Source organism: Rhizobium mesoamericanum STM3625 (genome assembly GCF_000312665.1).
Lineage (GTDB): Bacteria > Pseudomonadota > Alphaproteobacteria > Rhizobiales > Rhizobiaceae > Rhizobium > Rhizobium mesoamericanum.
The window spans coordinates 1484761-1541462 of the sequence record NZ_HF536773.1; the positions used below are offsets into that span (position 1 = coordinate 1484761).

The 56702-nt window shown below is 59.0% G+C and carries 52 protein-coding genes and 4 pseudogenes; 31 read left to right on the forward strand and 25 right to left on the reverse strand.

The features are described 5' to 3' along the window. The coding region (locus tag BN77_RS35985; protein ID WP_425280254.1) for a hypothetical protein at positions 1 to 401 on the forward strand (401 nt) is incomplete at its 5' end. Here BN77_RS35985 and BN77_RS27160 read toward each other — a convergent pair. Then, positions 398 to 661, reverse strand: a complete 264-nt coding sequence (locus tag BN77_RS27160) for a hypothetical protein (protein ID WP_341872169.1) — start codon at positions 659 to 661, stop codon at positions 398 to 400. The genes BN77_RS35985 and BN77_RS27160 overlap by 4 nt on opposite strands. 88 nt (positions 662 to 749) lie before the next feature. On the opposite strand from BN77_RS27160, the gene BN77_RS27165 reads away from it, so the two are divergent. Continuing rightward, positions 750 to 1556: a phosphate/phosphite/phosphonate ABC transporter substrate-binding protein gene (locus BN77_RS27165; RefSeq protein WP_007538258.1), complete on the forward strand. Its 807-nt coding sequence runs from the start codon at positions 750 to 752 to the stop codon at positions 1554 to 1556. Here the strand turns inward: BN77_RS27165 and BN77_RS35140 are convergent. From BN77_RS35140 to BN77_RS32605, 3 genes and pseudogenes are all read right to left on the reverse strand, one after another. Further along, a complete protein-coding gene (locus BN77_RS35140) occupies positions 1538 to 1717 on the reverse strand; it encodes an oligopeptide/dipeptide ABC transporter ATP-binding protein (RefSeq protein WP_244426267.1) in 180 nt (59 codons plus the stop codon). The genes BN77_RS27165 and BN77_RS35140 overlap by 19 nt on opposite strands. A gap of 71 nt (positions 1718 to 1788) precedes the next feature. After that, positions 1789 to 1860, reverse strand: a pseudogene (locus BN77_RS35740) (hypothetical protein); the annotation flags it as partial. A 241-nt stretch (positions 1861 to 2101) separates the two neighbouring features. Next, a complete protein-coding gene (locus tag BN77_RS32605) occupies positions 2102 to 2335 on the reverse strand; it encodes a hypothetical protein (RefSeq protein ID WP_081593606.1) in 234 nt (77 codons plus the stop codon). 223 nt (positions 2336 to 2558) lie between these two features. Between BN77_RS32605 and BN77_RS27175 the strand changes: the two genes are divergently transcribed. After that, a complete protein-coding gene (locus tag BN77_RS27175; RefSeq protein ID WP_007538260.1) occupies positions 2559 to 3641 on the forward strand; it encodes a fatty acid desaturase in 1083 nt (360 codons plus the stop codon). Positions 3642 to 4190: 549 nt separating this feature from the next. Then, positions 4191 to 4442, forward strand: coding sequence for a type II toxin-antitoxin system TacA family antitoxin (locus BN77_RS27180; RefSeq protein WP_007538261.1), 252 nt, complete (start codon positions 4191 to 4193; stop codon positions 4440 to 4442). 27 nt (positions 4443 to 4469) lie between these two features. Here the strand turns inward: BN77_RS27180 and BN77_RS27185 are convergent, their stop codons facing one another. Further along, positions 4470 to 4862: a DUF983 domain-containing protein gene (locus BN77_RS27185; protein ID WP_007538262.1), complete on the reverse strand. Its 393-nt coding sequence runs from the start codon at positions 4860 to 4862 to the stop codon at positions 4470 to 4472. A gap of 334 nt (positions 4863 to 5196) precedes the next feature. Between BN77_RS27185 and BN77_RS27190 the strand changes: the two genes are divergently transcribed. Further along, positions 5197 to 6573 carry an aminotransferase-like domain-containing protein gene (locus BN77_RS27190; protein ID WP_007538263.1) on the forward strand — a complete coding sequence of 459 codons (1377 nt, stop codon included), beginning with the start codon at positions 5197 to 5199 and terminating at the stop codon, positions 6571 to 6573. Between the two features lie 64 nt (positions 6574 to 6637). Here the strand turns inward: BN77_RS27190 and BN77_RS35150 are convergent. Next, positions 6638 to 6928 (reverse strand): annotated as a pseudogene (locus BN77_RS35150) (LysR family transcriptional regulator); the annotation flags it as partial. A gap of 430 nt (positions 6929 to 7358) precedes the next feature. Between BN77_RS35150 and BN77_RS27200 the strand changes: the two are divergent. From BN77_RS27200 to BN77_RS34285, 9 genes and pseudogenes are all read left to right on the forward strand, one after another. After that, complete coding sequence (locus BN77_RS27200; protein ID WP_007538264.1) at positions 7359 to 8171, forward strand: MetQ/NlpA family ABC transporter substrate-binding protein; 813 nt, start codon at positions 7359 to 7361, stop codon at positions 8169 to 8171. Continuing rightward, entirely contained in the window at positions 8168 to 9295 is a 1128-nt protein-coding gene (locus BN77_RS27205; protein WP_341872170.1) for a methionine ABC transporter ATP-binding protein, read from the forward strand. Before BN77_RS27200 ends, BN77_RS27205 begins: the two co-directional genes overlap by 4 nt. Then, positions 9276 to 9929 carry a methionine ABC transporter permease gene (locus BN77_RS27210; RefSeq protein WP_040678534.1) on the forward strand — a complete coding sequence of 218 codons (654 nt, stop codon included), beginning with the start codon at positions 9276 to 9278 and terminating at the stop codon, positions 9927 to 9929. Before BN77_RS27205 ends, BN77_RS27210 begins: the two co-directional genes overlap by 20 nt. Further along, a complete protein-coding gene (locus BN77_RS27215) occupies positions 9926 to 11176 on the forward strand; it encodes an SfnB family sulfur acquisition oxidoreductase (protein ID WP_007538267.1) in 1251 nt (416 codons plus the stop codon). The genes BN77_RS27210 and BN77_RS27215 overlap by 4 nt, the downstream gene beginning before the upstream one ends. Positions 11177 to 11178: 2 nt before the next feature. Further along, on the forward strand, positions 11179 to 12411 hold the full coding sequence (locus tag BN77_RS27220) for an SfnB family sulfur acquisition oxidoreductase (protein WP_007538268.1): 1233 nt from the start codon (positions 11179 to 11181) through the stop codon (positions 12409 to 12411). An 11-nt stretch (positions 12412 to 12422) separates the two neighbouring features. Continuing rightward, positions 12423 to 13772, forward strand: a complete 1350-nt coding sequence (locus BN77_RS27225; protein ID WP_007538269.1) for an LLM class flavin-dependent oxidoreductase — start codon at positions 12423 to 12425, stop codon at positions 13770 to 13772. Positions 13773 to 14155: 383 nt separating this feature from the next. Next, positions 14156 to 16411: a CDC48 family AAA ATPase gene (locus tag BN77_RS27230; RefSeq protein WP_007538270.1), complete on the forward strand. Its 2256-nt coding sequence runs from the start codon at positions 14156 to 14158 to the stop codon at positions 16409 to 16411. A gap of 632 nt (positions 16412 to 17043) precedes the next feature. After that, entirely contained in the window at positions 17044 to 17214 is a 171-nt protein-coding gene (locus BN77_RS35155) for a transposase (RefSeq protein WP_425280255.1), read from the forward strand. Then, a pseudogene (locus tag BN77_RS34285) lies at positions 17211 to 17306 on the forward strand (transposase domain-containing protein); the annotation flags it as partial. The gene BN77_RS35155 and the pseudogene BN77_RS34285, both read left to right, overlap by 4 nt. 41 nt (positions 17307 to 17347) lie before the next feature. On the opposite strand, the gene BN77_RS27240 reads toward BN77_RS34285, so the two are convergent. Both BN77_RS27240 and BN77_RS27245 read right to left on the reverse strand, forming a co-directional pair. Beyond that, positions 17348 to 17737 (reverse strand): limonene-1,2-epoxide hydrolase family protein, encoded by a 390-nt coding sequence (locus BN77_RS27240; RefSeq protein WP_007538271.1) that lies wholly within the window; start codon positions 17735 to 17737, stop codon positions 17348 to 17350. Positions 17738 to 17817: 80 nt separating this feature from the next. Next, on the reverse strand, positions 17818 to 18558 hold the full coding sequence (locus BN77_RS27245) for an SDR family oxidoreductase (RefSeq protein WP_007538272.1): 741 nt from the start codon (positions 18556 to 18558) through the stop codon (positions 17818 to 17820). Positions 18559 to 18663: 105 nt separating this feature from the next. On the opposite strand from BN77_RS27245, the gene BN77_RS27250 reads away from it, so the two are divergent. Beyond that, on the forward strand, positions 18664 to 19605 hold the full coding sequence (locus tag BN77_RS27250) for a LysR family transcriptional regulator (protein WP_007538273.1): 942 nt from the start codon (positions 18664 to 18666) through the stop codon (positions 19603 to 19605). Positions 19606 to 20399: 794 nt separating this feature from the next. Beyond that, complete coding sequence (locus BN77_RS33780; protein WP_157224521.1) at positions 20400 to 20576, forward strand: hypothetical protein; 177 nt, start codon at positions 20400 to 20402, stop codon at positions 20574 to 20576. 457 nt (positions 20577 to 21033) lie between these two features. Here BN77_RS33780 and BN77_RS27265 read toward each other — a convergent pair whose 3' ends face one another. From BN77_RS27265 to BN77_RS27280, 4 genes are all read right to left on the reverse strand, one after another. Next, positions 21034 to 21810, reverse strand: a complete 777-nt coding sequence (locus BN77_RS27265; protein ID WP_007538278.1) for an ABC transporter permease — start codon at positions 21808 to 21810, stop codon at positions 21034 to 21036. Next, positions 21797 to 22564 (reverse strand): ABC transporter ATP-binding protein, encoded by a 768-nt coding sequence (locus tag BN77_RS27270; RefSeq protein WP_040678849.1) that lies wholly within the window; start codon positions 22562 to 22564, stop codon positions 21797 to 21799. The genes BN77_RS27265 and BN77_RS27270 overlap by 14 nt, the downstream gene beginning before the upstream one ends. A gap of 64 nt (positions 22565 to 22628) precedes the next feature. Then, complete coding sequence (locus tag BN77_RS27275) at positions 22629 to 23633, reverse strand: ABC transporter substrate-binding protein (protein ID WP_007538282.1); 1005 nt, start codon at positions 23631 to 23633, stop codon at positions 22629 to 22631. A 41-nt stretch (positions 23634 to 23674) separates the two neighbouring features. Beyond that, complete coding sequence (locus BN77_RS27280) at positions 23675 to 24757, reverse strand: 4-oxalomesaconate tautomerase (RefSeq protein ID WP_040678540.1); 1083 nt, start codon at positions 24755 to 24757, stop codon at positions 23675 to 23677. Positions 24758 to 24864: 107 nt separating this feature from the next. Between BN77_RS27280 and BN77_RS27285 the strand changes: the two genes are divergently transcribed. After that, positions 24865 to 25791: a LysR family transcriptional regulator gene (locus BN77_RS27285; protein ID WP_007538287.1), complete on the forward strand. Its 927-nt coding sequence runs from the start codon at positions 24865 to 24867 to the stop codon at positions 25789 to 25791. Between the two features lie 435 nt (positions 25792 to 26226). Here the strand turns inward: BN77_RS27285 and BN77_RS27290 are convergent, their stop codons facing one another. Next, positions 26227 to 27273 carry an aldo/keto reductase gene (locus BN77_RS27290; protein ID WP_007538289.1) on the reverse strand — a complete coding sequence of 349 codons (1047 nt, stop codon included), beginning with the start codon at positions 27271 to 27273 and terminating at the stop codon, positions 26227 to 26229. A 975-nt stretch (positions 27274 to 28248) separates the two neighbouring features. Here BN77_RS27290 and BN77_RS33785 point away from each other — a divergent pair. After that, complete coding sequence (locus tag BN77_RS33785) at positions 28249 to 28428, forward strand: AsnC family transcriptional regulator (protein WP_157224545.1); 180 nt, start codon at positions 28249 to 28251, stop codon at positions 28426 to 28428. Here BN77_RS33785 and BN77_RS27295 read toward each other — a convergent pair. Continuing rightward, positions 28390 to 29280, reverse strand: coding sequence for an SDR family oxidoreductase (locus tag BN77_RS27295; RefSeq protein ID WP_007538290.1), 891 nt, complete (start codon positions 29278 to 29280; stop codon positions 28390 to 28392). The two genes, BN77_RS33785 and BN77_RS27295, sit on opposite strands and share 39 nt — an antisense overlap. Positions 29281 to 29379: 99 nt before the next feature. On the opposite strand from BN77_RS27295, the gene BN77_RS27300 reads away from it, so the two are divergent. Then, complete coding sequence (locus tag BN77_RS27300; protein WP_007538292.1) at positions 29380 to 30207, forward strand: helix-turn-helix transcriptional regulator; 828 nt, start codon at positions 29380 to 29382, stop codon at positions 30205 to 30207. A gap of 5 nt (positions 30208 to 30212) precedes the next feature. Here BN77_RS27300 and BN77_RS27305 read toward each other — a convergent pair whose 3' ends face one another. Both BN77_RS27305 and BN77_RS27310 read right to left on the reverse strand, forming a co-directional pair. Next, positions 30213 to 31331 carry a metallophosphoesterase gene (locus BN77_RS27305; RefSeq protein ID WP_007538295.1) on the reverse strand — a complete coding sequence of 373 codons (1119 nt, stop codon included), beginning with the start codon at positions 31329 to 31331 and terminating at the stop codon, positions 30213 to 30215. A 134-nt stretch (positions 31332 to 31465) separates the two neighbouring features. Further along, complete coding sequence (locus tag BN77_RS27310; protein ID WP_007538297.1) at positions 31466 to 32386, reverse strand: LysR substrate-binding domain-containing protein; 921 nt, start codon at positions 32384 to 32386, stop codon at positions 31466 to 31468. A 118-nt stretch (positions 32387 to 32504) separates the two neighbouring features. Between BN77_RS27310 and BN77_RS27315 the strand changes: the two genes are divergently transcribed. Beyond that, complete coding sequence (locus BN77_RS27315; RefSeq protein ID WP_007538298.1) at positions 32505 to 33209, forward strand: SDR family oxidoreductase; 705 nt, start codon at positions 32505 to 32507, stop codon at positions 33207 to 33209. 97 nt (positions 33210 to 33306) lie between these two features. After that, a complete protein-coding gene (locus BN77_RS27320; protein ID WP_007538300.1) occupies positions 33307 to 33522 on the forward strand; it encodes a hypothetical protein in 216 nt (71 codons plus the stop codon). A gap of 136 nt (positions 33523 to 33658) precedes the next feature. On the opposite strand, the gene BN77_RS27325 is transcribed toward BN77_RS27320, so the two are convergent. After that, positions 33659 to 35965, reverse strand: coding sequence for an FdhF/YdeP family oxidoreductase (locus tag BN77_RS27325; RefSeq protein ID WP_007538302.1), 2307 nt, complete (start codon positions 35963 to 35965; stop codon positions 33659 to 33661). Between the two features lie 633 nt (positions 35966 to 36598). On the opposite strand from BN77_RS27325, the gene BN77_RS27330 reads away from it, so the two are divergent. Both BN77_RS27330 and BN77_RS27335 read left to right on the forward strand, forming a co-directional pair. Continuing rightward, the gene (locus BN77_RS27330; protein ID WP_007538306.1) at positions 36599 to 36907 is read left to right on the forward strand and encodes a hypothetical protein; all 309 of its coding nucleotides are present in this window, start codon (positions 36599 to 36601) and stop codon (positions 36905 to 36907) included. 145 nt (positions 36908 to 37052) lie between these two features. Next, on the forward strand, positions 37053 to 38549 hold the full coding sequence (locus BN77_RS27335; protein WP_040678850.1) for a mechanosensitive ion channel family protein: 1497 nt from the start codon (positions 37053 to 37055) through the stop codon (positions 38547 to 38549). Positions 38550 to 38697: 148 nt separating this feature from the next. Here BN77_RS27335 and BN77_RS27340 read toward each other — a convergent pair whose 3' ends face one another. The 4 genes from BN77_RS27340 to BN77_RS27355 form a co-directional block, all read right to left on the reverse strand. Further along, the gene (locus BN77_RS27340; RefSeq protein ID WP_040678851.1) at positions 38698 to 40266 is read right to left on the reverse strand and encodes a gamma-glutamyltransferase family protein; all 1569 of its coding nucleotides are present in this window, start codon (positions 40264 to 40266) and stop codon (positions 38698 to 38700) included. Positions 40267 to 40337: 71 nt separating this feature from the next. Then, positions 40338 to 41819, reverse strand: coding sequence for an FGGY-family carbohydrate kinase (locus tag BN77_RS27345; protein WP_007538312.1), 1482 nt, complete (start codon positions 41817 to 41819; stop codon positions 40338 to 40340). A 10-nt stretch (positions 41820 to 41829) separates the two neighbouring features. Further along, positions 41830 to 42630: a BtpA/SgcQ family protein gene (locus BN77_RS27350; RefSeq protein ID WP_007538314.1), complete on the reverse strand. Its 801-nt coding sequence runs from the start codon at positions 42628 to 42630 to the stop codon at positions 41830 to 41832. 67 nt (positions 42631 to 42697) lie between these two features. Next, positions 42698 to 43549 (reverse strand): DeoR/GlpR family DNA-binding transcription regulator, encoded by an 852-nt coding sequence (locus BN77_RS27355; protein ID WP_007538316.1) that lies wholly within the window; start codon positions 43547 to 43549, stop codon positions 42698 to 42700. Positions 43550 to 43708: 159 nt separating this feature from the next. Between BN77_RS27355 and BN77_RS27360 the strand changes: the two genes are divergently transcribed. Continuing rightward, positions 43709 to 44494 (forward strand): SDR family NAD(P)-dependent oxidoreductase, encoded by a 786-nt coding sequence (locus BN77_RS27360; RefSeq protein WP_040678853.1) that lies wholly within the window; start codon positions 43709 to 43711, stop codon positions 44492 to 44494. Positions 44495 to 44539: 45 nt separating this feature from the next. Then, on the forward strand, positions 44540 to 45688 hold the full coding sequence (locus tag BN77_RS27365) for an ABC transporter ATP-binding protein (protein WP_007538320.1): 1149 nt from the start codon (positions 44540 to 44542) through the stop codon (positions 45686 to 45688). A gap of 76 nt (positions 45689 to 45764) precedes the next feature. On the opposite strand, the gene BN77_RS27370 is transcribed toward BN77_RS27365, so the two are convergent. From BN77_RS27370 to BN77_RS27380, 3 genes are all read right to left on the reverse strand, one after another. Beyond that, a complete protein-coding gene (locus BN77_RS27370) occupies positions 45765 to 46583 on the reverse strand; it encodes a carbohydrate ABC transporter permease (protein ID WP_007538322.1) in 819 nt (272 codons plus the stop codon). Next, complete coding sequence (locus tag BN77_RS27375; RefSeq protein WP_007538324.1) at positions 46580 to 47521, reverse strand: carbohydrate ABC transporter permease; 942 nt, start codon at positions 47519 to 47521, stop codon at positions 46580 to 46582. The genes BN77_RS27370 and BN77_RS27375 overlap by 4 nt, the downstream gene beginning before the upstream one ends. Positions 47522 to 47681: 160 nt before the next feature. Next, a complete protein-coding gene (locus tag BN77_RS27380) occupies positions 47682 to 48968 on the reverse strand; it encodes an ABC transporter substrate-binding protein (protein ID WP_007538326.1) in 1287 nt (428 codons plus the stop codon). Positions 48969 to 49187: 219 nt separating this feature from the next. Between BN77_RS27380 and BN77_RS27385 the strand changes: the two genes are divergently transcribed. The 6 genes from BN77_RS27385 to BN77_RS35165 all read left to right on the forward strand — a co-directional run bounded on the left by BN77_RS27385 (position 49188) and on the right by BN77_RS35165 (position 56294). Then, positions 49188 to 50639, forward strand: coding sequence for an NAD(P)-binding domain-containing protein (locus tag BN77_RS27385; RefSeq protein ID WP_007538329.1), 1452 nt, complete (start codon positions 49188 to 49190; stop codon positions 50637 to 50639). After that, complete coding sequence (locus BN77_RS27390) at positions 50636 to 51673, forward strand: questin oxidase family protein (protein WP_007538331.1); 1038 nt, start codon at positions 50636 to 50638, stop codon at positions 51671 to 51673. The genes BN77_RS27385 and BN77_RS27390 overlap by 4 nt, the downstream gene beginning before the upstream one ends. 18 nt (positions 51674 to 51691) lie before the next feature. Beyond that, a complete protein-coding gene (locus BN77_RS27395; protein WP_007538333.1) occupies positions 51692 to 52891 on the forward strand; it encodes an amidohydrolase family protein in 1200 nt (399 codons plus the stop codon). A gap of 35 nt (positions 52892 to 52926) precedes the next feature. Then, entirely contained in the window at positions 52927 to 54276 is a 1350-nt protein-coding gene (locus BN77_RS27400; RefSeq protein ID WP_007538336.1) for an 8-oxoguanine deaminase, read from the forward strand. 9 nt (positions 54277 to 54285) lie between these two features. Continuing rightward, positions 54286 to 55518 carry an amidohydrolase family protein gene (locus BN77_RS27405; protein ID WP_007538338.1) on the forward strand — a complete coding sequence of 411 codons (1233 nt, stop codon included), beginning with the start codon at positions 54286 to 54288 and terminating at the stop codon, positions 55516 to 55518. A 503-nt stretch (positions 55519 to 56021) separates the two neighbouring features. Next, complete coding sequence (locus BN77_RS35165; RefSeq protein ID WP_244426244.1) at positions 56022 to 56294, forward strand: hypothetical protein; 273 nt, start codon at positions 56022 to 56024, stop codon at positions 56292 to 56294. 283 nt (positions 56295 to 56577) lie between these two features. On the opposite strand, the pseudogene BN77_RS35745 reads toward BN77_RS35165, so the two are convergent. Next, positions 56578 to 56652 (reverse strand): annotated as a pseudogene (locus BN77_RS35745) (nitroreductase); the annotation flags it as partial. Between the last annotated feature and the right edge of the window lie 50 nt (positions 56653 to 56702).

Here is a 56702-nt window from a genome sequence, read left to right on the forward strand (position 1 = left end):
TCCCCTCAATGGAGCCGCTCGCCACAAAAAGCCGGCACCGGTCAATCTCAGGCTCTAACGTTCGGTCGATAGCCGCGAGAACGCTTTTGGGCAAGCAGTTTCAGGAAAAGGTCGACAGCCTCTTTCTCACTGTTGAAGAGGTGCACTCTCTATTGGCCGGCGTTAGCCACACACGGGGGACAGTTATTGAGGCAGCCGGAAATGATCTCGATATGGCGGCGATTGCTTATGCCAGCCAATTGCCTTCCGGTGCTACCGAAGAGGTTGCTCGCATGAACGCTCTCGACTGTCAGACCCTGGGTCGCTTCGGCATCCGGGTCGACATAGAGCGCGTCAACCGGGCAGTAGAGCTCGCACATGAAGCACGTCTGGCAAGCATCCAGGCGCGCTCGGAAAATTAGCCGCCCATCGCCTCGCGACTTGCCATGGCCGCTTCTCGCTTTTCCGGGTCCGGCGGCACATACCAGATCTGGGTGCCGGCCGAGGCGGTGGCGCCGGAACTGCCGAAATAGCCCTTGTCAACCAGGACGACCGTGGGATTTGCGGCGGCGGCTTCAATCGCCGCCAGCAGCCGGCTGGGCCGCCCCCGATGACGAGTACATCGCACCGGATTTCCGCCAGTGGCGTCGGGACGGAAGAGGTTTTTCGCGGGGGCGCTCATGGCAGGCATCCTCTATACGGAGAAATTCCGTTGCGATTTAAATCTATGCATTGCATAGCCTTTGACTGCTTTTCGGGAGTTTACAAAAATGTCCTTTGCCAGCCTCGCCATGTATGTCAGCCCACCGCCGGTTGCGGAGGCGACGCAGCTGTTCTGGGAGGCGCTGGCCGCGCGCATTCGCGACCAGGGGCTCGAGGCGTCGTCGGCGCTCGATGACGAAATCCGCTATGATGAGGCCTGGCTTCGGCCGGACCTGCTGTTCGGGCAGACCTGCGGCTATCCTTACGTCCAGCATCTGCGCAGCAAGGTGCAACTGGTGGCGACACCGGTCTATGGGCTTCCTGGCTGCGACGGCCCACTCAAATGCAGCTTCATCATCGTCAATGCCAAGTCGCCGGTAGCCTCGATCGAGGATCTGAGCGGTAGCCGCGCGGCAATCAACGAGCCTGGCAGCAATTCCGGCTACAATCTCTTCCGTCACTTCATCGCGCCGTATGCGGTTGAGGGTCGCTTCTTCTCGTCGGTCATCGAGACCCGTAGCCATCGGGCGAGCATTGATGCGGTTGCGAGCGGCGAGGCGGATGTCGCCGCGATCGACTGCATCACCTACGGCAATACGCTGCGCTTCGATCCCGACCGTGTCGCTGATGTCCGCATTCTGGCGCAAACGGCGAAAGGGCCGGGCTTGCCCTTCATCACCGCCGCCTCGACGCCGGCAAAGGATCTCGTCATCCTGCGCCGAGCGCTGGCCGAAACCATTGCCGATCCAAACCTCGCAGAGGTCCGCGACACGCTTTCGCTGCGCGGCATCAGCCTGCTCGGCGATGCCGATTACGAAGCGCTGGCGGAGCTGGATCGGGAAGCTGCGCGTCATGGTTACCCCACAATCGCCTGAGGCATGACGGCGGGCGTCGTCAACAGCGGAAAGTGGCATGCGACGCTGCGCTCACCTGGCCCAGTCTGAAGGGCAGGGGGTTCGTTTGCGCATTTCGGCCGGGCCAGCGGACAACGCTTGTGAAACCGGCAGCCAGAGGGCGGATTGCTGGGGCTCGGCAGTTCGCCGAAAGCATGATGCGCCGGTTCCGCCTGTCGGCATCGAGCGTGAGATTGGCCGAGAGCAGCGCCTGTGTGTAAGGATGCGCGGGCGCGCGAAACAACGCCGTCGTCGGCCCGCTCTCAACGATCTGACCAAGATACATCACCGCTACCCGATCCGTGACGCGGCCTACCACGTTAAGATTGTGGATATCAGCAGATAGCTGAGGCCGAGACGGGAGCGGAGCGCGCGCAGCAGATTGAGCAGCTCGCCCTGTACGGAAATGTCCAGGCCCGCCGTCGGCTCGTCGGCAACCAGCCTCCAGCCAGCAGGAATAGATGGTTGTCGTTCGCCTGCCGATGCGCGGCTTTTCGCTGGAACGGTCATGGCGGGCCAGACAGCGGTCAGCAAAAAATGCAGCCCTGGGGCGGCGCCCTGGATCGGGGACACTGCCGGGGATGGTCGTAAGGTCCTGCAAAGGTGGCGGGATCGAGGTTGGAAAGATCCTTTTCGACGCGGACGGTGATTTTAGTGCGGTCGGCGTTGGCAAAGGCTGGGTGAATACCGCCGAGAGCAACGGTGGTTGTGATGGTAGCACCGCCGGCAAGCACCTGTCGACGTGTGGGATTGAAAGTCATGGAATATCCTCCGGGATTCTGACCGAGCCATGGCTCGGCAATTCTATGGAAGGATTAAAGCCAATAGTATACAAATTACATAAAATAAATATTTTCCATTTAGTCCCACAGGCGCAACCAGTTTCCGTTTTGCACCGCTCTCCCGCAAAGCCATGCGGCGCCGTCTGCGGCGGCGCTTGGCGCTTGAAATCTATCGTCTTTTTGCCTTTCCGGATTTGCCTTTATGTCCAACCCTTCGTCAGCCGATGGCCTTCCGCCACAATCTGCTCTCTTCGCCACCGCCAGCATCGAATGGCAAACCCTAGCCCTCACCACCGTGATCTATGGTGGCTTTTTGGCCGTCACCTGGTTCTGGCAATCGCTTCCGCTGGTAGCCGTTGTCGCTCTCGGTGGCTGGCTCATCGGGTGGCACGGGTCGCTCCAGCATGAGGTGATCCACGGGCACCCCACCCGAAACCGCTTCATCAACGATGCAATTGGCTGGCCGCCCTTGTCGCTTTGGCTGCCCTATGCGATCTATCGGGACGGTCACCTGTTGCATCACCGCGACGAACATCTCACCGATCCCATAGAAGACCCTGAGTCCTCCTATTTTACACAGGCCGCATGGGAACGAATGGGCCGCGTCGGCAAGATGGTTGCGGCCTGGAACATGACATTGCTTGGACGGTTGACGATCGGCCCGTTCGTCATGATCTTCAGCTTCCTGGCGCAGGAACTTGCGATAGTGCTAAAGGGCGACCAACAGCGGGCGGCGCTCTGGGCGCGGCATGCCATAGGCGTGACTTTCGTCCTTATCTGGGTGGTCTACGTATGTAAGATGCCGCCCTGGCTCTATCTTTTCGGCTTTGTCTATCTCGGCGCGGCTCTCAGCCGACTGCGGTCATATGCCGAGCACCGCTATGCCGATCATCACGACGAGCGTACGGCAGTCGTTGAAAACAGCCCGCTTTTTGGTCTGCTGTTTCTCTACAACAACCTGCACATCCTGCACCACAAGCGGGCCGGTCTTCCATGGTATCGGATACCGCGGCTCTATCGCAGGCACAGGAAAGAACTTCTCGGGATCAATGGCGGACTCGTCTATGATGGATATCTGGACGTCGCCCGGCGCTTCTTCTTGAAGTCCCATGACGATCCATGCCATCCAGCCCACCGGCAGTCATCGACGCCCACTGATGCTGAAGCAGCAGGTTCCGAGTTCATGCGAAGCGACACGGACAGCATCGGTCGGTATGCGCATGCGCAGCATTCAGCGAGCAGCAGAGGCTGGTTGATTTCGACCGACGCGCAAGAAACCTCCTGAAGATCGGCAATACCGATAGCGAAGGTGCCTCTTGAACCGACGGCGCGTTCACGCAAGATCGCTTCGGCAAAGCAGACCTTTACACTGCTGCCGAAGTAAACAACGCCGAACCGGTTAGGAGGAGACAGGCTCACTTCGGGATCACTAAATCGGCATGATCCAAAGCCGTGGCCAAGAGGGTTGGGATACCGGTTTCGGTAAAGCCGGTACCACGGAGCGTTCGAAGTCAATTTTTGGATCACAAGCTCACGCGAGCCGAAGTCGGCCGGCGGAAGCAGATTTAGCGAGATGCTCAGGAGAAATCACCTCTGCCAATGGAACGCGCCGCTCCCACTGCATGATCGACCATGCCCTTCCGCAGCATCTCAAGACCGGTGCGACCGCCGAGGCTATCGCTTTCCTGAAGAAGAATCCGGTAAACCGCCCAAGGGTGCCCATTCAAAGCCTCGAAAATTTGCCGAGACCGCCAAGCAGTTGGCCACCATCGCCGATTTGCCATTTCGGAAAGCGCACGCCTTTACGCTATGTAGGTGCAAACAGGAGTTTGCCATGCCGACCTCACACACGAGCAAAGGCTCGGACGCAAGCGTACCGCTGAATATGCGCATCAAGCCTGCGACCCGCAACTTGATCGACGGGGCCGCTGAGTTGCTTGGCAAGACGCGAACGGATTTCATGTTGGAAGCTTCCGAGCGCCGCGCCGAGGAAGTGCTGCTCGACCGCACCATCATCACGGTAAGCCCGGAAATCTATGCTGAATACGTTACCCGGCTCGATGCATATTTCCGGGTTATTACTTGACATTATCCACTCGTGAGGAGCGCTACCTCACAACTTCGGTCGAACGTAGTCGTGGTCGATCTTTCCCTCTTCCGCCTTGAAGAAGAACTGACTGTTGATGAGCCAGCCCTTCAGAGGCCGGAGAGGCAAAAGACAAGCCAGAAGTACCAGCGGGAGGGACGTGAAGAGATGCACCCATATCGAGGGGGAATAGACAACCTCAATCCAGCACGCCACTGCCACTGCTGGCACGCATGTGAAGCAGATTACGAAGAACGCTGGGCCATCTGCTGGATCGGCGAACGAGTAGTCGAGGCCACAAACTTCGCATTTGGGCTTCACAGTCAGAAAACCGTCAAAAAGGTGCCCCTGCCCGCACTGAGGGCATAACCCACGCAATCCAGTGCTGATTGGAGGCAACGGAGGCCATTGGTTGCTCATTGCTCAATTCTTTCTAAGGATTGATTGAATGCATTACTTACATACAATAATCCAATCAAATGCCATATATTACAAATTGTCGCAGAGCTTAGTGAGTACCTTGGCTGATTAATGGGCTCGAGTTTTCCGCCCACGCAACACAGCCACCTGAAGGGGCGCCTTCGAGCTAGGCCCCGAGCAGGGAAAGTGCGCAGCGGCCATCCAGTTTCATGGCTGCTATGATGGCTTCGAATTCCCGCTTGCTGTTCATTCCGGGCTCCAACTTGACAACCGGGCTAGCTTGTTATCCATATAATCTCCATATATTCTTTGAATGCAGAACAATGGAAAATCGATGGCTGCGACATCTTGGACACCTCAGCTTAGCAACCGTGAGGGACCTATCTACCTGTCGATTGCAGATGCTTTGGCCGAGGACATTGCAAATGGGCGATTGACCGAAGGGGTGCGCCTTCCAACGCAGCGCAAACTCGCTGACGACCTTGGCATCGATTTTACCACAGTCAGCCGAGCCTACTCGGAAGCCCGCAGCCGTGGCCTGATTGAAGGCAAGGTAGGTCAAGGGACATACGTGCGATCAAAGCGTGGCGCGCGACCACCACAGCAGCCCTCGGGCGTCGTCGACATGAGCATGAACCTGCCGCCGCGATTTCACGATCCCAGCCTGGAGCAGAGAATGTGGGATGGCGTGAAAGAGCTTCAGCAACAAGGCTTGGACCTCCTACTACGGTATCAGGAGCCCGGCGGCATTATGGAGGATCGTAATGTCGCTGCCTCCTTTCTTTCAAGCCGGCTTCCGGGGATATCGCCTGATCGAGTCGTAGTCGCCTCGGGCGGGCAGGGAGCGCTTCACGCCATTCTCAGCGTGCTGACAGAGCCCGGTGACGTCGTCTGTGCAGAAGAACTCACATACCCCGGATTTCGCTCGATCGCTTCTCATCTCAGGCTCAAATTGGCTGCGGTTGCAATGGACGATCAAGGGCTTGTTCCGGACGCGTTTGCGCAGGTATGCAGGGAGGCGAAGCCGAAAGCGCTCTATTGTATGCCAACGCTTCACAATCCGACTACACGGACACTGCCCGTTCATCGAAGGCACGATCTCGTCAATGTTGCGCGGACATATGGCGTGCCGATTATCGAAGACGACGCGTATAGCGCCCTTGTCCCGGCACCGCCACCGCCACTCGCTGCGCTGCTGCCGGAGGCGGTCTATCATGTGGCCAGCTTATCCAAATGCCTGTCTCCCGCCCTTCGAGTCGCATATGTCGCTGTACCGGAAGGTCGTACACATAGGGTGGCCAATGCGATCCGGGCGTCAGCGTCAATTGTGTCTCCGCTCACGAGTGCTCTAGCGTCTCAATGGATAGAGACGGGAGTAGCGGATATCGTCAGAGGCGAAATAGTCAAAGAAACAGTGAAGCGCCTGGATGCCGTCAAGGCGCTCCTTCCGTTCGATGTTGAATCCTCTCCGGGCGGCTTCCACGTGTGGCTAAAGGTTCCTGAACCTTGGACGAGAGGCGAACTGGTTTCCAGATTGCGCTCGATAGGGATCGGTATTGTCGCCAGCGACGCCTTTGCGATTGGGTCCGCGCCCGAAGCCATACGACTTGCGCTCGGGGCTCCGGTGAACCTGGAGGAACTTACACGTGCCCTAGGGGTTATGTCGGACCTATTGGCCCAGCAGCCCGCATTCTCGACGATGGTGGTCTGACCGAAAAATCGGCAAAGTCTCGACCATCCTCACCGTGGTGCAACAGGCGCGCGGTGGACGAACGAGATACCGTCAACGTCCCCCGGGGAGTTTGATATTCAGCGGAGGCTCGGCGTTCGGCTTCCTCGAGGTCCGTGATGATCTTGCGTGCAGCTTCGGCGTACTCGCGCCCTGCATCGGTGAGCTGCACAATTCCGGCTAGTGCGGATGATGAGGCTTGTCCCAAGGAGCCGCTCAAGATCGGCAACCTTGCGGCTCACACTTGGCAGCGGGGCGTTGAGGACCTTGCTGCCGCCGACAAGCTGCCGGCATCGGCCATGGCACGAAACACCCTCATTGCATCAAGACGATCCATGACACACCGCGCAAGTGTCTGATACGTTGTTGGTAGTCCAAATCAGAGCTGGTGACTAGACGCCAAGAACGGGGGGAAGCCTCACTCGTGACACTACAACCTTGCGCGGCTGCCAGGCGGGTACACCTCGCCTAGGACGACTTCGGAAAGCCTTCGGCCCGGCGCGGTGAATGAGGTCGAAGAGCGGGCATGGTTCATTTGAGCTTGAGATCGACCTTCAATTCCGGCCGAACGAGAACTCTAGCTGATCTGGTTTTGACCGACGGGGAGGTCAAGCCGTCAATTCGTTCGCTACCGGAAGCATCCCCATCGACTGAATGACGTTGAGACTGCGAAAATTTTCTCGAACCGAAAGTCATCTTGCAAAATTCATCTTTGTCTATCAAATTTACAGACAATACGTTGTTCCCACCAAATAAGGGATCAACCAATGAAACTTACGCTTAGAACATTGCTTGTGGCTGTGGCCGCGCTGTCCTTCTCTTTGCCTGCAACGGCGGCCTCGTTGAAAGTCGGCGTTGTCCCTGGCGTATACGCGGACTCGATTGAAGCCTTGATCCCAGAGGCGAAGGCCAAAGGTCTCGATCTCCAAGTGGTCGAGTTCAGCGATTGGACCACCCCGAATATTGCCCTCCAATCCGGCGACATCGACGTCAACTACTTCCAGCATCAGCCGTTCCTCGACAATGCGATCAAGGAACGTGGCTATGATTTCAAAAGCGCAGGCATTGGCGTGCTTGCTAACATCGGGCTGTACTCGCTGAAGTACAAGAAGTTCGAAGATATCCCCAAAAACGGCAAGGTTGCCATTGCGAACGACCCGGTTAACCAGGGCCGGGGACTCCTGCTTCTCCAGCGCGCAGGTCTTCTCAAGCTCAAGGACGGCGTTGGATTCAAGGGGTCCCTTGACGACATCACCGAAAATCCGAAGAACCTGAGTTTCACCGAAGTCGAGGGTCCCCAGCTTGCGCGCGTGACCGGCGACGTTGATCTGGCTCAGGGGTACCCTCATTTTATCGTCGCCTCTAAGGCGTTCGATCCGAGTTCGGGGCTTCTCTACTCTGGTGTCGACGACAAGCAGTTCGCTATCATTTTTGCCGTGAAATCCGACCGTGTGGAGGATCCGGCCATCAAGGAGCTGGTCACTCTTTACCAGAAATCGCAGGCCGTGAAGGACGCGATCAATAAGGCGTTCGCATCCGACAAAAAGCTCTACACGCTGCCTTGGGTGGCAACGAATTGACCTCGGTATCCGTTAGCCGGTTCGATCACATCGTGGCACCTTCGCCGGAAAGCGGTGAAGGTTTGTCGCCCAATCCCGCGCGGGCAATAGCGGTCTCGTTTGACGGCGTGGGAAAGACCTATGATACGAACAATGGCTCCGTCCATGCCCTCAAAGGCATCACCGTGGACGTCGCACAAGGTTCGATCTTCGGCATCATAGGTCGGAGCGGGGCAGGGAAATCGAGTCTGCTTCGCACTGTAAACCGGCTGGAGACCGCCACCGAGGGCCGCGTCGTGGTAAACGGGGTGGACGTCCGATCGCTAAGTGACGACGGACTCGTGACATTCCGACGCAAGGTCGGAATGGTCTTTCAACACTTCAATTTGCTCTCGGCGAAAACAGTTTGGGGCAACGTCGCGCTTCCTCTGATAGTGGCGGGTGTACCCAAGCTCGAAATCGACGAGCGAGTTGCTGATGTTTTGCGGCTTGTTGGCCTCGAAGGGAAGCAGGACGCCTATCCCTCGCGTTTGTCAGGTGGGCAAAAGCAGAGGGTAGGCATCGCGAGGGCGCTGGTAAACCGACCTGAAATTCTGCTTTGCGACGAGGCGACCTCCGCGCTTGATCCGGAGACCACGCTCTCAATCCTCGAGCTGCTCAAAGACATCAATCGGTCGCTGGGCATCACAATCCTGCTTATCACGCACGAGATGAGCGTCGTCCGTGAGATCTGTGACGATGTCGTTGTGCTCGAAAGCGGTCAGATCGCAGAGGCTGGCAAGACCTGGGAGATTTTCAGCAAGCCAGCCCATGCAGCCACAAAGGCACTGCTCAAACCGCTGGAGCCAGGTATTCCGCGTGATATCGCGGACCGGCTGGCATCTCAGCGCGAGCACTTTCACCAACGGGCGCTCGTTGAACTTACCTACGGGGGCAATGGGCGTGAAGGTATCAAGCTCCAGGAGTTGGCGAGGGTTGTCGGCCCATCGGTGCAGATCGTTCAAAGCGTGGTCGACCGGATCCAAGGCCATGCGTACGGCCGGATGCTTTTGACAACTGACGCAGACGACCGAGTCGCTCTCTCCAGATTTGAGGGACTTGCAGATAACGCAAGGATACTCGGCTATGTCCGCGATGATGTATGAGCGCCTCTGGCAGGCGCTGCTGGACACCGTTCTCATGGTCAGCACGTCGGCTCTGATCGCGCTGGTCGCCGGTATCCCGCTTGCAGTCTTCCTCGTTCTCGCTGCCCCCGAGGGTCTCATAAAGGCGCCCTATGCCCAACGATCGTTGGCCGCGGTTATCAATGGTTTTAGAGCAACGCCATTCATTGTGTTGCTCGTTGCCCTGTTACCCCTCACTCGGTTGATCACCGGAACTACAATCGGGGTGTGGGCCGCAGTCGTGCCGCTTTCTATCAGTGCAACACCGTTCTTCGCGAGAATTGCGGAAGTCAGCCTGCGGGAAGTCGATGGCGGACTGATTGAAGCAGCGCAGGCCATCGGTTGCAAGCGATGGCATATCGTCAGGCACGTCCTGCTTCCGGAGGCGCTTCCCGGAATTGTTGGCGGGTTCACCATCACCGTCGTCAGCATGATTGGAGCCTCCGCGATGGCGGGTGCCGTGGGTGCGGGAGGCTTGGGCGATATGGCAATCCGGTACGGGTATCAGCGTTTTGACACGACTGTTATGGCGGCGGTGATCGTCGTGCTCATTGCCTTGGTATGTGCCGTCCAGCTTAGCGGCGACGCTGTAGTACGCCGCCTGAAGGCACGATGAGGTCGATGATGGCTGACAGTGTCTATCACCGGCCGGTTGAAAATCGCTTGCCGCGCCCACCCGCGAAGCCGCATTTGATAACTAGTGACATCGAGGCGTTGAGGGTAGCGGAGAAGTTAGCCGCACGCTTTAAAACGGAGGCATCGTCAAGAGACCGCGAACGACGACTGCCTTGGGATGAAATTGAGGAATACACTGCGAGCGGTCTAGGCGGGATCACGGTCCCGCGCGCGTTCGGCGGCGCTGAGGTCTCTTTGGTAACCGTCGCCAAGGTCTTTGAAATCCTGTGTGAAGCGGATCCATCGCTCGGCCAACTTCCCCAAAACCAATTCGGCGTCCTCGCTTTGCTCCGTGATATCGGGAGCGAGAGCCAGAAGGCCCGCATCTTCGGTGACGTCCTCGACGGTCATCGGATTGGAAATGCTGGACCTGAAAAAGGCAGCCGCGTGGTTACGGCGAGCACAACTCGACTATCGATGGTCAACGGAGAGCCGAGGCTCACGGGGAGGCGTTTTTATTCGACCAGTGCAATATTCGCCCATTGGATTCCAGCCCGCGCGGTGGATGACAACAATAGCCCAGTCCAGGTCTGGGTCCGACGCGACCAGCCCGGTGTCAAGGTGGTCGACGACTGGTCTTCGTTCGGGCAGCGGACAACAGCAAGCGGATCGGTCGTCTTCGACGGCGCAGCGGTCGATCCCGATCTTGTTTTCCAGATGACGGAGTTCAAGGACAGGCCGGGACTCGCCGGCCCCACTTCGCAATTGATCCAGGCCGCGATTGATTGCGGTATTGCTGGCGCGGCAATATCCGATGCGGTGTCCTTCGTGAGAGACCGGGCACGCCCGTGGGTCGATTTCGGCGGCGAGCGCGCGGCGGACGATCCGACCATCATCCATGAAATCGGAAACCTCTACACGAGCTACCACGCTGCCCAGCAGGTGCTCTATGAGGCCGCTGCCGCCCTTGATGAGATCGCGAGGAGGACTGTGACCGAACGTTCCAGCGCAGAGGCCTCTGTAGCGGTGGCGAACGCAAAGATACTCACCACGGAAGTCGCGCTGGAGGCAAGCGAGATGCTTTTCGATCTAGCGGGTTCCTCGGCCACACGTGCCGCCCACAATCTTGACCGCCATTGGAGGAACGCAAGGACGCACACTCTGCACGATCCAGTTCGGTGGAAGTATCACCTGGTGGGCAATTTCGAACTGAACGACATTTTCCCCAAGCGGCATCAGTGGAATTAGCCATGAGCGATGAAGCAAAAGTTGCCGCGCCGGCCTCTCGGCCAACAGGCGTCCCGCCGGTCATTGGTAGCCACGAGGAAGCCATCGAAGTAGCGGGTAAGCTCGCCGCGGGCTTTGCCGTGTCGGCTTCCGAAAGGGATCGCGGTCGCGAGCTTCCCTGGAGCGAAGTTGAACAGTTCTCACAGAGTGGCCTTTGGGGTGTCACCGTTCCAAGGGAGTTCGGCGGCCCCGCGCTCGATTCTAAGACGGTCGCGGATATCATATCGACGATCGGGGCGGCTGACGGATCGCTTTCGCAAATCCCACAGAACCATTTCTATGCACTTGAGGCACTACGCGTCGGCGGAAGCTGGGAGCAGAAGCGCTTTTTCTACGATCGCGTCCTCGCCGGCGAACGATTTGGAAATGCGCTTGCGGAGATTGGCAACAAGGATTTCAAAAGACGAACCTCCTTGCGTCAAGAGAACGGAGACTGGATCGTCAACGGTCGCAAATTCTATTGCACCGGGGCGATCTTTGCGCACTGGATCCCGACGCTTGCTATCGCGCAAGAGGGAGGCAAACAGGTTTCGTATCTGGTGATGATCCCAAGAGAAACGGAAGGCGTTGCCGTCATCGACGACTGGGACGGATTCGGGCAGCGCTTAACCGGGAGTGGCTCCGTAACGTTCGATAACGCTCGTGTAGAGGAACGGTGGATCATACCGTTCCAGGCCTCGTTCGACACGGCAACCACGATCGGGCCGTTCGCCCAGTTGATGCACGCGGCCATCGATTACGGCATTGGCGTTGGAGCACATGAAGAGATGAAGCGCTTTGTCCGCGAGCGAGCCAGGCCGTGGATTGACGCGAATGTCGAAAGAGCCTCCGACGACCCTCTAACGGTCAGCGCAGTGGGCCAGGTGAACGTCAAGCTGAAGGCCGCCGGGGCATTGTTGCGCCGTGCATCCCGCTTTGTAGATGACGCACAATCCACGCCGACAGAAGCCGCCGTAGCCGCGGCATCGGTGGCAGTAGCCGAAGCCAGAATTCTGACGACAAAAGCTGGCCTGCTAGCCGCATCGAAATTGTTCGAATTGTCCGGCACTTCCGCCACGGCGAGCGAGCTTAACCTGGATCGATACTGGCGCAATGTCAGAACGCACACACTCCATGACCCGGTCCGTTGGAAGTACCAGGCCATCGGAAACTATTACCTGAACGAGCGCGCGCCGCCACGACACGGTGCCATTTAGGCCATTTTACGATGACAAAAGAAATTCTGATCAACGCGTTCAACATGAATTCGGTGGGCCACATCAATCATGGGCTATGGGCACACCCGCGTGATCAATCCTACAAGTACAAGACACTTGACTATTGGGTATCGCTTGCGAAGACGCTTGAGCGCGGGCTTTTTGATGGAATTTTCTTGGCGGACATCGTTGGCGTCTACGATGTTTATCAAGGATCAGCCGATCTGACGCTCCGGGAGTCGATCCAGCTGCCCGTCAATGATCCACTCTTGCTTATCTCGGCAATGGCGGCTGTGACACGACATCTCGGCTTCGGTGTCACCGTAAATGTGAACGGCGAACCGCCTTATCTATTTGCGCGCCGGATGTCGACGCTCGACCACCTTACGGAGGGTCGGTTAGGGTGGAACATCGTTACGGGCTATCTCGACAGTGCGGCGCGTGCGGTCGGACAAGACGCGCAAGCTGAGCATGACAGCCGATATGAGCGCGCCGACGAGTACCTCGAGGTCCTCTATAAGCTCTGGGAGGGTAGCTGGTCAGACGAGGCGGTCTTGCTTGACAAGGCAGGCCGCAGATACTCGGATCCAAACAGAGTGAAGCCGATCGTGCACGAGGGCCGCTACTACAAGGCCACCGGTTATCATCTCGCGGAGCCTTCCCGTCAACGCACGCCCGTCCTCTATCAGGCCGGCACCTCCGGCCGCGGAAAGGAATTCGCTTCGAAACACGCGGAATGCGTCTTCATCACCGCGGTCGACAAGGCTGCCGCTTGCAAGACCGCACGGGCCATCCGCGAGGGAGCGGTCAAAGCCGGTCGGAATGGCGACGATGTAAAGATTTTCGTCGGCATAACAGTCATCACCGGTTCGACACAGAGCGCGGCGCAGGATCGATATCGGGATTATCTCCACTACGCAAACCCCGAAGCCGGGCTGGCTCACTTTTCGGCTGGCACTGGGATCGACTTCTCGACGTTCGAGCTGGATGAACCGATCTCTTACGGAACCTCCAACTCCATCCAATCTGTCACTCAGCTGGCGCAGGAGAAGCGTTGGACGAAGCGCCAGCTTTTGGAGGAACTGAAGATTGGGGGGCGCTATCCACTCATTGTGGGAGATGGCGACAGCGTGGCGTCGGAGATGATTTCCTGGATGGACGAGGGCGAGATCGACGGCTTCAATCTTACCAGAACCGTTGTTCCGGAGAGCTACGAGGATTTCGTCGATCATGTCGTTCCGAGGTTACAGGAGCGCGGACGATACAAAACCGCTTATGCAGACGGTACGCTGCGAAAAAAGCTTTTCGGAGCAGGGGACCGGCTGCCAGATCGGCATTTTGCTCGATCGTTCGCGATCTGAAGTCCTCACTTCAATCCCGTCAAACCTTCGTAAGCCCCGGGGATCCAGTTGGCCGCGGACGTGCCGCAGTAAGCGCTGAGCCGTGAAATGCGAACCCCAAGACTTTGCGGCTATTCGATCGATGGCCTTATGAGGGGGATATTCAGAAGAGCAGGTTCCCGCACGCGAATGTGAATTCGCAGCTGAGGCCACGCAGACTATGTCCAGGTATAGTAAGGCTCCTCGATTTCTTCCGCTATGGACAACACTGATCCTTCCGATCCGAGAAGTCGGATTGCGCGTACCAAAGAGAGCCGAGCACGATTACAAGAAGCGATCAGCTTGTTTTCTCCTTTTGACCTCTAGGTATCGCACTGGTGATTTAGATTACGAATGGAGAGGATATGTCTGCTTCCGACGATCAGATTTTGGCACTGCAGGTCGCCAATATGCGGCCTCAGGATGCGGGCGCGAGCATCGCACGTCTATCGACGGCCGCGATGCAAAAGCTCGGTATCCGAGAAGGCGAGCTTGTTGAGCTGATTGGAAAGCGCCATACGGCCGCAGTCGCAATGCGCCCCTATCCCGACGACGAGGGACTGAACATAATCCGCCTCGACGGACTTCAGCGTGTGAACGCCGGGGCTTCAAGCGGCGATCACATCGAGGTGCGCAAAGCGGAACCTCGGCCCGCAAACAAGGTGGTACTTGCCCCCGCTCAGAAGAACCTCGTCCTGCAAGGATCAGGCGAGGCACTCCAACGGACCTTTCTGCATAGACCAATGGTGGCCGGAGATATCGTATCCACCTCTGTGCAACAAAGAATACACGACCCGAGGATGCTAAGCCTACCGGCATACGGCCTCCAGGAAATCCGTCTGATTGTCATTTCCACGCAGCCGCGCGGCATTGTTCAGATGAACGAGAAGACGGTCGTGGAGCTGCGCCCACAGTTTGAGGAGCCTAAAGAGGCCCGCCGGGCTGACGTTACCTATGACGATATCGGTGGCCTCGGAAGCTCCGTCGAACAAGTCCGCGAGATGGTCGAGTTGCCCCTGCGCCATCCCGAACTCTTCCAGCGCCTCGGTATCGATCCTCCAAAAGGAGTTTTGCTATATGGTCCGCCCGGCACCGGCAAGACGCTGCTAGCACGAGCTGTCGCCAACGAAACTGAGGCGAACTTCTATCACATTGCCGGCCCGGAGATTATGGGCAGCCGCTACGGCGAATCCGAAGAGCGTCTTAGACAAGTATTTCAGGAGGCGTCTCAGAATGCTCCCTCAATCATTTTTATCGACGAGATCGATTCAATTGCACCAAAGCGGGAGCAGGTGACGGGGGAAGTTGAGCGCCGCATTGTCGCGCAGCTGCTGACGCTCATGGACGGTCTGGAGCCTCGCCAGAACATCGTCGTCATCGGGGCGACGAACCGCCGGGACGCCATCGACGAGGCCCTGCGCCGTCCGGGCCGCTTCGACCGCGAGATCGTCATCGGCGTGCCCGACCAGAATGGCCGCAGGGAAGTCCTTGCCATTCATACTCGTGGCATGCCACTCGCCGAAGACACCGACCTAGACGAGATCGCCAGGACCACCTACGGCTTCGTCGGGGCCGATCTGGGGGCTTTGGTGCGCGAGGCTGCTATGGATGCCTTGCGCCGAGTGCTGCCGGACGTGAACCTCAAGGAGGGGATTCCAAGCGATGTTCTGGAGAAACTGACCGTTCTGCAAGACGACTTCCTGTCAGCATTGAAACGGATCCAGCCATCGGCACTACGCGAGATTATGATCCAGGCTCCAAATGTGCGATGGGAGGACGTAGGGGGCCTAGATGAAGCTCAGGTGAAGCTCCGGGAAGGCGTTGAGCTGCCATTGAGATCGCCGCAGGCCTTCAAGCGGATGGGCATCCGGCCGGCAAAGGGCTTCCTTTTGTTTGGGCCGCCAGGAACCGGCAAGACGCTTCTTGCCAAAGCGGTGGCCCGCGAGGCAGAGGCAAACTTCGTCGCTACCAAGTCCTCGGACCTCCTTTCCAAGTGGTACGGAGAGTCTGAGCAACAGGTGTCACGGCTCTTCGAACGCGCAAGGCAGGTTGCGCCAACTGTCATTTTTATCGATGAGATTGACTCGCTCGCTCCAGCGAGGGGTGGTGGACTTGGCGAGCCAGCGGTCACCGAACGCGTCGTAAACACATTGCTGGCCGAAATGGACGGTCTCGAAGACATGCAAGGCGTGGTGGTGATGGCGGCTACAAACAGACCAAACCTGCTCGACCCCGCCCTCTTGCGCCCCGGTCGTTTTGACGAACTAGTGTACGTTCCGGTTCCGGACGCGAAGGCCCGCCTCAAAATTCTGGGTATCCACACGAAGAAGATGCCTCTCTCGGGCGGCATTGATCTTGCTGACTTGGCGGAGAAAACCCTTCGTTTCACCGGGGCCGACCTCGAAGACCTGACCCGGCGCGCCGGCCTTATCGCACTGAGGCGATCGATTGACGCATCCACCGTCGAAAAGGACGACTTCGACAAGGCTCTCCAGGAAGTCCGCCCCTCAGTCACGCCCGAGATGGAGCGGGAGTATGAAGAGATGCTGAGGACACTCAGACAGGAGAGCCCGCAACGGCGGCAGATTGGCTTCACTCCGCTCAGCCAGTCAATCGATTAAAATCTGAGTCGACACGGCCCGCCCAGCATAGAGCGAAGGTGCTTGGGAGGGCGGACTTGCGCGACAAGTCTCGCGGTGTAGCAGCTACATATATGAGGCAGCAGGCCCTCCGCCGCGTGAACTGGTTCAACGTTTGATGCCACGTTCCGTCAATTGGTGGGTGGCTGCTATGAGTATCCGCTGTTTTCCCGCGCAATCGCGGACCGCATAATGACTGCTATGATCCTCGAGAAGTTTCCGTGCATCCGGCTGCTGGAGCCTCCGACGCCAATCGAACGCCTTCTCCGCGTCTAGGCAACGCCGGCGAGCGCCTCGCCGGGCCTAGGCTATGGGTAAAGGGTAACGATGCCTCCGGCCTGGGGGAGGCGGAAACAAGCTTAGAAAGCTAGAGTTCTTGCCCGGGCCGGCGGAAGCTGAAGGGTGCGATACATCTATCGCGGTGGGCGGTGTGCAGTCCAACTTTGCCCTCTTGGCGGCGACGGCCTGCGCGCGTGTTGGGATCTCCTGCGAACTCGTGCTCACAGATGGTGCCAATCCGCGACGGCGACTATCGTAACCGGTGTTCCGCTCCCACGTTGATCTTGCCGCCCTGATCTGTGATCGACTCTATGGACGAGCACGGGAGTTTCTCCATGGAGATTACATTGGAGGTTCTCACGACCAGGAGGTCGGGACGTGAGGTTCACCGGCATTGGCCGGACGAGGTCAAGGCGCAGATCGTTTCAGAAAGCCTTCGGCCAGGCGCGATGGTGAATGAGGTCGCCGAGCGACATGGCCTGAAGCAGATCCACTCGCCTAGTTGACCAGCACGCTGACCGCCATCGTCAAGGGCCACAGGCAGAGCCGGATCGACGAGCTGATGCCGTGGAATTATTCGGGGCGAGCAAACGGCTGAAGTCTACTGGTGGCCCTAAGCAGCCAATACATTCCATTGAGTTATTTCCCGATTAGAGCCAACTGCCGATTGAAATCAGAGGGATCGAAATAGTCGCGCCATACCGTGATCGCTCCCTCCACGACCGTGAGCGTACCCATGACCGGAAGTATGATTTTTCCGCCGCCCTCATGCAGGAAGACATCAAGCCGTTCGTTAAGGACGACATTTCCGGCCGCCGCGATCTGTGTCACCGTCCAATCAACCGTGAATGTCGTTCCAATTCCGAAATCCCGGTGAAACTTTCGGACGTTCTCCCGCCCGACGATATTCGGGAACGGTACGTTGTCATACAGCACGACTTCGGAAAGCATGGCGATCGCCTCGTCGATGTGGCCGGTGTTCCAGTGGCCGAAAAAGGTCATGGCTGTCTTGGTTGGGTCCGTCGACATTCAGTGAATTCCTTCTTGAAGGGTTCGAAAACCCGAGCGACAAATTTCAGAGAGTTCTGGCTCGCGATGCTGAAAAGCCTTCAGACCAGCCGCGATCCACCGTCTAGGTTGAGGGTCGCGCCGTTCATCCAGCCATTCGCCATCAAGAACACGACTGCCGCCCCGCCTTCCTCAGCGCTCCCGAGACGATGTAATGGCAATGTTGCCCTGAGGCCCTCGACAAAGGCATCGCGTGCGTCGCCAAGTGCCTTGCCAAGCAGTGGAGTATCGATCGGACCCGGCGAAAGGGTGTTCACGCGGCGCGGCGCGAGTTCCAACGCAAGGCCGCGTGCCAATGCTTCCATTGCCGCCGAAGCGGCAGCGAGAACGGCGGTCCCATAGGCATTCGGCCGGTCACCCAGTGCTCCGGAGATGAATGTCACGGAACCCTCGGAGGCGAGGCGGTCCCCAAGTGCCCGAAGAGTATATATCGCTGCCCAGATGCGTTCTTCGAACGCGCGGCGGAGATGGTCTACCTCGGCTTCCAGCACCTTGCCGACCACGAAGCTTCCGGCCAGCAAGACGAGGTGATCGACATGCTCGATGTCAGCGAGCGCGGATTCGATGGTTTCGCGCTTGGTCACATCCGCGGCCCTCCAGCCACTGAGGCCATGTTGTTCTGCGGCTTCTTTTGCCCGTTCGGCGTCAAATCCGACCACGATGACCCTTGCGCCGAAGGACTTGGCTTGAGTGGCTGCGGCGAGCCCGATCCCCGAGGTGCCGCCGACGATGAGTATGGTCTTGCCTGAAAGCGTATCCGAGATGTTTGATTGAGTGCCCATCGCTCTGGCTCCGTTTTGGAGGCGCTCGATTGCGCCGATGGCCAGAAAGTAATTCCAATTCCCTCGATTGATAATTGCCCCAATATTCGCTTTACTCATGCCATCATGGCACAAATCGGTATAGAACGTCTCACGGGCCTGATTGCATTTGCGCGGGCCGCATCCCTTGGAAGCTACACGGCGGCAGCCCGCGCGCTCGCGGTGTCACCGTCGGCCGTCAGCAAGAGCGTCCAGCGGCTCGAGCAGCAGCTCGGCATCGTCCTATTCCTCCGTACCACGCGCTCTCTGACGCTTACGCCGGAGGGCCGCGATCTGCACGATCGCGCCTTGCGTCTCTTGCGGGAAGCCGAAGATATCGAGCAGGCCGCAATGGCTGCCCGCGCCGAACCGTCCGGCATTCTCCGGATATCCGCTCCACTTCCGGTCGGCGTGCATATACTCGGCCCGGCGCTTCCTAGCTTGCGCGCACGCCATCCGAAACTCGCAATCGATCTGCGCCTGGGAGATCAGTTCGTGGACATGATCGAGGAGGGTATAGACGTCGCCATTCGGGTTGGAGCACTGGCCGACTCCCGTTTGAAGTCCCGACGGCTTGCGCCGCATCGCCTTTGCGCCTTTGCTTCGCCAGAGTATTTGAGACGACGAGGTACACCTCGGCATCCTGACGAACTTGCGGGGCATGACTGCGTCAATTTTCGCTTCCAGAGCTCGGGCCAGACACTTCGCTGGCCCTTTGCATCAGGAAAACGAGTCTTCGAGGCTACGCCAGAGATTGGGATCACGGTGGACACAAGCGATGGTGTCGCCGCTGTCCTCGTCGCCGGCGGCGGCGTCGGCATCTCTCCAACCTACATCGCCGCGCCATATGTGAAACGCGGCGAACTCGTGCCGATCCTCTCCGCCTTCGCCGTCGACCGCTCCAGCATGATTGCGCTCTGGCCAGAGAGCCGCCGCGCCAATCCGAATGTCAAAGCATTCCTGACATTTCTCGATGAAGTTTTCCCGGCGCGCCCACCTTGGGACGAAGTGGTATTTGCCGGACAGTAGTGTTGCGCGTCTGGCGCTATCAGCTCGACAAGTGCGGTGACCGCTATTGGCGCATTCTTGCCATCAATGTCGCAGCGGTAGTTTTCGGAACGACCTATCGCGCCCGGTCACTGTGCGAGGAAAACACCCGTCATCGACCGTCAGCGAAATGGAAACGTCCTCCTTGATGAGTAGTTGGCGTGAAGATACTTCGGCTCTCTACCGACCAACGCCCCGCAGAGTTCGTCGAGTCTATTCAACGTTGTATCGACGTTGGCTGATCTTCATGTAGAGATATAGCGTTGCCACTTTGTCCATGGCAGACCAACCAATCGATGGCCGATCTCCACCCCCAATCAGAGCTTCCAAAGTGTACGGTTGAAGGAATCAGCGGGCTCTGCCACCATTCGAAAGTTCCCTTGATTCCGGAACGGGCCGTCAATGTTGGGCGTGAACCATGACGGCTGCGAATGAACCTGTCTAAGCCAGAAACCGCGAGGGAAAAGCGATGACAGCTGCCGAGAAAAGGCCAGACCTTCAGTTCGATGCCGTTGAACAGGCGATTGCTTGGCATTCGGGTGACATGAGGGCCGCCATAGCCATGCTGATTGACGACTGCAGGCACCTTAGAGATCAGCTCGACACCGCTCAGAAATGCATGAGCAAAGGCCTGACACGAGGTTGGGTTCCAAGTCCCGAGCGCTAGAGCGGCAATCGGCGGGTATTCGCGTGCTGCAGGGCAGGTACTCGATTCTTGTCGTTCTTTAGATGACGCTAATCGTCTATATCACCGCGACCAGATACGAAGGAACACGATGACAAAGAAGCTGAACTCGCTGGAGGCGACAAGGGACTGCGTCTTGACCGCCCGCCCGTTCAAGGGAGCTTTCATGTACATGGCGGTTGCGGCCGCGGTCACGGCTTGGTCAATGACGTCAACGCATAAAGCGCCGATGCCTGCGGACGAACAGGTCGCGACGGTCATTCACTAACTTGGAAGGTTCCCGCCGGTTACGGGCGGGGAGATAGCAATCGGCATATAATGTTCGATTAACGTCTCGACGTACCGACGATAGGCCTCCACCATGGGGCGTGACCTTCCGGAGCGATGATCTCGACTTGGCCGCCTCACTGGTAGAGAATGGGCGCGGTCAGGCGGTACTGGACGATCTGCAGCCGTTCAAAAGCACTATCCAAATTTCTTCGGCGTCGATCTGAGAATGACCTGACCGACGCAAGAATGACGCCTTTGCGACTACAAGAGTATGGGAGCGGAGTGCGTTGTTCTCGCGGAAGTCGATCCATTATTTTTGACTTTGCGCTAGGATTTCGCGAGACCGACCTCAGTCAAGTCCGGATGCCGAGCACTCCATCCCTAATCGTCGAAACCGCAAAAATACATAAAGGGCGCCACTAGGCCGCCCTTTAGCACTTCCAAGCAATGATCGTTCAAGCGGGTCGTTCTTCTCCAGGTCGCGGCTTCCACGTGATGAGACGCTTTTCGGCTACATCGAGGAACAGGTCGATGATGAGGACGAACACCGCGAGGATAATGATGCCGCCGAACACGCCCACTGCGTCGAAATTGCCTTCAGAGCGTGCGATCAGGTAGCCAAGGCCGGCGGATGCGCCCAGGTATTCGCCGATGATTGCGCCGACTACAGCGAACCCCACGGAGGTACGGAGCGAGGAAAGAATCCAGGTTGCCGCTGCTGGGAAGTAGACGTGCCTTAGCAGCTCGGACCGCCTCGCCCCGAGGATACGGGTATTCGACAGAACGACCGGGTTTACTTCGCGGACGCCCTGAAGGGCGTTGAAGAATGTGACGAAAAAGACCAGCGTGACCGCCAGGGCTACCTTCGACCACAGGCCGAGTCCTAGCCACAGGACGAAAATAGGAGCAAGCACCACGCGGGGGATCGCGTTGACGGCCTTGATGAACGGGTCGAGGATGCGCGAAATGGAGGGGCTCAACCCGAGCCATACGCCGGCGGCGACACCAAGACCGGTCCCGATGAGATAGCCGAGTACAGTCTCGCTAAGCGTAATGCCGACGTGTTTGTAGAAACCCGGATCGCTAATCCAGCTGACCACCTGGTTTACGATGTCATAGGGTGCCGGGAAGAAGAAGCGATCGATGACGCCAGATGTGACGCCCACCTGCCAAGCGCCCAGGATTACAGCCAGCAGTGTGATTTGGATTAGGCGGACATTAATGGCGTGCATAGCTTTTCTCCACTTCGCCCCGTAGGGACGCCCAAATATCGCGGTAAAGGGTCATGAACTTGGGATCGAGTTTGATCTCGGCCACATCTCTCGGACGTTCGAGGTCGACACCGAAGCTTTCGATCACCCGGCTGCGTGGTCCGGCCGCCAGAACCACCACACGATCGCCCAGTGCGATAGCCTCTTCTAGGTCGTGCGTGATCATGACCACGGCGCGACGGTCTTCTTGCCAAAGCTTGAGCAGTTCGTTCTGCATGAGGTGGCGAGTATGTATGTCCAGCGCCGAGAACGGCTCATCCATCAAGATGACCTTGGGCTCGGTGATCAGAGCCTGCGCCATCTGTACGCGCTTGCGCTGGCCGCCCGACAGTTGGTGGGGGAAGCGTCCTTCGAAACCCTTGAGTCCCACTTTCTCCAACCAGGCCATGACCTTGCGATGACGCTCTTCGGCTGCCACGCCGCGAAACAACAGGCCCAACTCCACATTTTGATATGCCGTCTTCCAGGGCAGCAAGGCGTCCTGCTGGAACAAGTACCCGATGTTGTTTTGGACGTCCTTGACGGGCGCCCCATCAATGCAGACTTCTCCTTTCGCCGGCTTCAGAAGGCCCGCGATCGCATTGAGAATTGTCGATTTTCCGCAACCCGTGGGCCCCACAATGGCAAGGAATTCGCCATTGCCGACGGTGAGGTTCACGTTTTCGACTGCGACAAAGGACCCGAACGCCATGGTGACGTTGTCTATGGTGACCATCGGGGGAAGGCTAAGCTGAGACACCGCCTCGATTTTCATTACTGCGTTTGCCATATTACACCCCTTAGTTTTCGGCACTATGGCCCGCGGCTTCGACGAACTTGTTTGTATACGTCGTGTTAAGGTCAATCGTGGCCTTGCCGACGCTCTCGTTGAAGCTCCTGAGGACTGCGAGTGGAACCTCGAGGTCAGCGGGCGTGAACCGGCCGTCCTGCGAGAAGATTGCCTTCGCGTTCTCGACAGCCTTGATGTACGTCTGCTTGTCGCCCGAAACAAAGTCATCCGGGAGCTGGGCTACGATCTCCTCAGCAGAGTGATCCTTCATCCAGTGAAGTGCCTTCACGGTCGCATTGGTGACCTTCTGAATTACCTCAGGATGCTCGTTGATGTAGTCTTGGCTGGCATAAAGGACGGATGTTGGATAGATGCCTCCGTATACAGCCTTGGCACCTTCGTCGCTTCTTGCGTCGATTAGGATTTTGCCCAGCCCACGCTCAACGACGATCGTGGCGGCGGGGTCATAGTTGACCAGAAGGTCGATCTTCCCTTGCTGGAGAGCGGCTACAGCCGCAGCACCCGAGCCGACGCCGATAATCGAGATGTCATTGTCAGTCAGGCCATGCTGCTTCAGGTAATAGCGAATAAAGAAGTCAGATGAGGAACCGGGCGAGGTGATGCCGACATTCTTGCCTTTGATGGTCTCAGGTTTCGCGGGATCGAAATCGGTGTCGTTCTTGCCAGCGAGAACAAGGCCTGAATTCCTTGCGAGCTGGACGAAGCCTACGACATGCTTCCCTTGGGACTGCATCTGGATTGTGTGGTCGTAAAAGCCGACAGCGACATCGGTCGAACCGGCCACCAGCGCCTGAAGGACTTTCGAGCCACCCTGAGCGAAGTTCTCAGTCGTGACGTCCAAACCCTCCTCCTTGTAGAACCCTAAGCTTTCAGCCACCGGGAAGGGCAGGTTGTTTAGATTGTAGGAGCCCACACTCATGCGAACAGAGTCGGCGGCATGAGCTGCGGTAGTGAGGGACAGCGCGGTAGCTGCTGCCAAGAGATATTTACGCATGAGATTTCCTCCCTATGTGCTCCGGTCCTCGCCGGAGCGGGTTATGCAGCGTTTTCAACACGCTCGTTCGGCTTAGCGAAGGCGTATCCTTCGAATAGTCTCCTCGCGGTCCTAACCAGGCCCGCGACTGTCGATCCGTTTCGGGTCTCCAGTTGCACGTCGATACGTCCGCTGGGGTGTTCGATACGAACCAGCGTCGGCAGTAGTTGCTCGCCGACGATTTGTGCTGCTACGGTTCCTGAGGTCGTAGCCGCCGTGGCAATCCCGACTGCACCTGTGGTAGCGAGAGCAGGGTGGCAGTCATTGGGCATAAAATATCTCACTGATATCGTTCCGCCCTTCTTGGCCGGGGAAATCAGAACGGGCTTCGGGATGACCATGTCGGACACATCTCCCATTCCCATCAAAAGACCTGCTTCAGTCCGAATGGACGCGAGGCGGTCGATGAGTTGACGGTTCGCCGATAGAGACTCAGCGTCTTCGTAGCCGGTTACGCCCACGTCTGCGGCGCGAATAAGAACCATGGGGATTGCGCAATCGATCGCGGTAATTTCGACCCCGTCGATAACGTCTAGCGGCTTCCCGGTAGGAAAGAGCCTTCCCGTCTTCGCGCCCGCCGCGTCCAGGAAGGTGAGGGCAATCGGAGCCGCGAGGCCCGGGACTCCATCAATCGACGCATCGCCCAGGTAGATAACTTCGCCTTTTCGGGTCGGGACCTTCGCCTCGATGATCTTTCCCGTGTTCACGTTATGAATCCGTACGAGCGTGTCAAAATTGCCGGCCGGCACGAGACCGGCCTCGATCGCGAATGGACCAACAGCGGCGAGCATGTTGCCGCAGTTTGGTGAGTAGTCCACGATCTGTCGGTCGGTACGCACCTGGGCGAACAGATAGTCGATGTCTGCCTCCGGAACGCTGGCCGGACCGATGATTGCAACTTTTGACGTCACCGGGTTTCCTCCTCCGATTCCATCAATTTGCAACGGGTGCCCTGATCCCATTATGGAAAGCAGCGTTGCGTCGCGACCAGCTTGGTCCGAGGGCAAATCGGAAGCCAGAAAAAAAGGACCCCGCGAAGTGCCGCCGCGCATAAGGACGCAAGGTATGCGTATCAGATCGTTCATTACGTGTCCTCGAATATTGCGTAAGCCGGAACAATTCGCTTGCTTATTGCAATATGCGAAACATCGGCCTATTTGTTAAATGCAATGTTTTAGGGGATTATTGCGAAATGAGCATCAATTGCGAGATACTAGATCTCCGCGCCTTTCAAGCGGTCGTGGACCTCGAAAGTTTTCATCGGGCCGCTGAAGCTCTCAATATCTCCCAACCAGCTCTCACCCGACGAATCCAGAAGCTTGAGCAGTCCATTGGCGCGCCACTACTCGATCGGACGACCCGCCACGTTGCGGCGACAGCCACAGGGCAAGAGTTGCTTCCGCTCGTAAGGCGGATGCTCGAAGAGTTTGATGGTTCCCTCTTCGCCCTAAAGGATGGAGGGTCTCAGCGCCGCGGACTAATCACAATGGCCTGTGTTCCGACCGCCGCCTTCTATTTTCTGCCCACGGTCATCAAGAAGTTCGGAGCTGACTATCCCCATATCAGGCTTCGTATCCGCGATCTGACTGCAAACGAGGGACTGCAAGCGGTTGCGCGGGGGGAGGTAGAGTTCGGTATCAATCTGATGGGGAATTCGGACCCGGACCTTTCCTTCGAACCGCTGATCGATGACCCATTCGTGCTTGCAATGCGAAAGGATCACCCCCTTGCGGCACACGAACAACTGAACTGGGGGCAGCTCGATGGCTATCCACTCGTCGTCGTCGATCGATCGAGCGGAAATCGGGCTTTGTTGGATGGCGCTCTCGCGAAGCGTAACCTCAGGCTGAACTGGTTCTATGAGGTCACCCATCTCAATACGTCGCTGGGCCTCGTCGAGGCTGGGTTGGGCATCTCAGTCCTTCCCAGACTGGCGACCCCCCAGGAAGAGCACCCATACTTGGTCTCGCGCCCGATCGTTGATCCAGTGGTTACTCGCACCATCGGGATCGTACGCAGACGCGGCGCGCCGCTGTCGCCAGCCGCCGAGAAGTTCATTGAGGTGCTTCTCAAGACCTGGAAGGGCGGGGAGCCACATCCGATGCTGCATAGCGATTGATGCATGATTTGCAGGAATGTGTTGCAGTCGTCTGCCGTAAACGGTCTGCGGACCTAGTCTTTGTCCATTCCCGAGACAAGGAGCTATCGGATCGCAAAGATCGTAGGACTCGAGCGGACCGGGGGCCCGAGGTCCTACAAACCCAAGAAATCGACCTTTCTCGAGCCGGTTCAGGGGAAGTCTTACTCGAGCAGGAAGCGATCGGTGTTGACTCCCTTGGCGTCATGCAGAGACGCAGCACTACTCCGCTCGTGCTACCAAAGGCTTAAGGCTCGAAGCCGCTGGGCGGACCGTGAAGGTCGGCCCTGGTGTCCGTGACTTGTCGAACGCGAGTTCGAGGTCGCCATCCTCCAGGTCGATGGCGGACCCCGAGTGGACAATGCCCGCAAAATTGAACCGTGGCTGTGATCACGACCGTCTTGCCTGAGAACCTCATCATTCGCTCTCAATCCCCCACGTCTCGCACACAGGCGCGTCTTGGCGCATCAAGCCGAGAGTTTTCAGGTCATCCCACAGTTCGACAGGAATGGGTGTGCTTCGGGCGCGATAGTTTGAAACGACTTGATTCACCGATTGGCCGCCGGGAATTACCGAGACAACTGCCGGATGGAAAAATGGAAAATTGAGGGCCGCGTTTGGCAGAGAAACTCCATGCTTCCGGCACACTTCCTCGATCCGCTGGACCCTTTCGAGAACTTCCGTAGGAGCATCCGAGTAGTTATATTGCGCGCCCGCAATGGGCCCTGTCGCCAGGATGCCCGAATTGTACGGGCCGCCGAGCACGATACCGATGCCGCGGGTCACGCACATTGGAAGGAACGTTTCCAACGCCTCTTGCTCGAGTAACGTGTAGCGACCGGCGAGCAGGAACAGGTCAAAGTCGCCGCGCTCAGCAAGCAGTTGGCACATCTGCCACTCGTTTATCCCGCCACCGATTGCGCTAACCACATCTTGGTCTCGAAGTGAAATCATTGCTTGGTAGCCGCCGCTCATGAACTGTTCGACGTAGTAGTCACAGGCTTCTTGTGTGCCGTGATTGAAGACGTCGAGATCGTGGACAAACAGGATATCGAAACTGTCGAGCCCAGTACGTTCAAGGGATGCTTCAAAGGAGCGCATCACACCGTCGTAGCTATAGTCGAAAACCTCACGGCGACTAGGCGTATTGAAGAATTTCCCGATGCCCGTTCGTTGTTCCGGAGGGCAAACTTTCATGATCCTGCCCACTTTCGTGGACAGCACGAACTCGTGTCGCAGCTTGCTCCTGAGAAAGCGGCCAACCCGACTTTCCGCCAGACCAAGTCCATAGAGCGGGGCGGTGTCGAAATAGCGGGTACCGCACTCCCATGCTGCATCCAGAACCGCCGCAGCTTCTTCATCGCTTATCGCTCGGTACAAGTTGCCAAGCGGTGCGGTGCCGAAACCGAGTTCCGTGAAGGTGAGACCACCGTTTCCCCGTCGATCCCAATGTCGAGTCTTCATAGAGGTCTCCGAAATCAAAGCGGCTTACGGGTTTTCGCATCGAATTGATGCACAGCGCCAGAGCGACGTTTCAGTTTGATCGTCTGGCCCGACGTAAATTGGTACCGCGGGAGAGGGCGAGAATGTCGGAACCTTTACTTTAGAGGAATACCATGTTTCGGAACGCCTGGTACAAGGCTTGCGCGAGCGCCAGCACAATACCGCCGTTTACACGATTGACTGAAGATCGTCGCGACTTTCAGGGACAAACCTCGACGGGACATCAGGGGGGGTATTCGATTATATCGAATTTGGTGGTCGGGGCAGGGATTCGAACCCCGCGTCACAGCTCGAAGGCTGGAAGCAACCCCGGATACCCGAGGATGAGGAGAGCGCCGCGCTCCGATTACGCTTACGCCCGACTAACCCATAAATGCGTAGGGCGATATGATTGTTCCGGACGCGTGGTGCCAGGTATCAAGCGTCATCGTGAACTGGTCCTCTGGCGCCACGCAGATCTGGTCCGCCAAGGGTTGCCAGCTACTCTCCATATCGAGCGTTGTGGCGGGCTTCTAGATGAGACCGCTACCGCGTTTTTCTCGTAATCTATAGCTGTCGCCACGGATTCCTCGCCCACTGGGGGATGGCAGCGCCGGCGAGACGCACGGCGAAAGCAGCACTAACAAAATACCCTACATATTCCGCGCCACCCAGAAGCAGGCCGATCACGAGCCGGGTAGGGGCCATTCCAAAGGGCTGGGGAACCGCCGATCGATAATCAGAAGCAGGCAGGTCAGACTAAAGATGCCATAGCGGGCAATGATCAAATTCCAGGCCGTGAATGTCGCAACGGCCGCGGTGCGACAAAGGTCAATGCCCACAAGGCGAAGTGGTAACGACAGCGACAATCCCTAGCAGTGGAAAGACAAAGGATACAATGCGAATTGGCCGCCATGTCAAAGGTAATGCACTTCTCAACTTTCTGGAAACTAGACGCTGGATGGCAGGGACGCACGCATTCTTGCCACGCTCGATTCCAATGCCCCGTTGCCGATGAGCGAGCTAGCCCGCCTCGTCGGCATGTTCGCGAGGAGCGTATCTGACCGGGTTCCGGAAGCCAATGGCATCATACGGGCTTCACTGTTGATTAAACATCGCGTCGAGATCGGCGATTAAGCCTGGACCGGTGGGGTTCCAGCCGAGGATCCGGCGGGTTTTTTCGCTGGACGCCGGAAAGTCGAGACCGGCAAATATCCCCATCCAGCCGAAATATTCGGCGGTCATTTCCGGCTCGAGCGAGATGACGGGCAGTCTCAGGCCTCGGCCCAGCGCCTCGACGATTTCGCGCATCGTCACACCTTCCTCGTCGACGGCATTGTAGCGCGCGCCGGGTTCGCCGCGTTCGATGGCAAGGCGATAGAGCAGGGCTACATCCAGCAGGTGGGCTGCCGGAAAGCGGTTGTGCCCTTCGCCGATATAGGCGGATGCACCTTTTGCCTTGGATATTTCGATCAGCGGCGAGACGAGACCCTGCTTGACGGTGTTGTGGACCTGCGGAAGGCGCATGACGGAGACATTGACGCCGGCCTCCAGAAGCACATTGCCCGCAAGCTCGGAGGCGATGCGCGGGTTCGGATGCTCGATGTTGAAGACATCCTCGCTCGCCGGTTCGCCAAGATGGGCATTGCCCATGCCGGTACCCGAGGTGATGAGGAGAGGGCGGTTCGAGCCTCTCAGAGCCTCACCCATCGCAGCAATTACGCGGCTGTCCTTGTGGCAATTTTCCACGAAATTGGAAAAATCATGGTCGAAAGCCGTATGTATGACCGCATCGGCCTTCTCGACACCGGCTCGCACGCTGTCGGGCTCTTCCAGAACGCCGCGGTGGACCTCGACGCCGACTGCTTGAAGCGCCCTCGCGCCTGTGTCGGAACGGGTCATGCCGATGACATGATGGCCTGCCTTCTGAAGTTCCGGCACGATGGCCGAGCCGATGAAGCCGGTGGCGCCGGTGAGGAAAATACGCATTGGGTCTCTCCTTATTGCGATGAAGACCACTATTGCGCTATGTTTTATGCTGTTAAAGTAGTGACGCTATCCTATTATAATAGCTAACAGGTGCGCGCCATGACGACCGACAGCAACAACGCCCTTGGCATCTTCCTTCGCGACCGCCGCTCGCGCCTCGATCCGGCGGTGTTCGGATTCTCGGGCCGCCGGCGCACGCCGGGGCTGCGGCGCGAAGAGGTCGCGCAGCGCGCCAATATCAGCCCGACCTGGTATACATGGCTGGAGCAGGGGCGTGGCGGCGCGCCATCTCCCGACGTGCTGAACCGGATCGCAAATGGCCTGATGCTGACAGAGCCGGAGCGCGAGCATCTCTTCATGCTCGGCCTCGGCCGCCCGCCGGAGGTGCGCTACCGCGCCATCGAGGGCATCAGTCCGCGCCTGCAGCGTCTCATCGATACGCTTGAGGTCAGTCCGGCGCTGGTGCGGACGGCGGCCTGGGATATCGTTGCCTGGAACCGGGCAGCGACCGTCGTCATGACCGATTACGGAAAGCTTGGGCCTGAAGACCGCAATATCCTGCGCCTGCTCTTCAGCAATCCGAATATGCGCAACGTCCAGCATGACTGGGAAGCCATGGCCCGATTCGTCGTCGGTGCCTTCCGGGCGGATGCGGCGCGCGCCGGGGCTACGTCAGAAATTACTAAGCTGGTTGAAGAACTCTGTCTCGCCAGTCCGGAATTCAAGGGGATCTGGCAGGAGAATGACGTGATTTCCCATGGCGAGGGAACCAAGCGGCTGAGGCATCCCATGCTCGGCGATATCGCGCTGGAATATTCAAGCTTTGCCATCGATGGCAGGCCGGATCTCAACATGGTCGTCTACAATCCCGTCGATCCTGATGTGGCCGAGCGCATTCGCGGGCTTGTCGCCGAGAAGAAACCGTAGCGCGGTCAGGACCGCCGGCGTAGCGTGAATACCGTCAGTTCCGAGGGCCGTCCGAGCCGCAATGCAAAGCCTGGCCATAACCCGGTGCCGTTGTTGACATAGAGCTGCATGTCGCCGATCTCGTAGAGGCCGGAGACGAAGCCGCCATTGGCACGGGCGACCAAGCGATCGAGGCCGAGGACCATGCCGCCATGGGTATGGCCGGACAGCTGCAGCGCAATGCCTCTCTTCGCGGTCTCAGCTGCCATTCTCGGCTGATGATCGAGGAGGATGACAGGGGCTTCGGCCGGAGCGCCTTCCAATGCTGCCGTAAGGTCAGGATTCGGCATCTTTCTGCCGAAGGCCGCAAGATCCGTGACGCCGGCAATGACGATACGATCGCCACCGCGCTCGATGACCGCATGTTCATTCGTCAGCATGTGGATGCCAAGGCTCGTGTCATGCGCTATCCAGTCGTCGTAGCCGAAATAATATTCGTGATTTCCAGGGATGGCGAAAATGCCGTCGGGCGCCTGCAGCTGTGCCAGCGGAGCGACATCGGCGCGGCGCCTCTCGAGGTGGCCATCGATGAAATCGCCGGTCACGACGATCAGATCGGTTTTCAGCTCATTGGCCTTTTTCACGACGGCCTCGGCCCAGGACACCGGGAACAGGCGGCTGAGATGCAGGTCGGTCAATTGCAGCAGGCGGTAGCCGTCGAAGGCCTCGGGAAGGTCTTTGATGGCGATATCTACATTCTTCAAAGGCGGGATGCGCACGGCCTGGGCGACGCCGACCGCGGCAAGAAGGATGGCTACCGTTCCCATGACATAGCGGACCACTGGCGGCACGACCGGAAAATGTCCGTTGAGCAAAAGAGGGATCAGCGAGAGAAGATCGAGAGCGATCTGGAAGACGGCGAGCAGGACCGTTGCGCCGAAGAGGAAATTGAAGGCCACGATCAGCGGCCGCGGATATTCGGGAGCGAAGATGGAGCCTGAGGAGATCCGATTGAATACCAGATGCTGGGAGGCGATCAGAAGCACACCAGCAAGCATGGCCTTGGCAGGCCATATCCACGGCAGGGGCAGAATGAACCTGATGACAACGACCAGCCAGGGAAGTCCAAGGACGAGGTGAAACATCAATATCCCTGTGATTGTCTGATATTACGGGCGGGAATGAAGAAAATGAATCCGGTGTCTCTGCGTGTGGCGCCTGCGCAAGAGGCTTAAATGAGATCTCGGCGCACCGCATGCAAGCGGGCTACGGCCCGGCTTTATGGGGCAATAGACCTGCCATCTACCGCGCCGTCCTTCCGCCCCTCGGCGAAAAGCCAGTCGATGACGGTGTCCAGCGCAGACGATTTCCGGTAGCGGGGCCAGACGAGGTAGATATCCGAGGGGCCGCGCAGCCTCGCGTCGAAGACACGCACCAGCCGGCCTTTGGCCAAATCGTCGGTGACGAAGCCGCCATTGGCGAGAACGATGCCCTGTCCGGCAATTGCCGCCTCGATCGCATGGGCAGTCGTCGAAAAGCTGATGCCCTTAAAGGTGGGGCTCACGATATTGGCGAGATGCCGCTCGATAAATTCCGGCCAGAGATTATGGGCGTCGTGCAGCAGCGGATAGGCCGATAACTCCTCTGCTGTGCGCGGTGCATTCCTGCCGGCAAGCAGCAGCGGGCTGCAGACGGCGATGACCTCCTGCTCGAACAGCAGTTCGGCATTCAGCCCAGGCCCGAAGGGCGGGCGGCCATAGCGGACGGCGAGATTCACGCCATCGGCGGCGAAATTCGAGAGGCGTTCGGTCGCCAGAATGTGCAGGTCGAGATGGGGATGTAGGGCGGTGAAATCGGGCAGGCGCGGGATCAGCCACTTAGATGCGAAGGTGGGCGTGGTGCTGATGGTGAACTTGATCGCCTGCGGCTTCAGCTCGTCGGTCGCGCGGGCGATGATTTCGAAGGCGCGCCTGATATCGGCGATGTAGCGGCGGCCTTCAGCAGTCAGCGCCAGCGTGCGGGGAAGCCGTTCGAACAGGGCCATGCCGAGCTGCGCTTCAAGCCCGCGCACCTGCTGGGCGACGGCACCCTGCGTGACGCCGAGTTCCTCGGCAGCGTGCCTGAAGTTCAGGTGGCGCGCCGCGACCTCGAAGGCCCTGAGGCCGTTGAGGGAGGGAAGCTTACCCGGGATATCGCTCATCGAATAGTTTATCTACTGCCACGAAAGAGGAGAACTGTTTCGTACTCACGCAGTGAACATGGTAGCGTGCGCCCACGCATCGATCAATTGGCGATATCACCTCAGGAGGGCATTTGATATGTCAGTAGAAAAAGTGGCAGTCATCACGGCGGGCGGCAGTGGCATGGGGGCCGAGAGCGCACGGCGTCTTGCGGGCGACGGATATAAGGTCGCGATCCTGTCCTCCTCCGGAAAGGGCGAGGCGCTCGCCCGGGAACTCGGCGGTGTCGGCGTGACCGGCTCCAACCAGTCGAACGACGATCTGAAGCAACTGGTCGAGGCGGCGATGAAGCAATGGGGCCGCATCGACGTGCTCGTCAACAGCGCCGGCCATGGGCCGCGCGCACCGCTCAACGAGATCACCGACGAGCAGTGGCGTACAGGCATGGATGTCTACCTGATGAACGTCATCCGTCCGGTGCGGCTGGTGACGCCGATTATGCAGGCGCAGAAGAAGGGCGCGATCGTCAATATCTCGACGGCCTGGGTGTTCGAGCCGTCGCCGATGTTCCCGACCTCGGCCGTCTTTCGCGCCGGCCTTGCCGCTTATACCAAGCTCTTTGCCGATACCTACGCGGCTGAGAATATCCGCATGAACAACGTGTTGCCCGGCTGGATCGACAGCCTGCCGGCGACGGAAGAACGGCGCGGGAGCGTGCCGATGAAGCGCTATGGGACCAGTGCGGAAGTGGCGGCGACGATTGCGTTTCTCGTGTCGGACGGGGCCGGATACATTACCGGCCAGAGCCTGAAGGTGGATGGCGGGTTGATGCGGTCTGTTTAAGGTGGGGCCGACCAGGCAGCTGGGGCGCGGGCTTGAACTCTTTAGCTCTCAGTCTATTGTCCGCCTATGAACGCGACGATGGAGAAGGCCTGAAGCTATGCACAAGTTTAATGTGTCCTTCACGCGAGAGATCGAGGCCGATACTGCCGAGGAAGCCGCGCTTCTCCTCTATCAGGAGCTCGCCAGGGAAGCGCCACCCCTTCACTATCTGATCATGGACGAGACGAAGAGGGCGACGGGTCTGACGTTGGATCGGGAAAAGGCGGATGAATTTGCCGCTGCCGATCACACCGCCGATCCGGGGAACTGGTAGGTGGTGGCCAACCCCGTTAACGGTGGTGGCCGCGCTCGTCATTCAGACCTTGTTGTCGCCGTTGATTCAGGCGATCACCAGAGAGGCGTATTGCTGGGAGGCGTCTTCTGGCGAAATCCTGGTCGTCTCAAAGGGTTCAGGGATGTGATGATAGCGCTTTCGAGATGGTGACCGGAGCGCCTTTATAAGCCGGTGTGCCAGAGTGAGGATCGTAGTCAGCGAGCGCGATCACACGATTGAGTTCGGGGTAATAGCCAGCAACGGTACCTTGAGGAATGTTATACTCGATCGCGATGAAGCCGCTCGCCTTTCGAGGTGCCGCCTGCGGCCTCAGGTTGATCGAGGTGATGTCAACCCTGTCACCTTCAGTTATGCCCCTTGCTTCCATATCGTGCTTGCACATGAACACCACATCCCGGCGTCCGAAAACACCACGATACCGATCATCGAGGTTGTAGATGGTGGTGTTGTACTGACCGTGGCTACGGATTGTCGTCAATACAAGTGCCTCCGGAAAGCTCATTCGCTGGTCCTCGTCGAGGCCCCGTGCTGTTAAGAAGTTCGCTTTGCCATTGGCCGTACGCCATTCGCGCCTCGAGGCGGGGATATCTAGCCGGAAACCGCCTGGCTTCCTGACGCGCGTGTTGAACTCCCGAAAATCAGGAAACACGATCTCGATCCTGTCGCGGATGCGGTCATAATTGGCCACCAGATCGTCCCAGGCGATGTCATGAAGGGTGCCAAGAGTGGCTTTGGCGATGCCGGCGATTATCGCGGGCTCTGACTTGAGATGATCGCTAGGAGGCTTGAGAAAGCCCTTCGACGCGTGCACCATCGACATCGAGTCCTCCACAGTGACGGACTGAGAACCAGACAGTTGCACATCCTGATCGGTGCGTCCGAGAACCGGTAGCAGTATCGTCGTTTTGGCGATCAATAGGTGCGAACGGTTGGGCTTCGTAGCAAGGTGCACGGCGAGATCGAGCTTGCGTACAGCCGCGAATGTCACATCCGGGTCTGGCATGGCGACAGCCAGGTTGCCGCCAAGGCAAACTAGGGCTCTAGATTTTCCAGCAAGCATCGCTTCGATGGCTTCGACCGCGTTATGTCCTTTCTCGGAAGGCGGTCTGAAGCCGAAAGCGCGTTCGATCCCGTCAAGGAGAGCGGAATTGGGAATCTCCGTGATCCCGACAGTTCTGTCCCCTTGAACATTTGAGTGTCCTCTCAAAGGACATATCCCCGCGCCGGTCTTGCCGATATTACCTCGTAGCATCAGTAGATTTGCTAACTGCTGGACGACCTCGGTGCCTGTAAGGTGCTGGGTTACTCCCATCCCGTAGCAGGCTATCACACGCTCCGCGCTCAGATATGTTGTTACTGCACTCTCGAACGCATCGTGACCGAGGCCCGATTTGCGATAAATGTCTTCCCACGAAGTGCCCTTCACGTCATTTTGGAGGTCCTCAAGCCCTACCGTATGGGCAACGATGAATTCTCGGTCCAGGACACCTGTCCCCCCTGCCGCTAGGTCAGCGTCGTCGCGCTCGAAGATCAACTTCATCATGCCCTTCAGCAAGGCGATGTCGCCGCCTGCCTTCAACTGATAGTACGACGAGGCAATCGAAGTTGAGGAAAGCGTTGCCATTTCGACAGGATCTTGCGGTGCGGCAAAGCGCTCAAGTGCTCGTTCTCGCAATGGGTTGAACACCATGATCGGAGCGCCACGCTTCGACGCCTCGTGAAGCGTCGTCATCATCCTTGGATGATTTGTCCCAGGGTTGTGACCAATGCTGATGATGAGGTCACAGTCATCGAAGTCGCGCAGCTCAACGGTGCCCTTACCGACGCCAATCGATTTCGGAAGACCAACTGATGTTGCTTCGTGACACATGTTGGAACAGTCGGGAAAGTTGTTGGTCCCGTACGCGCGAACAAACAGCTGGTACAAAAAGGCCGCTTCATTAGACGCGCGGCCCGAGGTGTAGAACTCCACCATGTTCGGATCTGGTAGATCCCGGAGAGTCTGGCCGATGATGTCGAAGGCCGCGTTCCATGAAAGCGAGATGAACCGGTCGCTGGGTCGATCGTAGATTAGCGGCATCGTCAACCGGCCGGCATCCTCGAGGCTGTGGTCGTCCCACTTCCACAATTCGGAAACGCTGTGCTCCGCGAAGAACTCTGGGGTCGCTCGCTTGCTGGTCGACTCCCAAGTGATAGCCTTTGCGCCGTTCTCGCAGAACTCGAAGGCCGAGGTATGGTTCGGATCGGGCCATGCGCACCCCGGACAGTCGAATCCATCCGGTTGGTTAGCTTTGAGAAGTGCCGTGGCACCTCTAAAGACGACCTGCTGCTCCTTGAGTGTTCGCGCGACCGCTTTGAGTGCGCCCCAACCGCCTGCGGGGGCCCCATAATCTCGAATTCCCTCCGGTTTTCCGTCTTTCATGGAAGTTCTCCTGGTGCAGTGTCGGTCTTTGGTGACAAACAGCGGACGTTTCGAAAGCCTGTAGTTCGGCACATCCACGGGCAGAGTACCGCGCAATATCGAAACGCGGGATCAGAGACTGGGATTACGTCTTCTTCTAGCCGGGGAAGGATGAGCGATATCGGTCCCGTATCCAGATGCAGCCCATGAGTCTTGAGGAAATGTGCTCTGTCAACTCCATCTTTGCGATCCTGCGCCTCTGCCTGACATTCGGTCGGCGGAACCCCTTACCAAAGCAGATCATCCTCGACTGACACGGTGGCGAAGACATTACTGTCAAGATCGCTACCAGGGGAGCCCAGCGCCGGCATGGGGCTAATTCCGGCTGCAGGTTCAAACGCGGTATCGCCCTGAACGTCAGTATCCGGACGATCGTTGCCACGCAAATCTTCGCTGTGCCATTAATCGTCGCGGCCTTGGTAGACAATCTCGGTGGCGCGCCCTCCGACCCGTTGGCGTTCGGCGGCCAATTGTCATTATCAGCAAATGGCTCCGACCGAGCTTAATCACACTCTGAGAGGGGCAACGCACCTGAACGGGCCATTCTTTCGCCATCGTGTGGAGACACGCCGCACAAAAGTGGAAGGAAGCAATATGTTGACCAAGATATCTCTGGCGTCGCTTTTAGTTACGGTGCCGTTCGGCGCGGCAACTGCCTCTAGCGGTGGCGCTTGGAATGTTTTGTTTTCGAAAGCAAACGGCACCTGCATCGGGCTCTCCCGGATGGATACGCCTGAGGCATCGGCACCGGTCGTGTTCGACGACAGCGTAGGCAAGATCGCTGTACTCCTGCGCGGTCAGGTTGGTAAGGGGAAAGCAAGGACGAAGGTCAACATGATCTGCCTCTTCGATAAGCGGACGGGCAAAGCATCGATCGCTGAGTATCAGTGGCTCGGCGACTGATCGACATGTTTACGGCAGCCCGGCTCCGGTGGGCTGCCGGTTCCTTCGCTGACTCAGGCTTACATGCGTAGCCGAAAGATCCTAGACGGCCGAAGGATCACAGGTAGAGTGTACCTCCTTGAAGTTCTTTTTTTGGTGGGCATTTTTGAGCGACGTACTCGTTGATCCACTCGCACAGTTCTTAGCGCTCGTCGTTTTTCGTGCGGCTGCGAGAGTTCTGCTCCCGGACAGTGATCTGGGGCGCTTGATCGCGAACATCCTGTTCTTCGCCGCCCTGACAGCGCTGCTGTTTTATCATGGCATACCCCCATATTTGCTCGAAGACGGATCGTTCGACGTCTCAGATGTCATCAGCCACGGTCTGCTGAAGACGATCTGGTGGCTCGGAGGAGCCATGGTACTTGCCAGCTCTGTTCGGATGTTCTTGATTATCGAACGGAAGCCTCGCGAGGGAAGGCTGCTCCAGGATCTCGTGGTAGCATTGATTTATGTCAGTGCAGCGCTGTGTGTGGTCGCTTACGTTTTCAGGCTTCCGGTCGGCACGATTATCGCCACATCGGGCGTGTTTGCGATCGTCCTCGGCCTTGCGCTGCAGAGCACTCTCAATGATGTGTTCTCGGGCATCGCGCTCAACCTCGGCCGTCCGCTGTCAGTGGGCGATTGGATCCAGCTCGACGACAACGTTCAGGGCAGGGTGGTCGAGACGAACTGGCGTTCGACACAGCTTCTAAGCTCAACCAACGATCTCATTGTCGTACCTAATAGCGTTCTTGCGAAGAGCCGTATCACCAATGTAAGCGGCCCGGATGCCAGCCACGGCGCAACTCTCAAGGTTCGCCTAGCCCCAACCAGGCCGCCAAGCGCGATGCTGGACGCGATGGAAAAGGTATTGCTCAGCAGCAACGCCATCCTCAAGACGCCCGCACCGTCAGTGACAATCAGCGGTCTGGACAAGGATGCAGTAGAATTCGAGCTGGGATTTCACGTCAGCGACGTTACCAGGGTAGGAAACGCGCGCAATGAACTCTTCGATCTCGTGTATCGGCACGTAGAGGCGTCTGGACTGCAGATGTCTGGGACCGAGGGAGCGATCCAAGTCTCGATCGACGGAGCGGTCAACAACGAGCACCGGCCGAAACCTCCAACGACCGCAGTGCGCCTTATGGAATCCATTTCTCTTTTTGCCGGCCTCACAGACTCCGAAAAGGAAGACATCGCTTCGAACATGATTCGTCTGCCGTTTCGAAAAGGGGAAATCATCGCCCATCGGGAGACCGCGTTGACATCCCTAATGATTGTCCGAAGCGGAGTCGTGGCGTTGGAAGAGACAGACGAAGGAACTTATATCGAACTCGCCAGGCTTGCTCCCGGTGACTTCTTCGGTGAACGCGGCGTGCTCCTCGGAGCGCTTGAGATCGCTGACGTTCGAGCCCTAACGCCCGTTGTCATCTACGAGATTCCCAAGCAGCGCCTTGCCGCCGTTCTGCGAGAACGACCCGCGATCGCCGAAGAGCTAGGCCTGCTGCTTTCCGCAAGGACCAAAGCCGAGGAGGCATTACATCGGAATGGAAACCCGGAAACGGGGGCACACCCGTCAGCACTGTCAGTTCGAATTCGACAGTTCTTTCACCTGTCCTCATAGTATGCTAGGCGCATTCAAGGCAAACAGCGCCTACGAAGCCGTTTAGCACTCGCGAAGTTTGGACCCGCTTTAGCAATGCCAGGATTTGTCGCATGGGTCCTAGCCTCATGGTTCATCCAGAGATCTGTCCTCAGAAAAATCTTGTTCTTCATCGATCAATGTCGCCGAAAGTGATTCCGATCGCCAATCCATCGCCCCGTGGGTCATGCGCACCCGTCGCCAGGCCGTCCCCGTCGATGACGATGGCCCCTGCCATCCCCGCAAGCGGACTCTTCGCCTCGATAGGCGACACCGCATGGCCTCTTGCGGCTAGTTCGGCAAAAACCACTTCGCCGGTATCGCTTTCCAACTTCAGACTGTCGCTGCTGTCGGAAAAGGTCTTTCCAAGCAGAAAGCGTGGCCCGGCCAACGCTACTGCCGGTTCCTCACCGAAGTCGATCAGCCGGGTCAACAGCATCGCAAGCGTCTGCGGCTGCCCGTCGGCGCCCTGTGTGCCGTAGAGTAAAGCCGGCCTGCCGCTGCGCAGGCCAAGACCTGGATTCAAGGTATAGAAAGGACGTTTGCCGGGTGCGATGCCATTGACATGCGTGGGATCGGGCGAAAAGGCCGCCCCGCGGTTCTGCCACAGAATGCCCGTATCGCCGACGACCACGCCGCTGCCCCAGTCGAAATAGGTGCTCTGCAAGACGCTGACGCTGCCGCCCTCAGCATCGGTTGCGGCGAAGAACACGGTATCGCCGCTGCGATAGGGTGCCGGCCACGCGAGTGCCCGCGCGGGATCGATGGAGGCCGCCGCCTGCGCAAGATGATGTGCGCTCAGCCATTCCGCCACCGGCTGCGGCACGACATCGGGATCGGCAATGCCGCCACGGTCGAGAAAGGCGCGTTTGACCGCTTCTACGCAGAGATGCAGGTGGTCGGCGCTGCCGGCCTGATGGGGGGCAAAATCGAAGTGGGCGAGAATCCCCATGATCGCCAGCGTCGACAAACCCTGTGTTGGCGGCGGCGGCGCGAGCAGCTCGAATCCGCGATAGGAGAGACTGACGGGCGCCACCTCGCGCGTTCGGGTCGCTTCAAGGTCGTCGCTGGTCAGGGGAGAACCCGCAGCCTGCAGTCCCGCCGCGATCCTCGCGCCGAGTTCGCCCCTGTAGAAGGAACGTGGTCCATCACGGCCAATTAGCGACAGCGACCACGCCAAGTTTTCCTGCCGGAACAGACTGCCTGTTTCCGGCGCTGTGCCACCGGGCATGAAGAGCGCGGCAAAACCCGGCCAATTGGCGGCCTCCGCCTGCCGGAAGGCAAGCCAGAAACTCTGCGAGCGTGTGATCGGAAAGCCCTCTTTCGCATGGCGGATCGCATCAGCAAGCAAGGCAGCAAAATCAATCCTTCCGCCCCAGTGCCGCGCGGAATAGTCATGCGCGTGCCGCCAGGCGTCAACGGCGCACGCCGAGGTCAGCGCCGAAAGCGGTCCGCGCAGCGGGATGCTCTCGTCGAAATTAGGCAATTTCCGCGCCGCCTGCCCAATGCCAAGAAAACATGTCTTCCGTCCGCTACGATCGGCAACGAGCCAGACAGAATCGCCGCCAAGTCCGCAGAAATGCGGATAGACAACTGCAATCGTGCTGCCGATGGCAATCGCGGCCTCAAGCGCATTGCCGCCGGCCCGCAGGATCGCCGCACCCGCCTCACTCGCCAGCGCATGCGGACTTGTTACCATGCCGCCGCGTCCGGTCGCCTGCCTCCTCGGATCCTCGTCTGCCTGTATCATCGTCTTAAATTCCGGTGGGTCTATGGTCTGTAGAGCGCACGATAGGTCCGATAGCCCCCGTTATAAACCGCCGCATTCTCGGGATTGGGCACGATCCTTTCACCCCGCCCGACAAAGGCGGTTACACCGGACCAGTCTTCGGTCAGTCCAGCGCCGATCGCGGCTGCCCAGGCAACACCGAGGCAGGAGCCCGGATGGCCAGTCAGACCTTGTAGTGGCTGCTGCAGCACGTCGGAAACGATCTGCATCCAGATCCGGCTCTGCGATCCTCCGTCAGAGACCATGAAACGTGTCGTCGGGTGACCGATATCGTTCAGCACGTCGACATGATGGCGCAGCGCATAGGCATAGGCTTCCAGCATCGCTCGCCAGAGATGGCCGATATGATGCGAAAGCGTCAGTCCTTCGATCAGTCCGCGCGCGCTGGCATCGTGAATCGGTGTCTTCTCACCGAGGAAGTAAGGCAGGATCGTTATCCCGTCCGCACCGGGCGCGCATGCCGCGGCCAGCCGGTCGAGATAGCGATACACGGATATTCCTTCTGCCTTTGCAGCGATCTCCTCGCGTCCCGCAAAGGTGCTGATGAACCAGTTCAGCCCCGACCCGCCGGTCGACATGCAGCCGTTCGGCATAAAGAGCCCTGGCACTAAGTGATAGTCAAGGAACATGCGAGGGTCTGGCCGCACGATATCAGTCGCCGTCAGAATATCGACGGCACCCCCGAATTTCAGCAGCACGTCGCCCGCCTTGTTGATGCCCGCGCCGAAAGCTGACGCGATCATGTCGGCTGCCCCGCCGATGACAGGCGTTCCAACTGCAAGCCCCGTCGCCTTGGCGGCTTCGTCTGTCACATCACCAAGCACCTCATGCGACACCACCTTCCCGGGAATGGCATCCCGCCGAATTCTAGCGAGGCCGATCAGCTCGTCGTCAAGATTGCCGGTATTAATATCGACGAAGCCTGCTTCCAGCGCCCAGTTTTGTTCAATCGCCCTTTTGCCGGTCAGTTTCCAGTTGATGAAATCATAAGACCCCATAACCGAGGCAATGCGACCGAAGGTCTCCGGCTCGTGTCGGGCGATCCAGCGCAGTTTTGCTGTCACCAACTGCTGGTTGATACCGTTCCCCGCTTTGGCGAGAAAATCCGCCTCATCCCACTCGGCCTTAAGTTCCTCGACCTCCTCGCCGCAACGCCCGTCGCTCTGCTGGATGCTGGGCCGCAGCACCCGGCCGGCGTCATCAAGCAGCACGACGGCCGGCAGCATTCCGGTCACGCCGACGGCCGAAATTTGTCCGGGCTCGATCCCGCTCGTTGCAATCAGTTCCTTGGCAATCTCGCAGACATTCGCCCACCATTGCGCCGGGTCTTCCTCGGCCCAGGCATGCCGCGGCGAATGAAGTGTCGAAGGCCGAGAGCTGAGCCCGAGCACGCGGTTCGGCAGCTCGATCAGGATGCCGATGGTGGAGGTGGTGCCGATATCGAGGCCGAGCGTGATGGACATGGCGGTTCCTTCAGCGCAGCGTCTCGACGATCTCCATGAAGCGCATTACCCGGTCGCTGTCGACGGGGTTCCACGTATTACCGTCCACCTTGAAGTGCGTGCCGATGATGACCCCGCTGGCAACGCTCAATATGTCGCGCACATTGTCCTTGTTGACTCCGGTATTGGCAAAGACAGGGACATCCTTGACGGTCTCGCAGACGCGCCTCAGGTCCGATTGATCGACTGCCTGTCCGGTCAGCGGCCCCGAAACCAGGATGGCGTCGGCGAGCGACGAGAATACGGCGCTCTTTGCCCTGAGTTCAATCGGGCGCTGGTCCAGCGAATGTGCAAATTCCGCGTTGATGTTGAAGAGCATTTTCATCTCGTCGCGGCCGAGACTGTGCCGCAGCCGCGACGCCCTAGCGCAATCCGGCTGCCAAATGCCCATGTCGGAGGCGAAGACGCCGGTGAATATCTCGCGAACGAAGCTCGCACCCGTCACCGCGCCGATCGCAACGCTTGCCGAGGGATCCCAGAGATAGTTGACGCCGAACGGGATCGTCAGATGCGGCTTCACCCGCTCAACGATCGAGGTCATCGCCGCCAGTCCTTCCAGCGGCGCTTGAAAAACGTAAGGCCGGTCGTTCTCGTTACCGAACATGACGGCGTCGACGCCGCCCGCTTGCAGCTTCTCGATATCGCAAAGCACGTCGTCAACGAGCTTGGTCAGCCCGCCGGCGGCGTCGTAGGCAGGCGAGCCGGGCAGGGCACCGATGTGCGCCATCGCGATGACCGCCTTCTTCTTTGCACCGAAAAAGTCGAAGACCATGTGAGAACTCCCTGAAGCGAAATCAAATGGAGGGGCTTCCGCCGGAACGGATACAGGAAAGGCGAAATCAAAGCAGCGGCTGCTCCTCGGGCGCTATTCGCAACTCGACACCGGCGGCGGCGAGCGCATCGGCAAGGTCGGCCGGTGGCATGGCATCGGTTATCAGCATGTCGAATTGCTGTAGCGGCGCGATATGCACAAGCGACATGCGCTTGAACTTGGTGGAGTCGCAAAGCACCACCTTCTGCGTCGCGCGGCGCAGATAGACCCGCTTCATATCGGTGTCCTCGAAGGAATAGTCATAGATTCCTTGCGCCGTGATCCCGGACACGCCGACGAAGGCGATGTCGAACCAGAGCTCCTCAAATTGCGAGACGGCCGATTGACTGCTGATGGCCATTTCTTCGCCGCGCATGCGCCCGCCGGGCAGGTAGACCTCGCCGAAGCCGGTGCCCAGCTGCATAGCGTTGCGCACGCTGTTGGTGAAGATCTTCGTATGCGGCTGGTTGAGCAACAGGCCGGACAGCAGATAGGTGGTGGTGCCAACGTCGAGCGCCAGAGTGCGCGCGCCGGCAGCAACGCCTGCCGCCGCCATCGCGATTGTCCGCTTCGAGGCGGCATTGCGCGTCAGCCTGGATTCGAATGTCGGTTCCTCGCGATCGACCGTTTCGCTAGCGATCGCCTCGAAGGCGTTGCCGCTACGCACCGCGCCGCCATGCGTGCGCACCAGCCTGCCCTCCTTTTCCAGTTCAATCAGGTCGCGGCGGATAGTCATTTCGGATACAGCAAGCTGGGAGGCGACATCGCTGACGGAAACCGCGCCCTTGCGCGCCAGTGTCTCCAGGATGCGCGCATGCCGCACCTGGGCCAGAACCTTCGGTTTTTCCGCTGCGGGGGCCATCTTCTGTTCCGCGCCCATGATACGTTCTCATCCTCCCGCCGCAGCTCGTGGCTACGATTGTCTGATTGTTGCTTACTATGTATCGAATGACTCGAACAAATTCAAACATAAATTTCCCTTGTTGTGTATGGTTTTGTTGTTATATGATCGGTGATGTTTCTATTCTATGAGGGCGGCATGCAATCTCCGAGCTTTCCAGAACTATCCGGCAAGCGTGCGATCGTAACCGGCGGGGCTACGGGGATAGGGCGTGCGATCGCGACTGCGCTCTCCCGCCAGGCGGTCCAGGTGGCGATCTGCGACATTAACCTGGCTGCCGCCGAACGGACGGCTGCCGAGATCGGCAAAGGCACCACCGCGCATGCGATCGACGTTCGCAAGCGCGCTTCCGTCGAGGCGACATTTTCCGAAGTGGCGGAGAAGATGGGGGGGTACGATATCCTCTGCGCCAATGCCGGTGTGTCCACCATGCAGCATGCATTGGAGCTGACCGACGAGGAGTGGGACTATAATTTCGATGTCAATATTCGCGGCATCTTCCTGACCAATCAGATTGCCGCCCGCCGTTTTACGAGCGCAGGCACCGGCGTCATCGTCAACACGGCCTCCCTTGCGGCAAAGATCGGCGCGCCGCTGCTGGCTCATTATTCCGCTAGCAAGTTTGCCGTGCTCGGGTGGACGCAGGCGCTCGCCCGCGAGCTTGCGGTTTCGGGCATCCGCGTCAATGCCGTCTGCCCAGGTTTCGTCAAGACCGGCATGCAGGAGCGCGAGATCGCCTGGGAGGCAAGCCTGCGCGGCGTCACGCCCGAACGCGTCGTTGCGGATTATATCGCGCAAACGCCGCTCGGCCGGCTGGAAACGCCTGAGGATGTGGCCGATGTGGTCGTTTTCCTCTGCTCGAATTCTGCCCGCTTCATGACCGGGCAGGGGGTCAACGTCACCGGCGGCGTCTACACGACCTGACCCGTCCAGGATCCGTAACGACCTTCTGTTCAGCAAGGAAAGAGCATGGCTGAAATCGTCTTCGACCAGATCAGCAAGAGCTACGGCGGTAATTATGCGGCGATCCGCAATCTGAACATGACCATCCGCGACGGCGAATTCCTGGTCCTTGTCGGTCCCTCCGGCTGCGGCAAGTCGACGGCGCTGCGCATGATCGCCGGCCTCGAAGAAATCACCGATGGCCGCTTGACGATCAACGGCACCGTTGTCAACGATCTTGCCCCGCGCGATCGCGATATCGCCATGGTCTTCCAGTCCTACGCGCTTTATCCGCATCTGACGGTCGCCGAGAATATCGGCTTCGGCCTTCGCGTGCGCGGCCTCGACAAGGCCGAAATCGCCGTCAAGGTGCAAGAGACAGCGAAGCTCCTGGAGCTCGAGGACTATCTCGCCCGCAAGCCTGCTCAACTCTCCGGCGGCCAACGCCAGCGTGTCGCCATGGGCCGGGCGCTCGCCCGCAGCCCTCAGGCATTCCTGATGGATGAGCCGCTTTCCAATCTCGATGCTCGCCTGCGCGGCCAAATGCGCGCCGAAATCGCCCGCATGCAAAAGATGTCGGGCATTACCACGGTCTATGTCACCCACGACCAGGTCGAGGCCATGACCATGGGTGATCGCGTCGCCGTCATGAAGAGCGGTGTCCTGCAGCAGCTCGGCACGCCGCGTAGCCTCTATGATCAGCCGGCCAATCTCTTCGTCGCAAGCTTCATGGGCTCGCCGGCGATGAACCTGCTGGCAGCCGAGCTCTTCGCGACGGAGAGCGGCCCCGAGGCACGCTTCGGCCAGTCCTCCATTCTTTTCACGGGCGAGGTGCTCGCCGAGCGGCCGCGCATCGCCTCCGCCGCCGGCCGCGCCGTGGTGCTCGGCATCCGTCCGGAAGCTTTCCAACCGGTCGATACCGGCGGCTTGGCCGGGACTGTTGCCTTCGTCGAGGATCTCGGCGCCAACCTGCTCGTCCACGTCGATGTCGAGGCTGCCGACCGGTTGAAGTCGCTCTCGGCCGAGGAGGATGAGGTGACACTGTCCGCGCCGCGCCTGCGCGTCATCATTGACGGCACCAGCCGCGTGAAGATCGGCGAGCGCTTGTCGCTTGCCGCCAACCCCGCCCGCATCCACGTTTTCGATGCCACGACTGAAGTGGCGATGCGCGCCTGAGCGCGTTGCTTCTTTGGAGCATGATTGACACCTGCGGTCGGCTTTCGCACGATGTCATGCTGCTGTCATTTTGGATTTAATGAATGCCCTTCGTCAGGCCTTGCACGAAATAGCGGTTGAGAAAGAGAACGATCAGTACGATCGGGATCGTCGAGAAATGCGCCAGTGCGCCGAGCGTGCCCCAGGTGATGTCCTTCGTTCCATAGGCTGAAAGCAGCGCCACCGAGATCGGTTTGGAATCGAGCCGGGTGAGGAACATAGGATAGAGGAAGTCGTTCCAGGAAAACATCAGACAGAAAAGGGTGGAGGCCACCACCCCCGAGCGAACCGCCGGCAGTGCCACACGCCAGAACGAGCCGAACAGCGTGCATCCATCCGTCAGCGCCGCTTCTTCCAGCTCCTTCGGCAAGCTGCGGAAATAGGAAAACATCATCCAGGTGACGAAGGCCGAGTTCAGCATCGCGTTGATGAGGACGACTGCGATCCAGCTGCCGAGCAGCCCGATGTCGCGCATCATCAGATAGAAGGGGATCAGTGCTGCCACGGCCGGCACCATGCGGATCGCCATGAAGAAATAGGCAACGGCAATAGCGTAGCGGCTGGTCGAACGCGCCAGCGCATAGCCCGCCGGCACGCCGAGCAGCAGCGACAGGACTACGGAACCGCAGGCGATCAGTAGGCTCGAAGACACGAGACTCCAGACGTCGAACAGGCGGAATACCGTCGTAAACTGCTCGAAGGTCGGCACGAAAGTCAGTCTCGGCGGGATGGAGAAGATGTCGCGTGACGGCTTGTAGGCGGTCGATGCCAACCACAGGAAGGGCAGCAGGAAAAAGGCGAGCATGACAAGGATGAAGCCGCGCTCGCCGATGCGGCGGAGGGTGCGTATGCTCATCGCCCGTTCGCCTTTCTGTCCGCCCTGCGGATCAACAGGATGAAGCCCGCCGCGATCACGGCGATGCAGATCAGCGTCAGGTTTGATATCGCCGAGGCGCGGCCGATATTGAAGAATTCCAGTCCCTGCTTCACTGCATGCAGCATCAGCGTGTTGGTTGCATTGCCCGGTCCCCCGCCGGTCGTCACGTAGACGCTGTCAAAGACCCGGAAGGCATCGATGGTGCGCAGCGTCAGCGCCAGAAGGATCGAAGGCAGCATGAGCGGAATGATGATGATCCTCAGACGCTGTAGCGCCGTTGCTCCATCCACTTCCGATGCCTCGAGAATATCGCCCGGCAGTGCCTTCAGGCCCGCAAGCAGGATTAGCGCCACCAGCGGCGTCCATTCCCAGATATCGACGAAAATAAGGGTCGCCAGCGCCGAGCTCGGATTGGCGAAAAGGCCCCGCGGATCGGAAATCCCGAACTCGGCGAGATAATAGCCGATGAGCCCGTAGTCGGCGAGCAGCAGCGCCCGGAAAACCAGCCCGACCACAAGCGGCGTGATTGTCACCGGAATCAGGATCAATGCCAGGCAGATCCGGTTGAAGCGGTCGTCGCGCCAGAGCGCCAGCGCAATGGCAAAGCCGAGCAGCAGTTCGACGGTCACGGCGCTCAAGGTGAAGACGACGGTATTGACGAAAGCCCCGCGCGTCACAGTATCCGAGAGAAGATCGACATAATTGCCGAGCCCGACGAAATGCGTTCGCCCTGGCTTCAGCAGATTGTATTCGTAAAGGCTGAACCAGATACCCTGCGCCAGCGGCCAAACGCCGATGACGAGCACGTAAATGATAGCCGGCAGTGTCATCAGGGCGAAGAACAGCCGCCTGCGTTCGAGATAGGAAACGCTCAAGGCCGGAGAGGGCTTCAGCGCGGAAGTGAGGGATAGGGTCACGTCATGTCCATCAGGTTCCTGGTTCGATACGCGCTACCGGGATCGAGCCGGCGGCTCGCCCCCGATCATGAGGCCTGAGGCGCATCGGATCAATGTCCGGAAACGGCGAGGCCGCGACATAGGCACGGCCTCAGGGGAGGAGTTGTTTTGTCAACCGTTGTCAGAAGAGCTTCGCAGCGGCTTCCTGGGCGGCGTCGAGCGCCTTCTTGGGATCGGCATTGCCGACGAGCACATCGTTCACGGCTGTGCCGAGCAGGTCCTGAATCTCCGGATATTGCGGGATGCGCGGACGATATTCGCCGTCGCCATGCTCGAATGTCTCGGCGATGACAGGCAGGAAGGGGAACTTCTTTAGCAGGTCGGGATCGGTCATCTCGCTCTTGCGCAGGAAGCTGCCGGCGCCCATCATATTGAATTCCTTGTGCACTGGCGGGCTGACCAGCCACTTGATGAAGGCCCATGCGGCTTCCTTCTGCGTGTCCTTGATGCCGGCGTTGATCGCCATACCCCAGCCGCCAATGCCGTAGAGCTTCGGCAGGCCGGCGCCACGCGGCGCCGTTGTGATCGCCACCTTGTCAACGATCTTGGAAATCGCAGGATCATAGTAGCCGGGCGCGCCGACCGACCATGTCTGCATGCTCGCGGCAATGCCCTGGCGGAAGCTTTCCTCGCGTCCGCCCCAGTCATAATTAACGGCGCCGGGAGGTGCCGCTTTCATGAAGAGATCCTTGTAGACGGTCAGGCTCTTGATATTGGCTTCCGAATTCAGTGCCGGCTTGCCGTCGGAGCCGAGAATCGCACCGCCCATCTCGGTGTTGTACTGCATCCAGTCCTGTGCGACCGCCGGGCCTTTCTGGCCGTTGGCGACGAAACCGTAGATATTCTTGCTGGGGTCGGTCAGCTTGTAGGCGTCCTCCACCAGTTCCTCCATCGTCGTCGGCGCCTTCAGGCCGGCGGCGTCGAAGAGATCTTTGCGATAGGCAAGCACATTGGCATAGCCGGCAAAGGGAAAGGCGACCTGCTTGTCGCCCCAATGGCCAAGCGCGTTGAGAAGCGTCGGATAGATGTCGTCGAGCTTCAGTTCGGCGGCGTCGCGTTTCATCCAGTCGGTGAGGTCGACGGTGTATTTGTTTTCGGCATATTGGCCCGCCCAGACTATATCCATCGTCACGAGATCGTAGCCGCCGGTGCCACCGACGAAATCCGTCGTCGTCTTGGTCAGCAACGAGCCGTAGTCGAGAATATCGACCTTGACGGTGGCGCCCGTCTCCTCGGTGAATTTGGGGGCGATGGCAGCCAGAACCGCGGCGAACTGATCGTTCTGGGAGGCAAGCGTAAGCGTAATGCCTTCGTATTTCTTGTCAGCGCCGATGGCGGAGCTCACAAATGCGACCGAGACGAAACCCGCGATCGCCAATTTCCGTGTGAGACTGCTGAGCGATTTCATGTTTGCTCCCCTTTTTTCATTGGCTTGGGGCAATATACATCAAACAAAATCGCACTCAAGCGCACTTGACAAAAAATCGTAAACATTAAAAATCACAAATTAGAACATATTCGCGCATCAATGTCCATATTTTGTGCGCGTTGCTTAAAAAATGGCAGGGAGTTGATCATTCCCTGCGCGCCTATACTACCCTGTCCAACGCGCACGAGCTGCACATTCATGAAGATAACGTCGGACGAGCGCTTGAGAGAGCTGGAACGTCGCGCCCATGATGAAATGGCGCGCGTGGAAGCGCTCTGCGCCGACTGGCCGAAGCTAGTTGACGAAGACCGCCACGATCTCCATTCCGTCGTCATCTGTGGCGCCGGCCTCTCCGGCCTATCAGTCGCCTTCGCCCTGAAGCGGCGCGGCATCAGGTCTGTTCATGTGATTGATCAGAGCGAAGAGGGCCGCGAAGGTCCCTGGATCACCTGTGCCCGCATGCAGAACCTGCGTTCGCCGAAGTACCTCTCAGGCCCTGACCTCGGCATCCCGAGCCTGACGCTGCGCTCCTGGTACGAGGCACTGAATGGCGCCGACGCTTGGGGCGCGCTGGACAAGATCAGCCGCCGGGATTGGATGGCGTATCTTATCTGGTTTCGAAGGACTGTCGGCATCGACGTCGAAAACAGCACTATGCTTTCGTCGATAGATCCGGCGGAGGGCGGACTTGCTCTCACGCTGACAAAGGGTGACGGCACCAGCCGCACGATCACCTGTCGCCACCTGGTGATGGCGACCGGCATCGACGGTTGCGGCGGCCCCCGTATACCCGCGATGGTCAAGGCGCTGCCGAAATCCGCCTGGACGCATAGCAATGAGCCGATCTCTATCGATTTTCTCGGCGGCAGAGATGTCGCGATCCTTGGCGGCGGCACGTCGAGCTTCGACTGGGCGGTGGCGGCCCTGGAGACCGGAGCCCGAGAGGTGACCATGTTTGCTCGTAGCGCCGATTTGCCGCGTACGGAGGTTCTCGCATGGACCAACTTTCCCGGTTTCCTCGGCCATTTCGCCGACCTGTCGGATGTGGAGCGCTGGCGCTTCGCAAATCTCTACTGCAATTTCAAGGTGCCGCCGACACAGGAACAGTATGACAGAGCCCGCCGACACCCTAGTTTTAACATGCAGCTAGGCTGTGGGGTCCGCGAACTCTCGATGGACGGCGGCAAGATCAGGCTGACGACCGCAAATGGCATCTTCCACGCAGATCACCTCCTGCTGGGCACCGGTTACGAGATCAATTTCGCGCTCAGGCCGGAGCTTGTCGGCCTCATCGAGGCCACTGCGCTTTGGAAGGACCGGTTCCATCCGCCGCAGGGAGAAGAGAATGCGATGCTTGCCGGCCATCCCTATCTCGGCCCCGGTTTCGAACTAATGCCGAGACATGCCGAAGCCGGCTGGGTCTCGCGCATCCATATGTTCAATGCCGGCGCGCTGGCGAGCCTTGGTCCGATCAGCAACGGCGTCACCGGTCTCAAATACGGCGTGCCGCGCATCGTCGGCGCCTTGGTGAAAGCGCTGTTCATGGAGGACTCCAACCGGTATCTTGAAGCATTGGCCGCCTATGACGAGCCGCATTTCGATCCTGGCATAGACGAGGACGTCATGACATCAAGGGAGGTTTTGGCATGAGAAGGGCTGCCGCTGTTCAATTTTCCGGATTGGAGACCATCCTTTCGCGGGCACGCGAGGACAGCGTCGAATTTCCCTATCTGCTCGCCAACCACGTTCCGATGGTGCTGGTCGCGCTTGACCGCCTCGGCGCCTCGCCGGAACGGTTGGAACAGTGGTACGAGCAGTATCGAGAAAGCAACAAGCTTCCGCCGATGCCGCCGCCGGTTTCGCCGATTATCAGGACGTCCTGGGCTGAGGCGCTTGGCGATCGCGCGCGCGAGGCAGATTACCGTGCCTTCTTCATCGGCGAAACCCGTCGTCTCGGCATCGATGCCGTTATCCGTACCTATCTGCCCGCCATGACGAGCGGTCTTGCCGGCAGCGCCATGCATCCGCTCATGCGCCTTGCCTATGGTGTCCTCAAGAAGGACGACCAGGAGGTTGGCACAGCGCTCGGTTATTGGGCAGCCTGCTATCTGTCGCTTCCACCCGCGACCGGCGCCGCTCCGGATACGGATGATCCGGGAACCGTACTTGCCGATGTAGGCAACATCGAAGGCATTCGCAGCTACGAGCCCGAAACCGATCTGCTCTGGCACAATATCCGCGCCGTCGCCACACTTCCGGGCTTCCGCCCTGTCATCGACCGCCTGGCTTTCAGCGCCGATACCCCGCGCCGAATGGCCGCGACCTCGCTTGCCCTCTTCGCCGGAACCATGGATTTCTCCGCGCTCCATTCCGTCACCGGCATGCATTGGCTGCGCCTCGTTTCTTCGCACCTGGATAATGCCGAGCCCCTCTATCGTGCCTTCTGGCAGGTGATTGCCTCGCTGGTGCCGAAGATCGGTTTTCCAACACTCCCCACCGTCGAGGCGCTGGAAGAAATGCGCAGCCGGCCAGCGCCCGTCTGGAGGGAGATCAAACGCGCGGCGATTGCATCGGACGACGAACACGATGTCAGCCTTGTCTTTTCCGCTCTACAGGAGGAAGAGGTGTGGAAGGATCCGCTCTATCGCGTCGTCGCGGCACGCAGGGTCGGGCTGATTGCATAGGGGATGAGGGAAGAATTGATGACGCCGAGCCTCGTAGTCGAAAACGCCAGGACCGAAGCCGGCGAGATCGTTTCGCTCATCCTTGAGAATGACCGGATCGCCGCGATCGGTCCTAATGCAGCGGCCGGCATCGGCCCTGCTGCAGTGCCACGTTTCGATGCCGCCGGCGGCCTGCTCAGCCTTCCGTTCGTCGACGGTCATATTCATCTCGACAAGACGCTGATAGGCTTGCCCTTCATCCCACATATGCCGGGTGATACGGTCGCAATGCGCATCGAAGCGGAGAAATCCCTGCGGCGCACAGTGGCTCTGCCGATCGAAGCCCGCGGTGGTGCCCTTTTGGAAAGGCTCGCCGCCTACGGCACGCTTGCCGTGCGTAGCCATGTCGATATCGATACCGAAGTTGGCCTGAAAGGCCTCGAGGCGGTGCTTTCATTGAAGCAGAGCCATGGTCATCTCATCGATATCCAGACGGTTGCCTTCCCGCAATCCGGCGTGTTGCGCGATCCCGGCACCGCGGAGCTGCTCGATGCGGCAATCGCAGCCGGCGCCGATCTCGTCGGCGGCCTGGATCCCGCGGGCATCGACAACGACGTAACCGGCCATCTCGATACGATCTTCGCCGTCGCCGACAAATATGGTGTTGGGCTCGATATTCATCTGCATGACGGCGGTGCACTCGGCGCCTTCGAGCTTCGACAGATCGCCGACCGCACGGTCGCGCTGGGGCTCGAAGGCAAGGTGGTCGTCAGCCACGCCTTTTGCCTCGGCGAGTTGGAAGATGCCGATTTCGGCAGTACTGCCTCGGCACTCGCCAGGTCGGGCGTGTCGATCATGACCAGCGCCCCGGGACCCGTGCCCATGCCGCCGGTCAAGCGGCTTGCCGCCGCCGGCGTCCGGCTCTTTTGCGCCAACGACAATATCCGCGACGCATGGTCGCCTTTCGGCAATGGCGACATGCTCGAGCGCGTCGGCATTCTCTGCGATCGCCAGGATTTCCGTTCGGATGAGGACCTGGCTGCAGCCTTCCGCCTTGCGACGCAGGCGCCGGCCGAGATCCTCGGCCGGCCTGTCGGGCCGCTCCAGGCCGGTTCACCCGCCGATTTTATCATCCTGCCTGTCGCGTCGCTGCCAGAGGCCGTCGCTGCCCGTCCCATCGATCGCACCGTCTTCCGCAGCGGCACCATCATCGCCCGTGGCGGTCGCCTGATCGCCTAATTTCCGTCAATGCATGGCGCGTGGGAGCACCACCGATGAAGGGTCGTCTCTGGATTCAATCGCCGCTCGCCATCATGGCCGAGGGCGCCGAGGGCGGCATCGTAGTCGAGAATGGCCGTATCGTTGAGCTGGTCACGGCTGGACGGCAGCCTGCGGCCAGCGTCGATGCATGTTTCGACGCCGGCCGGCACGTCGTCATTCCCGGCCTCGTCAACGCCCATCACCATATGTTCCAAACGCTGACACGCGCCCATCCGGCCGCAATCAACAAGTCGCTCTGGCCATGGATCCGCGCGCTCTATCCGGTCTGGGCGACGCATATGACGCCCGAAGCCTTCCGTCTTGCCGTCCGTCTCGCGCTGACTGAGCTCCTGCTTTCGGGCTGCACCACCACCTCCGATCACCACTATCTCTACGCCGCCGGCCTCGAAGACGCGATGGATGTCGAGGCCGAAGAGGCAGCCCGCCTCGGCATGCGTATCACGCTGACGCGGGGCAGCCTCAACATCAAGAATCAGCAAGGCGTCATTTCGCCCGCCAATGTCGTGCAGGACGACGACGTGATCCTGGCCGACAGCGAGCGTGTGCTTTTGCAATATCACGACCGCTCCGAAGGGGCGATGACGCAGGTCGCGCTCGCGCCCTGCGCGCCGTTCGACGTCACGCTGGAGCTGATGCGCGAAACGGCGGCACTGGCCGAGCGCTACGATTGCCGGCTCCACACCCATCTGGTCGAGACGAGCGCAGAGGCCGAATTCTGCCGCAGCAAGTTCGCCTGTACACCCGTGGAATATCTAGATCGCTGCAACTGGCTGAATGCACGCACCTGGCTCGCCCACGGCATCCATTTCGACGATGGCGAGATCACCGAACTCGGCCGCCACGGCGTCGGCATCTGCCATTGCCCAACCTCCAACATGGTGCTTGCATCCGGCATGTGCCGCACCTTTGAGCTGGAAGCCGCAGGTGTGCCGGTCGGTCTCGGCGTTGACGGCTCCGCCTCCAACGACAATTCCAACCTGATGGAAAGCGTGCGCCATGCGCTGATGCTGAATCGGCTGACCTATGGCGCCGAAGCCGTCACTCATCTCGACGCGCTGCGTTGGGGAACCGCCGGCTCTGCAAAGCTGCTCGGCCGCGACGATATCGGCACGATCGCGCCAGGCCACCAGGCGGACCTTTCCTTCTACAAGCTCGATGAATTGCGTTTCTCCGGCGCCGGCGATCCGCTCGCCGCCCTGGTGCTCTGCGGCGCTACCAGGGCCGATCGCGTCATGATCGCGGGCAAATGGCGCGTCACCGACGGCATGCCTGCGGGCGTTGATATCGAGGCGCTAATCGCCGATCACAACCGCGTCGCCCGCAATTTTCTTCTGTCGGTCTGAGGAGGTCCCATGGCGATCAATTTCGTCATCCGCAATGCCCGACTGCCGGGCTTGATCGAACCGACGGACATCGCCTTCGAGGCGGGCCGCATCGCGGCGATCGCGCCTCATTTCGTCTGCGATGCACCGCACTATGATGCCGGGGGGAAATTCGCCTGCGGCGGTCTCATTGAAACCCACATCCACCTCGATAAGGCCGGCATCATAAGCCGCTGCAATCTCTGCACCGGGACCCTCGCGGAGGCTGTCAGCGAAACCTCCCGAGCCAAGGCCGCCTTTAGCGAGGAAGACGTTTATGCCCGCGCTGCTGCAGTGGTCGAAAAGGCAGTTCTCAACGGCACTACCCGGCTGCGCACCTTTGTCGAAATCGACCCGCGCGCCGGCTTCCGTTCATTCGAGGCGATCAAGCATCTAAAGGCCGACTATACCAGCCTCATCGACATCGAAATCTGCGCCTTTGCCCAGGAGGGCCTAACGAACGATCCCGGAACGGAGGCGATGCTGGAACAGGCGCTGAGGACAGGTGCCGATCTGGTGGGGGGCTGCCCTTACACCGATCCGGAGCCCGCCGAACACATCCGCCGGATCTTCGACCTCGCCATGCGCCAAGACGTCGCCGTCGATTTCCACCTCGATTTCGACCTCAACCCCTCAGGCTCTAATCTTCCGACTGTCATCGCCGAGACTGTCGCGCGCCGCTACCAAGGACGCGTCTCGGTCGGCCATGTCACCAAGCTCTCAGCTTTGCCACCGGAAGAGCTGGAGACGATCGGCCGCCACCTTGCCGAGGCCGGCATCGGATTAACCGTCCTGCCGTCTACGGATCTCTTCCTGACCGGCCGTAGTTCGACCCATCTCATCCCGCGCGGCGTGACGCCCGCCCACAGCCTGGCAGCCCTCGGCGTCGTTACGACCATCTCGACTAACAATGTCATGAACCCATTCACGCCCTTCGGCGACGTCAACTTGATGCGTATGGCCAATCTTTACGCCAACATCGCCCAGATCGGCACCGCCGATGGCCTCGACGGCGTCTTCGCTATGGCCACGACCCAGGCTGCCACCCTCCTAAGAAGCGAGGGCTACGGCATTGCCATCGGCAATGCCGCAGATATTGTCCTCTTCGACGCCTCGTCGGCTGCCGACGCTGTCGCGACTATAGCGCCTGCGCTCATTGGCTGGAAAAATGGCCGCCAGAGCTTCTTACGGCCGCGCCCTCGGCTTTTCGTGCGCGAAGTTTAATTCATCTGGGGTAAGTTCTTTCAGGCATCGACGAGCTCAACCTTCAGTTTTTCCCCACCGATCGGGCAGCTCGGTCGAGTGTTTCAAGTGAACCGGCCACGCTGTGAGGGTCGAGCACTCGTTTCACCTGAGTTCGACTCGTGCCCATTTTAGCGGCCATGTCTGACTGGGTGATCGATTGTTTCCTTCCGAGCTTCCTTCGAAATGCCATGTGGAATCCAGACCGATCTTCCAGATCCTGGCCCATGATAGGGAAAGTTCTGACTTGTGGTGTCGAAGATTTTTAGCAGACCCAATTCAGCACAATCCTTGCACTCGCTGTTCGCCGCCTTGGTCTGAGGAACTACGCAGACCTGCTCGTGGCGCCGGGAGACGCAGACCTTCCCATGGCGCTTCCCCCGGCACATGAAATCGAAAACCAGGCGGCCATCTTCGAAAAGCTCTGGAGGATGGGATGAAGAGGTGCATGATTATGCTGCCTGACGCGGTCCGATAGCCTGTTGGTGGCTGATCGGCTTAGCCTGCTGCTTCAACTGGATATGCGGATTGTTATCGTTGATGCCGTCTATGACGAACTCACCAGCGATCTTTCCCACCTCAAAGATGCCAAAGTTAAAGATTTCATCGATGGTAACTCTCCACCTTTCGTGATCGAGCGGACAGACATAGGTAAGATTGAACGACAAAAGCGCCGGCTTGGGCAAAAACTCAAGAAGAACGCCAGTGAACTCGCAATGGTTGACTTCCTCTCCGATGAAGGTGGCATTGAACGCTAACTCAAGACCAATGAACCCGCCGCGATCCTGTTCGAAGACGCTGGCCTAAGGGTTTTCAACAGGCCACCAAATCTCCACCTGATCTCAACCGTGGGCCTGCTCCGTGGATTGGAGGATGTGGGTGTCATCGCATCAGCGGACGATGTAATCGATGAAATGCTTCATCCGAGCAAGCCCGGAAGAAGGCCAGAGGACGCCAGAAAGTTCACCGATCTTCCCGAAGGAGTCGATGAACCCGCGGCGATTGGCAGCTCTTGGAAACCCTGAACGAGAGCCGTTCCTCCCCATCTGCGCGGAGCAGCAGCATGACGGTCTGGAGATACATGCCGACGTCGGCCTATTGCGGTCGTCCCATGTCGCAGATTGATAACAAGGAACAGACGGCATCTGCGCTCAATTGACCGCATG

Coding starts and splice junctions, on each gene's coding strand:
- BN77_RS27245 (WP_007538272.1), bottom strand. CDS start 18,558: ATGGGCACTCAATCAAACATCTCGGATACGCTTTCAGGCAAGACCATA.
- BN77_RS27275 (WP_007538282.1), bottom strand. CDS start 23,633: ATGCGTAAATATCTCTTGGCAGCAGCTACCGCGCTGTCCCTCACTACC.
- BN77_RS27330 (WP_007538306.1), top strand. CDS start 36,599: ATGTTGACCAAGATATCTCTGGCGTCGCTTTTAGTTACGGTGCCGTTC.
- BN77_RS27355 (WP_007538316.1), bottom strand. CDS start 43,549: ATGGGCGCGGAACAGAAGATGGCCCCCGCAGCGGAAAAACCGAAGGTT.
- BN77_RS27305 (WP_007538295.1), bottom strand. CDS start 31,331: ATGTTTCACCTCGTCCTTGGACTTCCCTGGCTGGTCGTTGTCATCAGG.
- BN77_RS27400 (WP_007538336.1), top strand. CDS start 52,927: ATGAAGGGTCGTCTCTGGATTCAATCGCCGCTCGCCATCATGGCCGAG.
- BN77_RS27250 (WP_007538273.1), top strand. CDS start 18,664: ATGGCACAAATCGGTATAGAACGTCTCACGGGCCTGATTGCATTTGCG.
- BN77_RS27200 (WP_007538264.1), top strand. CDS start 7,359: ATGAAACTTACGCTTAGAACATTGCTTGTGGCTGTGGCCGCGCTGTCC.
- BN77_RS27350 (WP_007538314.1), bottom strand. CDS start 42,630: ATGGTCTTCGACTTTTTCGGTGCAAAGAAGAAGGCGGTCATCGCGATG.
- BN77_RS27175 (WP_007538260.1), top strand. CDS start 2,559: ATGTCCAACCCTTCGTCAGCCGATGGCCTTCCGCCACAATCTGCTCTC.
- BN77_RS27315 (WP_007538298.1), top strand. CDS start 32,505: ATGTCAGTAGAAAAAGTGGCAGTCATCACGGCGGGCGGCAGTGGCATG.
- BN77_RS27365 (WP_007538320.1), top strand. CDS start 44,540: ATGGCTGAAATCGTCTTCGACCAGATCAGCAAGAGCTACGGCGGTAAT.
- BN77_RS27225 (WP_007538269.1), top strand. CDS start 12,423: ATGACAAAAGAAATTCTGATCAACGCGTTCAACATGAATTCGGTGGGC.
- BN77_RS27190 (WP_007538263.1), top strand. CDS start 5,197: ATGGCTGCGACATCTTGGACACCTCAGCTTAGCAACCGTGAGGGACCT.
- BN77_RS27300 (WP_007538292.1), top strand. CDS start 29,380: ATGACGACCGACAGCAACAACGCCCTTGGCATCTTCCTTCGCGACCGC.
- BN77_RS27295 (WP_007538290.1), bottom strand. CDS start 29,280: ATGCGTATTTTCCTCACCGGCGCCACCGGCTTCATCGGCTCGGCCATC.
- BN77_RS27240 (WP_007538271.1), bottom strand. CDS start 17,737: ATGTCGACGGACCCAACCAAGACAGCCATGACCTTTTTCGGCCACTGG.
- BN77_RS27210 (WP_040678534.1), top strand. CDS start 9,276: ATGTCCGCGATGATGTATGAGCGCCTCTGGCAGGCGCTGCTGGACACC.
- BN77_RS27220 (WP_007538268.1), top strand. CDS start 11,179: ATGAGCGATGAAGCAAAAGTTGCCGCGCCGGCCTCTCGGCCAACAGGC.
- BN77_RS27310 (WP_007538297.1), bottom strand. CDS start 32,386: ATGAGCGATATCCCGGGTAAGCTTCCCTCCCTCAACGGCCTCAGGGCC.
- BN77_RS27325 (WP_007538302.1), bottom strand. CDS start 35,965: ATGAAAGACGGAAAACCGGAGGGAATTCGAGATTATGGGGCCCCCGCA.
- BN77_RS27395 (WP_007538333.1), top strand. CDS start 51,692: ATGACGCCGAGCCTCGTAGTCGAAAACGCCAGGACCGAAGCCGGCGAG.
- BN77_RS27380 (WP_007538326.1), bottom strand. CDS start 48,968: ATGAAATCGCTCAGCAGTCTCACACGGAAATTGGCGATCGCGGGTTTC.
- BN77_RS35155 (WP_425280255.1), top strand. CDS start 17,044: ATGGAGATTACATTGGAGGTTCTCACGACCAGGAGGTCGGGACGTGAG.
- BN77_RS27180 (WP_007538261.1), top strand. CDS start 4,191: ATGCCGACCTCACACACGAGCAAAGGCTCGGACGCAAGCGTACCGCTG.
- BN77_RS27265 (WP_007538278.1), bottom strand. CDS start 21,810: ATGCACGCCATTAATGTCCGCCTAATCCAAATCACACTGCTGGCTGTA.
- BN77_RS27285 (WP_007538287.1), top strand. CDS start 24,865: ATGAGCATCAATTGCGAGATACTAGATCTCCGCGCCTTTCAAGCGGTC.
- BN77_RS27185 (WP_007538262.1), bottom strand. CDS start 4,862: ATGAGCAACCAATGGCCTCCGTTGCCTCCAATCAGCACTGGATTGCGT.
- BN77_RS27290 (WP_007538289.1), bottom strand. CDS start 27,273: ATGAAGACTCGACATTGGGATCGACGGGGAAACGGTGGTCTCACCTTC.
- BN77_RS33780 (WP_157224521.1), top strand. CDS start 20,400: ATGACAAAGAAGCTGAACTCGCTGGAGGCGACAAGGGACTGCGTCTTG.
- BN77_RS27340 (WP_040678851.1), bottom strand. CDS start 40,266: ATGGTAACAAGTCCGCATGCGCTGGCGAGTGAGGCGGGTGCGGCGATC.
- BN77_RS27385 (WP_007538329.1), top strand. CDS start 49,188: ATGAAGATAACGTCGGACGAGCGCTTGAGAGAGCTGGAACGTCGCGCC.
- BN77_RS27230 (WP_007538270.1), top strand. CDS start 14,156: ATGTCTGCTTCCGACGATCAGATTTTGGCACTGCAGGTCGCCAATATG.
- BN77_RS27280 (WP_040678540.1), bottom strand. CDS start 24,757: ATGAACGATCTGATACGCATACCTTGCGTCCTTATGCGCGGCGGCACT.
- BN77_RS27360 (WP_040678853.1), top strand. CDS start 43,709: ATGCAATCTCCGAGCTTTCCAGAACTATCCGGCAAGCGTGCGATCGTA.
- BN77_RS27320 (WP_007538300.1), top strand. CDS start 33,307: ATGCACAAGTTTAATGTGTCCTTCACGCGAGAGATCGAGGCCGATACT.
- BN77_RS27345 (WP_007538312.1), bottom strand. CDS start 41,819: ATGTCCATCACGCTCGGCCTCGATATCGGCACCACCTCCACCATCGGC.
- BN77_RS27160 (WP_341872169.1), bottom strand. CDS start 661: ATGAGCGCCCCCGCGAAAAACCTCTTCCGTCCCGACGCCACTGGCGGA.
- BN77_RS27270 (WP_040678849.1), bottom strand. CDS start 22,564: ATGGTCACCATAGACAACGTCACCATGGCGTTCGGGTCCTTTGTCGCA.
- BN77_RS32605 (WP_081593606.1), bottom strand. CDS start 2,335: ATGACTTTCAATCCCACACGTCGACAGGTGCTTGCCGGCGGTGCTACC.
- BN77_RS27390 (WP_007538331.1), top strand. CDS start 50,636: ATGAGAAGGGCTGCCGCTGTTCAATTTTCCGGATTGGAGACCATCCTT.
- BN77_RS27405 (WP_007538338.1), top strand. CDS start 54,286: ATGGCGATCAATTTCGTCATCCGCAATGCCCGACTGCCGGGCTTGATC.
- BN77_RS27165 (WP_007538258.1), top strand. CDS start 750: ATGTCCTTTGCCAGCCTCGCCATGTATGTCAGCCCACCGCCGGTTGCG.
- BN77_RS27370 (WP_007538322.1), bottom strand. CDS start 46,583: ATGAGCATACGCACCCTCCGCCGCATCGGCGAGCGCGGCTTCATCCTT.
- BN77_RS27215 (WP_007538267.1), top strand. CDS start 9,926: ATGAGGTCGATGATGGCTGACAGTGTCTATCACCGGCCGGTTGAAAAT.